The sequence below is a fragment of the Haematospirillum sp. 15-248 genome, from assembly GCF_012102665.1.
Taxonomy (GTDB): domain Bacteria; phylum Pseudomonadota; class Alphaproteobacteria; order Rhodospirillales; family Rhodospirillaceae; genus Haematospirillum.
This window is the reverse complement of record NZ_JAAVTF010000005.1, coordinates 1-57,671: the sequence shown is the minus strand read 5'-3', so window position 1 is coordinate 57,671 and position 57,671 is coordinate 1. Positions and strand designations below refer to the sequence as shown.

Annotated in this window: 52 protein-coding genes (1 of these 52 running past the window's edge); 24 read left to right on the top strand and 28 right to left on the bottom strand. The window is 55.8% G+C overall.

The genetic code is table 11. From position 1 onward, the window contains the following. The 10 genes from pta to HEQ72_RS06210 all read right to left on the bottom strand — a co-directional run. Window positions 1-1,233, bottom strand: partial view of a phosphate acetyltransferase gene (gene pta, locus HEQ72_RS06255; protein ID WP_168019852.1) — the 5' portion only. It extends 873 nt beyond the left edge of the window; 1,233 of the gene's 2,106 nt are visible here — the first part of the coding sequence; the start codon lies at window positions 1,231-1,233; the stop codon falls past the left edge of the window. A 12-nt stretch (window positions 1,234-1,245) separates the two neighbouring features. Further along, window positions 1,246-2,460, bottom strand: coding sequence for an acetate/propionate family kinase (locus tag HEQ72_RS06250; protein WP_168019854.1), 1,215 nt, complete (start codon window positions 2,458-2,460; stop codon window positions 1,246-1,248). Window positions 2,461-2,523: 63 nt separating this feature from the next. Next, window positions 2,524-3,306 carry a pyruvate formate-lyase-activating protein gene (gene pflA / locus HEQ72_RS06245; protein ID WP_066131936.1) on the bottom strand — a complete coding sequence of 261 codons (783 nt, stop codon included), beginning with the start codon at window positions 3,304-3,306 and terminating at the stop codon, window positions 2,524-2,526. 25 nt (window positions 3,307-3,331) lie between these two features. Continuing rightward, a complete protein-coding gene (gene pflB, locus HEQ72_RS06240; protein ID WP_168022886.1) occupies window positions 3,332-5,590 on the bottom strand; it encodes a formate C-acetyltransferase in 2,259 nt (752 codons plus the stop codon). 57 nt (window positions 5,591-5,647) lie between these two features. Further along, the gene (locus HEQ72_RS06235) at window positions 5,648-7,450 is read right to left on the bottom strand and encodes a carbon starvation protein A (RefSeq protein WP_168022885.1); all 1,803 of its coding nucleotides are present in this window, start codon (window positions 7,448-7,450) and stop codon (window positions 5,648-5,650) included. A 182-nt stretch (window positions 7,451-7,632) separates the two neighbouring features. After that, window positions 7,633-8,340, bottom strand: coding sequence for a two-component system response regulator BtsR (gene btsR / locus HEQ72_RS06230; RefSeq protein WP_168022884.1), 708 nt, complete (start codon window positions 8,338-8,340; stop codon window positions 7,633-7,635). Next, window positions 8,337-9,875 (bottom strand): sensor histidine kinase, encoded by a 1,539-nt coding sequence (locus HEQ72_RS06225; protein WP_168022883.1) that lies wholly within the window; start codon window positions 9,873-9,875, stop codon window positions 8,337-8,339. Before HEQ72_RS06225 ends, btsR begins: the two co-directional genes overlap by 4 nt. 407 nt (window positions 9,876-10,282) lie before the next feature. Further along, window positions 10,283-11,251, bottom strand: coding sequence for an ABC transporter substrate-binding protein (locus HEQ72_RS06220; RefSeq protein WP_168022882.1), 969 nt, complete (start codon window positions 11,249-11,251; stop codon window positions 10,283-10,285). Then, window positions 11,248-12,228, bottom strand: coding sequence for an ABC transporter substrate-binding protein (locus HEQ72_RS06215; RefSeq protein ID WP_168019869.1), 981 nt, complete (start codon window positions 12,226-12,228; stop codon window positions 11,248-11,250). The genes HEQ72_RS06220 and HEQ72_RS06215 overlap by 4 nt, the downstream gene beginning before the upstream one ends. A 162-nt stretch (window positions 12,229-12,390) precedes the next feature. Further along, on the bottom strand, window positions 12,391-13,815 hold the full coding sequence (locus HEQ72_RS06210) for an FAD-binding oxidoreductase (protein ID WP_168022881.1): 1,425 nt from the start codon (window positions 13,813-13,815) through the stop codon (window positions 12,391-12,393). A 194-nt stretch (window positions 13,816-14,009) separates the two neighbouring features. On the opposite strand from HEQ72_RS06210, the gene HEQ72_RS06205 reads away from it, so the two are divergent. Continuing rightward, window positions 14,010-14,255 (top strand): DUF2061 domain-containing protein, encoded by a 246-nt coding sequence (locus HEQ72_RS06205; protein WP_066131963.1) that lies wholly within the window; start codon window positions 14,010-14,012, stop codon window positions 14,253-14,255. A 46-nt stretch (window positions 14,256-14,301) separates the two neighbouring features. On the opposite strand, the gene HEQ72_RS06200 is transcribed toward HEQ72_RS06205, so the two are convergent. The 4 genes from HEQ72_RS06200 to HEQ72_RS06185 all read right to left on the bottom strand — a co-directional run bounded on the left by HEQ72_RS06200 (window position 14,302) and on the right by HEQ72_RS06185 (window position 17,520). Continuing rightward, window positions 14,302-15,276: an L-threonylcarbamoyladenylate synthase gene (locus tag HEQ72_RS06200; protein ID WP_168022880.1), complete on the bottom strand. Its 975-nt coding sequence runs from the start codon at window positions 15,274-15,276 to the stop codon at window positions 14,302-14,304. Window positions 15,277-15,292: 16 nt separating this feature from the next. Further along, window positions 15,293-16,060 (bottom strand): 3'(2'),5'-bisphosphate nucleotidase CysQ, encoded by a 768-nt coding sequence (cysQ, locus tag HEQ72_RS06195; RefSeq protein ID WP_168022919.1) that lies wholly within the window; start codon window positions 16,058-16,060, stop codon window positions 15,293-15,295. 75 nt (window positions 16,061-16,135) lie between these two features. Next, window positions 16,136-17,068, bottom strand: coding sequence for an AEC family transporter (locus HEQ72_RS06190; RefSeq protein ID WP_168022879.1), 933 nt, complete (start codon window positions 17,066-17,068; stop codon window positions 16,136-16,138). 56 nt (window positions 17,069-17,124) lie between these two features. Next, a complete protein-coding gene (locus HEQ72_RS06185) occupies window positions 17,125-17,520 on the bottom strand; it encodes a hypothetical protein (RefSeq protein ID WP_168022878.1) in 396 nt (131 codons plus the stop codon). A gap of 241 nt (window positions 17,521-17,761) precedes the next feature. Here HEQ72_RS06185 and HEQ72_RS06180 point away from each other — a divergent pair, with 241 nt between their 5' ends. Then, window positions 17,762-19,270 (top strand): leucyl aminopeptidase, encoded by a 1,509-nt coding sequence (locus tag HEQ72_RS06180; RefSeq protein WP_168022877.1) that lies wholly within the window; start codon window positions 17,762-17,764, stop codon window positions 19,268-19,270. A 147-nt stretch (window positions 19,271-19,417) separates the two neighbouring features. Next, window positions 19,418-21,163, top strand: coding sequence for an acyl-CoA dehydrogenase (locus tag HEQ72_RS06175; RefSeq protein WP_168022876.1), 1,746 nt, complete (start codon window positions 19,418-19,420; stop codon window positions 21,161-21,163). 26 nt (window positions 21,164-21,189) lie between these two features. Here HEQ72_RS06175 and HEQ72_RS06170 read toward each other — a convergent pair whose 3' ends face one another. Then, the gene (locus HEQ72_RS06170; RefSeq protein WP_168019883.1) at window positions 21,190-21,840 is read right to left on the bottom strand and encodes a hypothetical protein; all 651 of its coding nucleotides are present in this window, start codon (window positions 21,838-21,840) and stop codon (window positions 21,190-21,192) included. Between HEQ72_RS06170 and HEQ72_RS06165 the strand changes: the two genes are divergently transcribed. Genes HEQ72_RS06165 through rsmA form a run of 5 tightly spaced genes read left to right on the top strand, consistent with a single transcriptional unit; the run spans window position 21,745 to window position 28,618 of the window. Then, a complete protein-coding gene (locus HEQ72_RS06165) occupies window positions 21,745-23,094 on the top strand; it encodes an LptF/LptG family permease (protein ID WP_322099486.1) in 1,350 nt (449 codons plus the stop codon). The two genes, HEQ72_RS06170 and HEQ72_RS06165, sit on opposite strands and share 96 nt — an antisense overlap. Further along, on the top strand, window positions 23,091-25,304 hold the full coding sequence (locus tag HEQ72_RS06160) for an LPS-assembly protein LptD (protein ID WP_168022875.1): 2,214 nt from the start codon (window positions 23,091-23,093) through the stop codon (window positions 25,302-25,304). Before HEQ72_RS06165 ends, HEQ72_RS06160 begins: the two co-directional genes overlap by 4 nt. 35 nt (window positions 25,305-25,339) lie before the next feature. Next, window positions 25,340-26,650: a peptidylprolyl isomerase gene (locus HEQ72_RS06155; protein ID WP_168022874.1), complete on the top strand. Its 1,311-nt coding sequence runs from the start codon at window positions 25,340-25,342 to the stop codon at window positions 26,648-26,650. Between the two features lie 42 nt (window positions 26,651-26,692). Continuing rightward, entirely contained in the window at window positions 26,693-27,715 is a 1,023-nt protein-coding gene (gene pdxA, locus HEQ72_RS06150) for a 4-hydroxythreonine-4-phosphate dehydrogenase PdxA (RefSeq protein ID WP_168022873.1), read from the top strand. Between the two features lie 15 nt (window positions 27,716-27,730). Next, complete coding sequence (gene rsmA / locus HEQ72_RS06145; protein WP_168019890.1) at window positions 27,731-28,618, top strand: 16S rRNA (adenine(1518)-N(6)/adenine(1519)-N(6))-dimethyltransferase RsmA; 888 nt, start codon at window positions 27,731-27,733, stop codon at window positions 28,616-28,618. A gap of 10 nt (window positions 28,619-28,628) precedes the next feature. Here rsmA and gmk read toward each other — a convergent pair whose 3' ends face one another. Together gmk and HEQ72_RS06135 are read right to left on the bottom strand one after the other, a co-directional pair. Further along, window positions 28,629-29,276 carry a guanylate kinase gene (gmk, locus tag HEQ72_RS06140; protein WP_168019891.1) on the bottom strand — a complete coding sequence of 216 codons (648 nt, stop codon included), beginning with the start codon at window positions 29,274-29,276 and terminating at the stop codon, window positions 28,629-28,631. Window positions 29,277-29,318: 42 nt separating this feature from the next. Then, window positions 29,319-30,218, bottom strand: a complete 900-nt coding sequence (locus HEQ72_RS06135; RefSeq protein WP_168019892.1) for a YicC/YloC family endoribonuclease — start codon at window positions 30,216-30,218, stop codon at window positions 29,319-29,321. A gap of 154 nt (window positions 30,219-30,372) precedes the next feature. Here HEQ72_RS06135 and HEQ72_RS06130 point away from each other — a divergent pair, with 154 nt between their 5' ends. Further along, window positions 30,373-31,155 carry a 4'-phosphopantetheinyl transferase family protein gene (locus HEQ72_RS06130; protein WP_168019894.1) on the top strand — a complete coding sequence of 261 codons (783 nt, stop codon included), beginning with the start codon at window positions 30,373-30,375 and terminating at the stop codon, window positions 31,153-31,155. Beyond that, complete coding sequence (locus HEQ72_RS06125) at window positions 31,148-31,903, top strand: SDR family NAD(P)-dependent oxidoreductase (protein WP_168019895.1); 756 nt, start codon at window positions 31,148-31,150, stop codon at window positions 31,901-31,903. Before HEQ72_RS06130 ends, HEQ72_RS06125 begins: the two co-directional genes overlap by 8 nt. A 19-nt stretch (window positions 31,904-31,922) precedes the next feature. Here the strand turns inward: HEQ72_RS06125 and HEQ72_RS06120 are convergent, their stop codons facing one another. The 4 genes from HEQ72_RS06120 to HEQ72_RS06105 form a co-directional block, all read right to left on the bottom strand. Then, window positions 31,923-34,367: a bifunctional diguanylate cyclase/phosphodiesterase gene (locus tag HEQ72_RS06120; RefSeq protein WP_168022872.1), complete on the bottom strand. Its 2,445-nt coding sequence runs from the start codon at window positions 34,365-34,367 to the stop codon at window positions 31,923-31,925. A 140-nt stretch (window positions 34,368-34,507) separates the two neighbouring features. After that, a complete protein-coding gene (locus HEQ72_RS06115; protein ID WP_168019897.1) occupies window positions 34,508-34,708 on the bottom strand; it encodes a hypothetical protein in 201 nt (66 codons plus the stop codon). 122 nt (window positions 34,709-34,830) lie between these two features. Next, window positions 34,831-35,163 carry a DUF2794 domain-containing protein gene (locus tag HEQ72_RS06110; protein ID WP_168022871.1) on the bottom strand — a complete coding sequence of 111 codons (333 nt, stop codon included), beginning with the start codon at window positions 35,161-35,163 and terminating at the stop codon, window positions 34,831-34,833. 104 nt (window positions 35,164-35,267) lie between these two features. Then, on the bottom strand, window positions 35,268-35,609 hold the full coding sequence (locus tag HEQ72_RS06105; RefSeq protein WP_168019899.1) for a hypothetical protein: 342 nt from the start codon (window positions 35,607-35,609) through the stop codon (window positions 35,268-35,270). Between the two features lie 221 nt (window positions 35,610-35,830). Between HEQ72_RS06105 and HEQ72_RS06100 the strand changes: the two genes are divergently transcribed. The 4 genes from HEQ72_RS06100 (at window position 35,831) to pgtP (ending at window position 41,162) form a co-directional block, all read left to right on the top strand. Beyond that, entirely contained in the window at window positions 35,831-36,526 is a 696-nt protein-coding gene (locus HEQ72_RS06100; RefSeq protein WP_168022870.1) for a tetratricopeptide repeat protein, read from the top strand. Between the two features lie 57 nt (window positions 36,527-36,583). Further along, window positions 36,584-37,933 carry a PQQ-binding-like beta-propeller repeat protein gene (locus HEQ72_RS06095; protein ID WP_245184207.1) on the top strand — a complete coding sequence of 450 codons (1,350 nt, stop codon included), beginning with the start codon at window positions 36,584-36,586 and terminating at the stop codon, window positions 37,931-37,933. A 26-nt stretch (window positions 37,934-37,959) separates the two neighbouring features. Further along, complete coding sequence (der, locus tag HEQ72_RS06090; protein ID WP_168022918.1) at window positions 37,960-39,459, top strand: ribosome biogenesis GTPase Der; 1,500 nt, start codon at window positions 37,960-37,962, stop codon at window positions 39,457-39,459. A gap of 260 nt (window positions 39,460-39,719) precedes the next feature. Then, window positions 39,720-41,162, top strand: a complete 1,443-nt coding sequence (gene pgtP / locus HEQ72_RS06085) for a phosphoglycerate transporter protein PgtP (protein ID WP_168022868.1) — start codon at window positions 39,720-39,722, stop codon at window positions 41,160-41,162. Here pgtP and corA read toward each other — a convergent pair. Further along, on the bottom strand, window positions 41,097-42,080 hold the full coding sequence (corA, locus tag HEQ72_RS06080; RefSeq protein WP_168019903.1) for a magnesium/cobalt transporter CorA: 984 nt from the start codon (window positions 42,078-42,080) through the stop codon (window positions 41,097-41,099). The genes pgtP and corA overlap by 66 nt on opposite strands. 75 nt (window positions 42,081-42,155) lie before the next feature. Next, window positions 42,156-42,923 (bottom strand): NAD kinase, encoded by a 768-nt coding sequence (locus HEQ72_RS06075; RefSeq protein WP_066132036.1) that lies wholly within the window; start codon window positions 42,921-42,923, stop codon window positions 42,156-42,158. Window positions 42,924-43,112: 189 nt separating this feature from the next. Here HEQ72_RS06075 and HEQ72_RS06070 point away from each other — a divergent pair, with 189 nt between their 5' ends. The 5 genes from HEQ72_RS06070 (at window position 43,113) to HEQ72_RS06050 (ending at window position 47,655) form a co-directional block, all read left to right on the top strand. Further along, the gene (locus HEQ72_RS06070) at window positions 43,113-43,514 is read left to right on the top strand and encodes a DUF952 domain-containing protein (protein WP_168019904.1); all 402 of its coding nucleotides are present in this window, start codon (window positions 43,113-43,115) and stop codon (window positions 43,512-43,514) included. Window positions 43,515-43,523: 9 nt separating this feature from the next. Next, the gene (locus tag HEQ72_RS06065) at window positions 43,524-44,600 is read left to right on the top strand and encodes a quinone-dependent dihydroorotate dehydrogenase (RefSeq protein WP_168019905.1); all 1,077 of its coding nucleotides are present in this window, start codon (window positions 43,524-43,526) and stop codon (window positions 44,598-44,600) included. Beyond that, a complete protein-coding gene (locus tag HEQ72_RS06060) occupies window positions 44,581-45,492 on the top strand; it encodes a TIGR01459 family HAD-type hydrolase (RefSeq protein WP_322099193.1) in 912 nt (303 codons plus the stop codon). Before HEQ72_RS06065 ends, HEQ72_RS06060 begins: the two co-directional genes overlap by 20 nt. Before the next feature lie 26 nt (window positions 45,493-45,518). Next, window positions 45,519-46,568 carry an MBL fold metallo-hydrolase gene (locus HEQ72_RS06055; protein ID WP_168022867.1) on the top strand — a complete coding sequence of 350 codons (1,050 nt, stop codon included), beginning with the start codon at window positions 45,519-45,521 and terminating at the stop codon, window positions 46,566-46,568. Between the two features lie 157 nt (window positions 46,569-46,725). Continuing rightward, on the top strand, window positions 46,726-47,655 hold the full coding sequence (locus tag HEQ72_RS06050; RefSeq protein WP_168022866.1) for a histone deacetylase family protein: 930 nt from the start codon (window positions 46,726-46,728) through the stop codon (window positions 47,653-47,655). 32 nt (window positions 47,656-47,687) lie between these two features. On the opposite strand, the gene grxC is transcribed toward HEQ72_RS06050, so the two are convergent. Both grxC and HEQ72_RS06040 read right to left on the bottom strand, forming a co-directional pair. Beyond that, on the bottom strand, window positions 47,688-47,951 hold the full coding sequence (gene grxC / locus HEQ72_RS06045; RefSeq protein WP_168019909.1) for a glutaredoxin 3: 264 nt from the start codon (window positions 47,949-47,951) through the stop codon (window positions 47,688-47,690). Window positions 47,952-48,057: 106 nt separating this feature from the next. Next, window positions 48,058-48,810: a ComF family protein gene (locus HEQ72_RS06040; RefSeq protein ID WP_168019910.1), complete on the bottom strand. Its 753-nt coding sequence runs from the start codon at window positions 48,808-48,810 to the stop codon at window positions 48,058-48,060. A gap of 166 nt (window positions 48,811-48,976) precedes the next feature. Here HEQ72_RS06040 and HEQ72_RS06035 point away from each other — a divergent pair, with 166 nt between their 5' ends. The 5 genes from HEQ72_RS06035 to HEQ72_RS06015 all read left to right on the top strand — a co-directional run bounded on the left by HEQ72_RS06035 (window position 48,977) and on the right by HEQ72_RS06015 (window position 53,572). Then, window positions 48,977-49,897 (top strand): methyltransferase domain-containing protein, encoded by a 921-nt coding sequence (locus HEQ72_RS06035; RefSeq protein ID WP_168019911.1) that lies wholly within the window; start codon window positions 48,977-48,979, stop codon window positions 49,895-49,897. Window positions 49,898-49,906: 9 nt separating this feature from the next. Continuing rightward, complete coding sequence (sfsA, locus tag HEQ72_RS06030; RefSeq protein ID WP_168022865.1) at window positions 49,907-50,626, top strand: DNA/RNA nuclease SfsA; 720 nt, start codon at window positions 49,907-49,909, stop codon at window positions 50,624-50,626. Window positions 50,627-50,650: 24 nt separating this feature from the next. Further along, complete coding sequence (gene map, locus HEQ72_RS06025) at window positions 50,651-51,457, top strand: type I methionyl aminopeptidase (protein ID WP_168019913.1); 807 nt, start codon at window positions 50,651-50,653, stop codon at window positions 51,455-51,457. A 4-nt stretch (window positions 51,458-51,461) separates the two neighbouring features. Continuing rightward, window positions 51,462-52,163: a RadC family protein gene (gene radC, locus HEQ72_RS06020; protein WP_168019914.1), complete on the top strand. Its 702-nt coding sequence runs from the start codon at window positions 51,462-51,464 to the stop codon at window positions 52,161-52,163. A 257-nt stretch (window positions 52,164-52,420) separates the two neighbouring features. Next, window positions 52,421-53,572 carry a porin gene (locus tag HEQ72_RS06015; protein ID WP_168022864.1) on the top strand — a complete coding sequence of 384 codons (1,152 nt, stop codon included), beginning with the start codon at window positions 52,421-52,423 and terminating at the stop codon, window positions 53,570-53,572. Window positions 53,573-53,646: 74 nt separating this feature from the next. Here HEQ72_RS06015 and clpA read toward each other — a convergent pair whose 3' ends face one another. From clpA to HEQ72_RS11600, 3 genes are all read right to left on the bottom strand, one after another. Further along, entirely contained in the window at window positions 53,647-55,953 is a 2,307-nt protein-coding gene (clpA, locus tag HEQ72_RS06010; RefSeq protein ID WP_168019915.1) for an ATP-dependent Clp protease ATP-binding subunit ClpA, read from the bottom strand. 79 nt (window positions 55,954-56,032) lie between these two features. Further along, a complete protein-coding gene (gene clpS / locus HEQ72_RS06005; RefSeq protein ID WP_168019916.1) occupies window positions 56,033-56,359 on the bottom strand; it encodes an ATP-dependent Clp protease adapter ClpS in 327 nt (108 codons plus the stop codon). 444 nt (window positions 56,360-56,803) lie between these two features. Then, window positions 56,804-57,671 (bottom strand): phasin family protein (locus HEQ72_RS11600; protein ID WP_168022863.1); only part of this gene is annotated, 868 nt, incomplete at its 5' end.

The following is a 57,671-nucleotide window of genomic DNA, read 5'->3' as shown; positions in this document are numbered from 1 at the left end:
AATTCCCTTGCGATGGCAGATCACCGCGGCCTCCAGGGTCCGGGGTTCATCACCCTCGGGCAGAACAATCCGCTTGTCGGCCTTCCGGGCTTCCCGGATCAGACGGTAACGGAAGGCGGGAGGCGACAACCGAAGCTCGGAAGGCTCACCGATGATACGCCGCAAAGGCCCCGTATCCAGACGGCTTGCCACGAAATCAATCACCTGCTCCATCTGCTCGAAGTCATCGGCAGCAACCCCGCTGGCCAGACGGGACAGGGCAGAAGCTACAGCAAAGGTATCTTCCTTCGCCATAACAACCGGCAGGGTACCGGAGCTGGGGGGCATCACCAGATCAGCAACCCGTGGCGACAACGTCCCGCCACCGGTCAACAGAAGTCCGGACAAGGGCACGCCCCTCTGGTTGGCAAGAGCTGTAGCCAAGGCAATATCGCCACGGTCACAGTGGCTGACGACCAGAGCACCAGGCCCAAGGCGGGAAATACAGGTCTCGGATTCACCGGCGGCCACAACGATATTGCGGACCCGTGATGTTTCCAGAGACCCATGATGCAGCACCTTCAGATCCAGGGCACGCACCACATCAGACAAACGGGGAGCCAGTAACCGTGGCTCCCAAGGGACAATACCGATCAGCGGGATTGAAACATCGGCCTTCTCCATGGCAACCCGCAAGGCCGAAGCATCAACATCTGCCGCATGCTTGTTGACCAGAACCCCGACCGGAGAACGGTCTGCAGCGGGAAGGCGAACAGCCTTGGCCACAGAAGCAGCCAAGGCATCCAGACCTTGGTTCTGTCCGGGGACAACAACAATCCGACCGGCATCCAGGCTGCGACACATGGCCGCGTTGAGAGCCGTTGCCATACCGCTGCCATTCAGGGGCAGCAGCCCTTCCAGGACAACAACGTCAACACCGGCAGCCACCGCCTCAACAATAGAAACCACATCTTCCATCAGACCGTCGATGTCGCCGGCCGTAAAGCGGGTTTCCGCAACATCGAAAGGTATAGAAGACGCCACTTCGGCAAGACAAAGCTGACGGGCAAACTGGGCAGATGGATCAGCCAGGTCCCCCTCGGAAACAGGTCCAGAAGAGTCCGGCTGAGCCACCGGCTTGGCGAAGGCAACCTTCAGACCACTGCGCTGAAACGCGCGGGCCAGCCCCAAAGCAGCAGAGGTCAGCCCTGCATCGCGGGTTGTTGCCGAAAGAAAGAACGTTTTGGAGGACATCGGTACTCCCCCTTATGCCAAGCCGGAAGAAGACGAAACCAGCGCCAAGGCATCGCTGGCGATCATCCATTCCTCGTTGGTTGCCACAACAGCCGCCACCGGCTTGCTACCGGCAGAAATCACACCGGCCTTGCCCCGTACCGCGGCCTCATTTGCTGCGGTATCCAGTGTCAGGCCGAAAACCCCCAAGCGGGCGATGGTATCACGGCGGATCAGCGACGAATTCTCACCGATCCCACCCGTAAAGACCAAAGCATCCAGCCGCGGCAAGGATGTTGCCAAAGCTCCGACCGTGCGTGCCAGACGATGCACAAAAACAGCCAATGCCAACCTGGCTCCTTCATGACCTTCGGCTACCGCCTGCTCTAGGGTCCGGCAGTCATTCGACAGGCCCGACAACCCCAGCAACCCACTTTCACGGTTCAGGACACGATCGATCCCGTCCAGATCCAAGCCCTCACAACGGGCCATATGCAGAACCGCACCAACATCGATATCACCGCAGCGGGTTCCCATCACCAACCCCTCCAGGGGTGTCATCCCCATGGAAGTGTCGACGCTCTGCCCATTCAGGACAGCCGCTGCCGATGCCCCGTTACCAAGGTGCGCAATCACAATGCCGTGATCATCGGGATCCAACCCCAGCATGGCAACTGTCTGTGCAGCCACAAACCGGTGGCTGGTTCCGTGGAAACCGTACCGCCGTACACCATGCTGGCTATAGAATCGCTGCGGCACAGCATAGGCAAAGGCTGTTTCCGGCATGGTCTGATGGAAAGCCGTATCAAAAACAGCAACATGTGCAACACCCGGCAAGGCTGCCATCGCCGTGCGAACACCCAGAAGATTGGCTGGATTATGCAGGGGGGCCAGCGGGGTACAGGCCTCGATATCGGCCAGAACTTCGGGCGTAATCACAACCGAAGTACAGAACCGTTCACCCCCATGCACAATACGATGCCCAACCGCTGTGACACGCCCCAGAAGCCCCTGCTCTCCCAAAACCCCCAAAATAAACGCCAGCGCCGCATCATGACCCGGCCCGGACAAGGCTACCGTCTGGCTTTCTCCATCGTGGATCCGGTATTTCAGACGGGCCTCCGGGCTTCCCAAGCACTCTGCAAGACCTGACAGCTCAGACTCCTGGCTGCTTCCGGCAAAAACCGCGAACTTCAGCGATGAACTACCGCAGTTGATGACCAGAACCAGATTTTGGGTATCGCTCATAACAAAAACTCGCCTCGTCGCAGGGCCGGCGCAGAATGATGATCCGGCCGGAACAGAAAAAAATCAGTAAACGGTCAAACCATACGCCGCAAAACGCTTGCGTGCAGCATCAGTTTGCTCCGCTGTCGGAACCGGAGTATCAGCCAGGGGATAGTCCATATCAAGCGACTCCCATTTGGAAGCACCCAGCTGATGAAACGGAAGAACTTCAACGCGTTCAACCGCTGAACCAAGTGAGACCAGAAACTCTCCCAGACGGTCGATATCCGCGGCCCCGTCGGTCACGCCGGGAACCAGCACATACCGAATCCACATCGACTTGCCAAGTCGAACCAGGCGACGGGCAAAATCAAGGGTCGGTTGCAATGGCTGTCCGACAAGACGTTGGTAGGCATCCGGATCACTGTGTTTGATGTCCAACAGGACAAGATCGACCGGATCAAACCAGTCATCATCCACATCAGCATGCAGGAACCCCTGCGTATCCAAGGCACAGTGCAGGCCAAATTCGTCCTTCAGGCGCCGCAGCAGGGCACCGGCAAAAGCAGCCTGCATCAGCGGCTCTCCGCCAGACAAGGTCACCCCGCCGCTGCGCTTGAGAAAACGGGCATAGGGGCTGACCTCGGCAACCGCCTCATCCAGTGTGACAAGGCGGCCGTTATGCAGTTTCCAGGTATCCGGATTGTGGCAATACGAACACCGGAACAAACATCCTGACAAAAACAGAACGACGCGCATCCCCGGTCCGTCAACCGCCGCCCCGGTTTCCACCGAATGCAGATAGCCACAGGGATGATCCCCACCGGGAGCAACCGGAACATGGGGGCGGGTCAGGGACATAGGCATACGCGTCATTCTCCGGGTAACAAGTTTACATGGCGCCGTGGAAAGTGCGGTTGATCACATCAAGCTGCTGTTCACGGGTCAGCTTGACGAAGTTCACCGCATAGCCCGACACACGAACGGTCAGCTGTGGGTACAGCTCGGGATGTTCCATGGCCTCGATCAGCGTATCGCGATTGAAGACGTTGACGTTGACATGGAAACCACCTGCTTCCGCAAAACCATCCAAGCAGCCGGCCAGGTTGGCGGCCCGCTCGTCCGGAGTACGACCAAGGGCATCAGGCGTTGCCGAAGCCGTCCAGCTGATGCCGTCCAGAGCAGCGTCATATGGCAGCTTGGCAACCGAAGCGCCCGCAGCCACAAAGCCCTTGGTATCGCGCCCGTTCATCGGGTTGGCACCCGGGGCAAACGGCTCGCCGGAACGACGCCCGCACGGGGTATTCCCGGTTTTCTTGCCGTATACCACGTTGGACGTGATGGTCAGCACAGACTGTGTTGGCATGGCATTTCGGTAGAAGACTGGCTGGGCTGCCACCTTCTTCATGAAGGTTTCCGTCAGCCAGATCGCAATGCTGTCAACCCGGTCGTCGTTGTTGCCATACGCCGGGTAGTCACCCTCGATCTGATAATCAACGGCCAAGCCGCGCTCATCACGAACAACATGAACCTTGGCATGACGAATGGCAGACAGGGAGTCCGCCGCAACAGACAGGCCGGCAATACCGCAGGCCATGGTCCGCAGGATATCACGGTCATGCAGGGCCATTTCGATCCGCTCGTAGGAATAGCGGTCGTGCATGTAGTGAATGCAGTTCAGAGCCTTGACATACGTCACAGCCAGCCAGTCCATGGTCTTGTCGAAACGTTCCATGACTTCGTCATAGTCAAGGACATCGGCCGTGATCGGCTCCATGCCCGGGGCTACAGTCTGGCCGGTCTTTTCGTCAACACCACCGTTGATCGCGTACAGCAGGGCCTTGGCAAGGTTGGCGCGCGCACCAAAGAACTGCATCTGCTTTCCAATGCGCATGGCAGAGACACAGCAGGCAATGCCATAGTCATCGCCCCACTTCGGACGCATCAGGTCATCGTTCTCGTACTGGATGGCGCTGGTATCTGCTGAAACCTTGGCGCAGAACAACTTGAACCCTTCGGGCAGGCTGGTGGACCACAGGACCGTCAGGTTAGGCTCCGGAGCCGGACCCAGATTGTACAGGGTATTCAGGAAACGGAAGCTGTTACGGGTAACCAAGGGACGCCCGTCTTCAGCCATGCCACCAACGCATTCTGTCACCCATGTCGGGTCACCTGAGAACAGCTGGTCGTATTCGGGTGTACGCAGGAAGCGGACAATACGCAGCTTGATCACCAGATCGTCGATCATCTCCTGGGCCTGCTCTTCGGTCAGGACACCGGCTTCGATATCGCGCTGAATGAAAATATCGAGGAACGAGGACACACGGCCGAAGGACATGGCCGCACCGTTCTGTTCCTTCACAGCCGCCAGATAGGCCATGTAGGTCCACTGGATGGCTTCACGGGCATTGGCTGCCGGACGGCTGACATCAAAGCCATAGCGGGCTGCCATCTCCTGGAGCTCGCCAAGGGCACGCCACTGTTCGCTCAACTCTTCGCGCAGGCGCAGCACGTCCTCGGTAAAGCTGTGGTTATCCAGCTCATGGAACTCACGCTGCTTGTCCTGGCGCAGGAAATCGACGCCGTAAAGGGCAACACGACGATAGTCACCGATAATGCGGCCACGACCATAGGCATCGGGAAGGCCGGTGATCACACCGCTCTTGCGGGCAGCCAGAATATCGGGGGTGTAGGTATCGAACACGCCCTGGTTATGGGACTTGCGGTACTTGGTCCAGACGTCCTGGACAGCCGGATCAATTTTGAAACCATAAGCCTCAAGACCGCTCTCGACCATACGCAGACCCCCATTGGGCATGATAGCCCGCTTCAGGGGGGCATCGGTCTGCAACCCGACAATGATCTCATTGTCCTTGTCGATGTAGCCAGGGTCATGGGCCAGGATGGAAGACGGACGATCCGCAGAAACATCCAGCACACCCTTTTCGCGCTCAAGCTTCAGCAGTTCGCCAAGCTTGTCCCACAATGCCTTGGTCCGTTCTGTCGCACCGGCCAGAAAGCTGTCATCGCCTTCATAAGGGGTGACGTTACGCAGGATAAAGTCGCGCACATCGACCTTTTTTTGCCACTCACCATCCCGGAAACCGGACCAGCACAGGGCAAAGGCATCGTTTTTGGATTGAACACTCATTACTATCTCCTTTGGAGCAGCCCGGGCAGCCAACACAAGACTGCCCGGGTAACCGGTCTATTCGGCCGCAGCGGGTCCGAATGCCGGGGCTTTTGCAGCCCGCAGCATTTCGGCCCACTTGCCAATGGCCGAAATCAGGATCACGACCCCAAGTCCCATCATGATAAGCGAGAGACCTGCATTAAACGGGCTGTAACCCCTTGCCATTTCATTCAGATAAACGTTCTCTATCATCCAGAAAGCAGCATAGTTGACGGTGACAAACAGGTACGCCAAGGGCACCAGGCAGGTCAGCACATAGATGCGCTTCTGCGAGAGCCTCAGGATAATAGTTGCACCGATAATCAGACCCACGGTGGCCATCAGCTGGTTGGACACCCCGAACAGGGCCCAAACCGAGTTGATATCACCGGAGTTAAGAAGGTATCCCCAGGCCAGGCAGGCCAACGCACTGGCACCAATGGCGCCCGGAGCCCAGTCAATCCGCTTCAGGGGTGCCCACAAGCTGCCGCCGAAATCCTGGATCAGGTAACGGGCAACACGGGTCCCGGAATCAACCGCCGTAAGGATAAAGACGGCCTCAAACATGATCACGAACTGGAAGAAATACGACGACAGGGTCGAGAACCAGGGGATTTTCGTGAAGATGTACGTCATGCCAACGGCCAAGGTCACCGCACCGCCGGTACGCCCGGCCAAGTCAATGCCAACAGCCTCGGACAAGCGCGGCAGTTCGACCACATCCATGCCCAGCGCCGCGAACACTTCCGGCTTTGCATTAATGGCGAAATAATCCGCCACAGGCAGGGAAGTTGCAGCAACCAGAGCCATAACCGCGACCAGGCACTCTACCAACATGGCACCAAAAGCAACCGGACGAATATCAGACCACTTGTCCACCAGCTTCGGCGTTGTTCCTGAGCCAATGAAGGCATGGAAACCAGAGATCGCACCACAGGCAATAGTAATCGAAATAAAGGGCCATACCGGACCGGACAGAACCGGACCGCCACCATGAATAAACTGGGTAAAGGCAGGGAATTGAATCGTCGGGTTGATGAACACAACACCAACAACCAAGGCACCAAACACCCCGATTTTCATGAAACTGGACAAATAACCACGTGGGGTCAGCAGCAGCCAGACAGGCAGTGCACTGGCAAAGAATGCATAGATCGGCAGCGACAGGGCGACCGTGTCAACATGCAGGCTGAGCCATTCACCAACCAGCGTGCCCTGAATATAAGGACCAGCCACCACAGAGGCCAAGATTCCGATCAACCCTGCCCATGTCGCTGCACGGGCATGTCCCGTAATCCGCTCGAACAGGCCAACAAAGATGGCAATCGGTACCGTCATGGCCACGGCAAACGTCCCCCAAGGGTTCCGTTCCAAGGCATGAACCACGACCATCGACAAACCGGACATGGTAATGGTGATAATAAACAGCATGGCCAGACCGGTACACACACCGGCAACGGGACCAAGCTCGGCCTTGGCAATTTCAGACAGGGAAGTTCCGTTATGCTTCATCGAAGCAAAAAGAACGACCGTGTCATGTACAGCGCCACCAACGACAACGCCGACCAGCAGCCATACAAAACCAGGGAAATAACCAAACTGGGCCGCCAGAACCGGACCAACCAGGGGACCAGCAGCGGCAATGGCAGCAAAGTGCTGCCCGGCATTCACCCATTTACGAGTCGGCACATAGTTCCTGCCATCGGCAAGCTTGTGAGCCGGCGTGATCTGCGAATCATCTGCGCCCAGAACGTTCTTGACGATAAAAACACCGTAAAAACGATAACATATGGCAAGAACACAGATGGCCACGATCACGAAGGTCAGGGCATTTTCCATAGACTTTCTCCGTGACTATGGTTGTTGATGAAACCTTATCTTTTTTATGGCTTTTTGGGGGCACACAAACAGCAAGCGGCTTGATAAAACTGCCAGCGGCAGAAAAACAGCTGCGAGCGGTTCTGAAAAAAGCCCCCGCCCCCGACGGAACACACACAGGCCCACGCCAGGAAAAGACCGGGTCATGCTATACCAAGATGCTCTTTGAGCAACCCAAGGAAACGCCTGCTAACCGGCACCGTGTGATTACTGCATGTTTCAATCAGGGCACCCCCTCCGTCGCACAGCGCAATATCGCGAATATGGTCGGGATTGATCATATACTGACGATGGCAACGAATAAGTGGTGTACGGTCTTCCATGGTCCGAAGGGTCAGCTCGGTAAAATGCTCCACGCCGTCTGTGGTCATCACATAAATCCCACCGGGCCTGGAGACAGCGGCCTCAATCTCCTCAACCTTGAACAAACTGATCCGATGCAACCCGGAGCAGGGAATCCGCAGCAACGGACGCGTAACAGAAGGTATGGAGCGGTTCTTGTCACGCAAGGCATCCAGGGTTTTTTGCAACCGTAATTTCTCAATCGGCTTGAGAACATAATCAAAGGCCCGCCCTTCAAAGGCCTGCAGGGCATAATCCTCATGGGCTGTCAGGAAGATGATCCGGGGCATACGTTGTGGATCAAGCATGGACAAAAGCTCGATACCACTGATCCGGGGCATCAAAATATCCAGGAAAACGGCATCCGGCGAGGTCCGGTTGATCGCAGCCAAGGCATCCACTGCATTGCCACACTCACCGACAACCTCAACATCACATTCATCCAGAAGGAGATCCTTCAACGCATCGCGGGCCAAAGGTTCATCATCAACAACCAGAACACGGATCATGCGGCAACACTCCGCTTGCACCCCAAGTCCTGCATACTGGACATAGATACCGGAATAGAGAGGGTAGCTCGGGTTAATGTTCCCGGCAGGCATGTCATATCAAGCGTACCGCCGCTCCTACAAATTTTCTGCCGTATAAGGCCAAGGCCCATACCCTTCACCACAGCAGAGCCGTCCTCACTGTAAAGCCCGGCGCTGTCTTCCACCGCTATAACCAGGCGGTCTTCTTCACGGTGTGCCCGAATACGGACAGTACAAGAACCCAGACTCTGGGAAACACCATGCTTGATGGCATTCTCCACCAGCGGCTGCAGCACAAAGGAAGGTACACTTTCCTGGTACAGGTCATCCGGGATGTGTATCTCCAGATTCAGACGATCTCCAAAACGTGCCTGCCCGATAGACAGATAGCTGGTCACGTGCTCCAGTTCATCTTCCAAAGATGCCTCTCGCCACGGATGCTCCAGATTACGGCGCAACCATGCCGCAAATTTCTGGATCAAAAGGCGCGCATGATCAGGGTCATGACGAACAGCGGCAGCCATTGTATTCAGTGCATTAAACAGAAAATGAGGGTTAAGCCGGGCCCGTACCAACTCTTCCCTGGCTTCCTCAAGCATACGAACCTGCTGTACACCACGCTCCGCAGCCCATGCCGACAAGAGCAATGCCCCAACCATTTCCGTCAAGGCCACGACGCATGAAGAAAGCGGATGATAATCAAAAACAAAGAACACCAGATGCCCACTATATTCTCCTTCCCCATTGCCAAAAGGTATGACCAAAACTGAATCAGATCCCGGACAACGGGTAGGAAAAACCGTCTGAGAGAGCTGCGCTGGATTCTTGCAGGACGCTATGTCATCAGGACGAAATGCATCGGGCACGTCACCCACACGGGCCAAGATCTGCAAGCCATCTGTTACGCAAACACCATTGACACCAAGGCCGTGCCATAGAAGCTCTGCAACAGAAGCTGCTCGCTCGGGATCCAGGATCGGAAACAACCCTTGAAGCTTGCCTGCAAGATCCTGCGCCTTGTTCCACGCGGCAGTCATATCAAAACGGGTAGCACGTATACACACTTTAAAGACAGACACAAAGCCTGCACTAGAAACAGCCTGTACCAGAAGGGTAAATGCAGCGGCAAACAGTAAAGACGATTGATCAGGCCCGATCAGATCTGTTCCCAAGAGGATGACCATATAATGCAGGGACACAGACAGCAGCGTCGCCAGAGGAATAACGAACAGATTGGGCAAAAGGGGAAAAGAAGCTCGATAACGTATGCACAGGTGACACACCACCCCAACCAGAAGTACACATGCCACCATTGAAAATGCGGTAATGGTATCATAAAGCCCCAGACCATAAAGGCAGAGGGAACTGGTAACCGCTACGGCCCCCGCCACAACAAGACCTTGCAGGAGACAGGCTATCACCACACCGGCTATGGGGAAAACAACCCAGTGGGGGCCAAAACAAGCTGCGTCAAGCCACCCGCACAAAACAGACAAGAGCACAGCCCCAATCATAAGCACGGCCTTGTGTGACCATGACGGGTATGACGTACAGACTGAAGATAAAAGAAATGTGGTCCCCAAAACCCAAGCCAACAAGACGTAACCCGAGACCTGTTCCACAAACAAGACAACTAAAGAAGAAAAATCGGGGAGCACAGGTGCGCCTCCATAACTTACGCCAAGACCACAAGCCCCAGTATCCCTGCACCCCTAGGCCTGCGCATCCTGCCCCAATACCCACAAAATAAAACAGGACTTATTTGCAGGACTGCCATCTCGATATAAGATAGCAGTTCTTATATCGTCATAATTTCAATATTTTAGCTTAAAAAGCGGGATAAGATGCGCCACAAGAAAAATATTCAGGATTGATTTATTGCGTCAGATAAAAATAATAAAGGTAGAGATAAGACTAACTGTCAGGGCAAAACAACAGCTCCATCAGGAATCGTGGCCTTGTGCAGATCCGCTGCTGCTTTTGAAACAATCAGATGGGGCTTGGGCAGAACAATAGGTAGCATGGATGCATCCTGTCCTTTGAAAACAGCCAACGCCATTTCAGCGGCAGCACGCCCAATATCCTCAGCCAACGGAGCCCAGGTTGCCAGCCACCCCTTCCGTACAGGATCCTCGCCAGAAGCAAAAAGCGGTATACGGGAACCAATAGCCTGATGAATATCAGCAGCCTGTGAAATCAGGTAGCTGTCGGTTCCGATAAACAGGGCATCTGCACTCAATTCACCGGACGAGATACTGACCAAGGCACGTTCAAGCGCATCCGTCCCCGGGGCAACCCGGCGTTCCAACACCTCTACCCCGGCTGGTCCTGCCCAACCGCGAACTTGATCAGCAAACAAGTTCGCATTGCTTTCCCGCGCATTGTACAGGAGAGACAGACGCTTGATAGGTACCAGACGCGACAAGGCATCAAGCTGCGCGTTAACAGGGACCCCAATTGTAACGCCCGTTACATTGCCACCAGGAATTTTCATGGAGTGGACAAGGCCGGCACCGACAGGATCAAAGACATTGACGAAAAGAACCGGCACAGCACCACGAACAACCTGCACTGTCATCTGACACGCTGTTGTCCCGAAGCAATAGACAATATCAAACTTTTTGCCCGCAATATCTTCCTGCAAGGCCCGTATCTTCTCGCCAAGAACGGCCCGGTCCTGCTTGGACAAAATCTCGGTATACGTTACCGAGTACCCATTCTCTTCGATCTTGGAGCGGAATGACTGTTCAACCGCCGTAACACCACGCCACAGAACCATCAGAACGGTCCTCTGCTCTGCAGCTGCAGCCGAAAAAGACAAGACCGCACTGGCCAGCCCAAAACAAACAGCAGCCGAGAACCGTAACAGGGTTGAACGGAGAATTATCATGGAACAGCCTTTTCTGTCACGCCCCCCGGACCAGGAACACCGACGGGAAACACAATATTATGCCGCTTGGCAGCCGCTGCATCAAAAAACAACTGCGGCTTGGGCATCCGAACCTCCTCAAGCCCCGGGTCTGTGCCCTTACCCAACACATCCAAAGTCAGATCTGCGGCCATACGGCCGATTTCAGCTTCGTCCGGAGCCCAGGCAGCAACCCAGCCAGCCCGCACCAACTCATGACGACCTGCCAAAAGGATAATACGTTCCCCCACGGTTTCCGCAATTTCTTGTCCGCGTGACGTCACATAACTGTCATCAGAGACAAACAGTACATCGGCAGCAAGTTTCCCGACGAAGAGGTCAGAAATGACTTCATCAAGGCTTATACTGCCGGGAACAACACGCCTTTCCTCGACACGAATCCCCTCTTTCTCGGCCCAGTCCATTACAGCATTGCGGGAGAGGATGGAGTTGTATTCACGTGGATTATAGAGGAACAAAAGGCTGTTGAAACGAACAAGGCCACGCAGAACAGAAAGCTGTTCCCCAACAGCCACTCCTCCTTTCACGCCACCCGTTCCAAGCCCCGGAACGACCAAGGAATTGGCAACGCCAGTCCCTACCGGGTCCAGAACATTGGCAAACACAATGGGAACATCGCCACGCACGACCTGCTTCGCCACCATACAAGCCATCGACTCTGAACAATAAATCAAGCTAATCTGCCCGCCATCAAATTGGCTGCGCAGTTTACGCAAACCATCAACCAAACGCCCCCGGTCTTGCTCTGCAGACAGAACTGTAACCTGATGCGGTACTCCGGAATGGTTCATACGGTCTCGCCATGCGCTCTCGACAGCGGTTTCACCACGCCACAACAGCATCAGAATATGGTGTTCAGACGCAAAAGCTCCCCCGAATGCCGGGGCCAGAAGCCAAGCCGACAGAGCCGCCGCAAGTGTCCTGTGCCACCTGGCCATTACGTCCCGACCGACCCTTTCTCACGGATTCCCACCACTCTCCAACAATAACTGCCATAGGACAAACCGCCCCGAACTTTTGAGACGGCCTGTCTGAATGGTGACAGCAAGATACAGAGCCAAGGATAGATCAGCTGAGAGGGACTTGTTTACTGGAAGGCACTATCCCCGATCGCTGCAAAGGATAACGCCGGGATTAAGAATATATTGGGGATCAAGGGCCTTTTTGACCCTACGCATCATATCAATCTCTTCATCTGCCTTATAACGAAGCATCTCATCAACCTTGAGACGCCCGATACCGTGCTCGGCGGAAAAAGACCCGCCCATGTCAGCAACAATGTCATGGACAATCCGGTTCAAATCTTCCCACTTGGCAAGAAAATCAGCTGAAGACATTGCCTCGGGCTGGGTCAGGTTAAAGTGGATATTACCATCTCCGACATGCCCGAATGGACACGGCCTGATCCCAGGAACGGCCTGAGATACAGCCTGCATAGCCCGCTCCAGAAACTCCGGCACACTGGCAATGGGAACGGATATGTCGTGCTTGACCGAAGCGCCCTCGTGCTTCTGGGCCTCGGGCAGCCCTTCGCGCATTCTCCAGAATGCAGCGTCCTGCCGCCCGCTCTCGGCAATAACCGCATCGCCGATCAATGCCTGCTCAAACGCTTCTTCCAGAAAGCGTTCAAACACCGTGCGCAAATCTGTTCCGGCCCGGGTGGTTGAAAACTCAACCAGGACATACCATGGCCAAGGAGACTCAAAAGGATCTGTAACACCATCAAGATGACGACATGCCAGCTCAAGAGAGAAACGGGCCATAAGCTCAAAAGCACTGACCTGGTCACCCGAGAGGAAGCGTGCCAAAGCCAGAAGATGAGGAACAGAGCGGACATCGGAAACAGCACACAGTGCTGTCTGCTTTTCCAGCGGGCGGGGGAAAAGCTTCAGAACAGCAGCGGTGATAATGCCGAGCGTCCCCTCCCCCCCGATAAACAAGTGTTTCAGCGCATAACCCGTATTATCCTTGCCAAGGTGCTTCAGGCCGTTCCATATCCGACCGTCTGCCAGCACAACTTCCAGCCCCAGGCACAGATCGCGGGCATTACCATAGCGCAAGACATTCAAACCTCCCGCATTGGTTGCCAGATTACCACCAATCTGGCATGAGCCCTGCGCACCAAGCGACAAAGGGAAAAAGCGATTTGCGTCCAATGCGGCCTTCTGGATCGTTTCCAGAACCACACCGGCTTCCACAGTCATGGTAAAATTGACGGGGTCTATGGAGCGAATCCGGTTCATGCGCCCCAATGACAGAATAACCTGACCGGCATCGGAAACGGCGCCGGCACATAGCCCTGTATTACCGCCCTGGGGGACAAGGCTTAATGCGTGGCGGGCACACAGCCGTACAACAGCGGAGACCTGATCAACCGAAGATGGTCGCACAACAAGCGATGATGCGCCACGATACCGCCCACGTTCCTCACGCAGAAACGGATCAAGGGCCTCAGGATCAACAAGAACACCCTCTGCTCCGATGACAGAATACAGTTCGGACAAGATATGATCAGCTATAGACACAGAAGGTACCCCGAAACCTGTTTTATAAAATCAGGGATTATATGTTGGTTCTCATATACCGCAATCCCCACAACAGAAAGAATGGTATATCTTGGCATGTCTCAATCATACAAAGAGAAAATGCTCTCTGGAATCATACAAAGAAATGCGGCATGCTAATGGAAATACTGTTCTTGTGAGTGGAGCACCGCAGCATGCGTGATATCCTGAAGACGGGTAGTTTTGCGGTCCTGCATTTCTGTGTTGGCTTTGCCATCACCTATCTTCTGACCGGTTCCATCGCCATCGCGACGGGGGTTGCCCTACTGGAACCAACCGCAAACACCATCGTATTCTACTTCCATGAGAAGGTGTGGAACAAGTTCTCACCACAATCCAAGGTTATTGGCGCGTGCGGTGGGCACAAGCGACTGGCCGAAGAACCATTCGGAACACGCTGACCGGAACCTGCACCAGCCAAAACCAAGACTCGTGCAGGCCCCCATATCAGACAAAGAAACCCTGACGGGGATCACGCGGGGCAGCTGCACGTCGCAAACGATCGTTGATTGCCAATCCCAAACCATGATCGGGAATAGGCATCACGGCAATGCCAGCCCAACCGGCAGCATCCAGCTCGAACAACATGGCAAAAAGATTGGCAGCAGCTTCAACCAAATCCCCGGAAGGAGACAGGTTAAGCGTGGCTCCCGCTGTCATACCGGCAGCACCGAAACCGAGCAATGCCTCCCCTGGCCCTGCCGACACAGCATCAAGGCGAACGGGACAAGAAGGAGCATAATGCGACAAAAGCTGACCGGGGCTATGCGGTGCCACATCATTGGCGACATCCCACAACAGCGGCCCAAGAACAGATTCCAGACGTTCCCGCGAAATCCCCCCGGGACGCAGCAAGGCAGCCTGACGCCCCGTCAAATCCACAACCGTACTTTCTACCCCGACACCACACGCCCCCCCATCCAGAACCATATCAACACGGTCACCCAAGCTGGCAACAACATGAGCAGCAAGCGTCGGGCTGATAGATCCTGACCGGTTGGCCGAAGGCGCGGCAACCGGGCGCCCGCATTCGCGCAGAAGGGCAAGAGCCAAGGGGTGATCCGGTACACGAACGGCAACACTGGGCAGACCCGCTGAAACCAGGGAAGAAAGAGAGCACCCCTCACGCCGTGGCAAAACAAGGGTTAGTGGCCCGGGCCAGAAGGCAGCCATAGCCAGTCGGGCCCGTTCATCACAGTGAACCAAGGGCACCAAGGATTCCGGATCCGGTACATGACAGATCAAGGGGTTGAACGATGGCCGTCCCTTAGCCTCGTAAATGCGGGCAACGGCACGATCTTGGGTTGCGTCAGCACCAAGACCATAGACTGTCTCAGTCGGAAACGCGACCAAGCTACCTGAACGAAGGAGACCTGCTGCAGCCGTCAGCGCTGTCGGATCAGAAAATGGGATAACAGGCATCAGGACAGAACCCGCATCACAAGCCGGAGGCGATAAAGCCCGGATTGCCAAAACCCGGCTTGCCATAGACAAAAGGTGCACCGTCAAGACAAGTCATGCGCCCGCCGGCAGCCAAAAGAACAGCATGGCCCGCACAGGTATCCCACTCACTGGTAGGACCAAAGCGGGGATAGACATCAGCCGTCCCTTCTGCCAAACGACAAAACTTCAGCGAACTTCCGGCGTGCACGATACCGGCAACAACCTTGTCGGCAAGCCAAGCCGAAAGAGCGTCTCCCTTGGCATGAGAACGACTGGAAAGCACAGTCAATCCTTCAGCTCCGGGGGCACGGCACTGCAAACGTTCCGGCAGGCCATCACCCGTATACCGAAATGCACCACCGGAACCATAGCCAAGATACAGCACATTCGAGACCGGAAGATACACAATCCCGAAGACGGGGCGTTGCTCTGAAACCAACCCGACATTGACAGTGAACTCGCCGTTCCTTCGCACAAACTCCTTTGTGCCATCCAAAGGATCAACCAGCCAGAACGGCCCACTCCCCACAGAAGGGCAATCCCCCGCAGCCACAGCTTCTTCGGCCACAACGGGAAAATCCGGCGTCAAATCACGCAGAGCTGGAACCAGAATGTCCTCGGCAACACGATCCGCTGCCGTCACAGGTGAATCGTCGTCCTTTTGCAGGACAGCAAAATCACTTTCGTAAATCCCCATGATCGCAGATCCAGCCTTGCAAACAACCGGTATCAAACTGTCAGCAAGAAAGCGAAAATCGGGCATATCAGTCACAGAAGTCTTCCATTATCTGGTGTTCACAAGCCCCTTCCTCACTGCATGGCACTGAAAAGAGGGATTCTATAACATATCGGCCACAAGAACCGTGGCCGGCAGGGTAAAAAAGGCTAGGATCATTTGTAAAGATATTATGCGGGCCATAAGCGGGGCATCCCCTCCCATCTGCCGGGCCAGCACATAGGCTGAAGGCGGGGCTGGCAACGCGAGCATGAGAATGACCACCGCACGCACCATACCTTCCAGCCCCAACAGGTGCGCCGCCAACACCCCACCGGCGGGCATAATCAAGAGCTTGAGCAGAGAAGATAGCGCCTCCATCAACCAACTTGCACCCAGTGGACCAAACCGCAGCCCGGAGCCAGCCACCAACAAAGCCATGGGCACAGCAGCTGCTCCGGCAAGCCCCAGACCATCCATAAGGCCGGTAGTAACAGAAATAACCCCTGTTCCAACAGCCCAGCCAATAACACAGGCCCAGATCAGTGGGTTACGTGCCAAGGCCAAGGTTATCTTGAGGACAAGATGCCACGTTCCCTGCGCCTGCACCAAAGAAACCGATAAAGTACCAACGCACAGCACATTGAATAAAATAACTGTTACGCCAGCCGCCGCTGCAACCAAAGCCAGACCGGGCGGCCCCCACAAACCCTCGGCAACACCCAGAGCAATAAAGGTATTTCCACGAATAACCCCTTGGAAAACAGATGTAAAAGCCGCACGATCACAGGCTGGGAACAGGACAGGAACAACCCACAAGGCCAGCGTCATACATAATGACACCCCAAGAATACCACTTGCCATCCCCCCAATTACAGCAGGCTCAGGCGGGCGGTGACCCAAGGCATGGATCAGGAAGGAAGGGATAAGAATATAGTAGGTCAGCCACTCTAGGACAGACCAGATCCTCGGGGAAACAAAGCCTGCCGCACGTGCGCCGTATCCAAGCCCCAGAAGCATCACCACAGGCAACAGCGCACCAAACACAACAAGCACTGCACGTTCCTTACCTTATTAGCCAATAAACAAATCTATACACGCTCAATCAAGGCTTACCGGCACTTGGAAAAACGTGTCAACTGGCCGGAAGCATACGTGTATTTACGCATCTCTGCCCCCACGACTGTAAACAGGAAATCAGGACTGTCGCTAGGCTCAAACCGCTGCAGTTTGAAGGAAACACTGCCACTTCCCGGCTGCCAGGAATACTTGCCACGGGCATAGCCCCATTCGGTGGCGGCCTTGCGCCAGCGATAGCCACCGGAGGAAAAGATCATCAGCAGGCTGCCACTGTCCTCACACCTTTGCCCGGCCTTTACCCAAGACCCCTCAAGATCAGGCGAGACGTCATTACGCCAGCTGTAAGACTGCGCAAATACGTCATCTGCAGACATGATGACAGTCCAGAATGCAACCAAGAACAGCAACACAGCATATCGGATGCGCATATCAAGAACCTCCCCCAAAAGCCGGGCAAAAGCTTAGGGCACATGGCTGCAAAATTCCACCATCCGTCGTGCCTTTATTTTCACGCAACATTCAAGAATTTCGCGCCCATACCGGCAGTTATACCTTTTCAGGAATCCGGAAAGGGGTAAATATCCACAAGAACTTCGATTTGCACGGCCATCATCGCTTCTGGTTTCACAGGCCCCCTTATGGCCGCGGACAAGCACAGAGAGACAGACAATGAAAATAAGCTTCGCCAAACCTGCCCTACCTGCCTCGGGTACAATTGTTGTCGGCATTCTTGCCGGGCGCAAATTAACCGCAACGGCCCGTTCCCTGGACAAATCTGGCGGAGGACACCTGAGCCGGGCCATGGAAGCTGCTGCCTTTGAAGGACGGGCCGAGCAGACACTGACCATTCTCGCACCAGCTGGCAGCGGCTTGTCCCGTCTTGTTCTTCTGGGCATGGGTGAAGCCGCGAAGCTGGATACGACCGCGTTCGAACGGCTTGGCGGAGCCACATGGTCAGCCATAGCCAACGCAAAGGACAAAGACGTCACACTTGTTGTCGATGCTCTCCCCGGATGCAATGTCCCTATCGCACAGGCAGCAGCGCACATGGCCATAGGGGCTCTCCTGCGCTCTTACCGCTTTGATCGCTACCGGACCGAAGCGACAGAAAAGAAAGATGACAAGTCACAGGTTGGAAAGTTGATTGTTTCAACCGCAGACCATGATCTGGCCAAAAAAGCCTTTGCCCCGATGGAAGCCGTGGCCGAGGGCGTGTTCCTGACCCGGGACCTGCAAAGTGAACCAGCCAATATCCTAGGTCCGGTTGAGTTCAGCGAAGAATGCCAGAAGCTGGAGAAGCTTGGCATCAAGGTCAGTGTCCTGACTGAAAAAGAGATGAAGAAACTGGGCATGAATGCCTTGCTGGGCGTCGGGCAAGGCTCTGTCCGCGGCAGCAGGACCGTGATACTGGAATGGAACGGCAGCAAGGCCAAAACGCCACCTCTGGCCGTTATTGGCAAGGGTGTCTGCTTTGACAGCGGCGGAATCTCCATCAAGCCAGCCGGTGGCATGGAAGACATGAAGTGGGATATGGGCGGAGCCGGCGTGGTGACCGGGCTGATGGCAGCCCTGGCCCGGCGCAAGGCCAGGGCCAATGTGGTTGGCTTCCTCGGCTTGGTCGAGAATATGCCATCCGGCACAGCCCAGCGCCCGGGGGATGTTGTCCGGTCCATGAGTGGCCAGACCATCGAAGTCATCAACACCGACGCGGAAGGGCGGCTGGTGCTGGCCGATGTTCTGACCTACGCCCAGCGCAAGTACAAACCGGCCACTATTATTGATCTTGCGACCCTGACAGGGGCCATCGTCATTGCCTTGGGGATGGAGCACGCCGGACTGTTTTCCAACGACGACACACTGGCCGGACAGCTGACCAAGGCCGGGCAGGAAACGGGGGAAAAATTGTGGCGCCTGCCGATGGGAGACAGCTACGACAAGCTGATAAAATCAGACATAGCCGACATGAAAAACGTCGGCGACGGTCGTGGTGCCGGCTCCATTACAGCAGCCCAATTCCTGGCCCGTTTTATAGAAAACGGAACACCATGGGCACATCTGGACATTGCCGGAACAACCTGGACCAACAAGGATCTGCCCCTGGTATCCAAGGGCGCCACAGCCTTCGGTGTGCGCCTGCTGGACCGCTACATCACTGAACACATTGAAAGCAAGCGCTGACAGCATGAAGCACCCCTGCACATCGTGTGTCGGGGGTGCTCATCATGTGGGAGAGCAGGAAAAATATACCCTTTTACTTGCATGGATTAACCTGATCCTGCACCCTTCCCGGGAAGACCTGATGACAGGGATGTGCCAGGAGGAAACATGGCTGACTATACTGCCCCTCTGAAAGAGATCATGCATTCCATGAAAGTGGTCGGGCTGTCGGATATCACGGCACTGCCTGCCTACAGCGACGCAACGGATGATCTGGTACAGGCCGTGCTGGAAGAAGCAGGGCGGCTGGGCAGTCAGGAACTGGCACCACTGAACAGCATTGGTGACCGCATGGGGTGCCGTCTTGAGAATGGCACGGTTCGTACCTTCCCGGAACTACAGTCCTTTTATGCCCGCTACCGTGACGGGGGCTGGAATGCCATTCCTTTTGATCCCGAATACGGGGGACAAGGTCTTCCTTGGCTGGTTGCAGCTGGCGTACAGGAAATCTGGCAATCTGCAAACATGGCTTTTGGCCTGTGCCCCATGTTGAACCAGGGCGCCGTGGATCTGCTGGACGCCCACGGATCCGAAGAACAAAAGGCCCTGTATCTGCCGAAAATGATCTCGGGCGAATGGACCGGCACCATGAACCTGACGGAATCACAGGCCGGGTCCGATCTATCACAGATCAAGGCACGGGCCGTTCGGGAGGGGAACGCATACCGGATTACAGGCACCAAGATTTTCATCACATATGGCGACCATGACCTGTCGGACAATGTCATTCATATGGTTCTGGCCCGCCTGAATGATGCACCGGAAGGCGTCAAGGGAATCTCCCTGTTCCTGGTTCCGAAATATCTGGTCAATCCCGACGGCAGCCTTGGTGACCGCAATGACGTTATCTGCACGGGGCTGGAACACAAGCTGGGGATTCATGCCAGCCCGACAGCCGTCATGTCATTTGGGGAGCGCGAGGGAGCTGTTGGCTGGCTTGTCGGTGAAGAAAATAAGGGGCTGGCCTGCATGTTCACCATGATGAACAATGCACGCCTGAATGTCGGGCTACAGGGCTATGCCATTGCTGAACGGGCCTATCAGCATGCCGCTTGGTATGCGCGGGAACGTGTCCAATCAAAACCCGTGGTGGGGGAGCACAAGGGGCCAGCCACCATTATCCATCACCCTGATGTCCGGCGTATGTTAATGAACATGAAAGCCCGCACACAGGCCGGACGCCTGCTGACATTTTCGGCCATCGCTGCCAATGACAGGGCCATCAAGACAGCAGATACCCGAAAAGCAGCTGCATGGGCGGCCCGGGTCGCGCTACTGACCCCGCTGGTCAAGCTGTGGGGCACAGAGATCGGCGTGGATGTTGCCAACGAAGCTATTCAGGTCTTTGGCGGCATGGGCTTTGTAGAGGAAACAGGCGCGGCGCAGTTCTACCGTGATGCACGGATTGCCCCCATTTACGAGGGAACAAACGGCATTCAGGCCGCCGATTTCGTCGGCCGCAAGATCCAGAAAGACCAAGGGCATGAAATGCTTGCACTGATTGACGAGCTGCGTACAGCCCTTCCACGCCATGATACCAGCCTGACACCACCTCTCGAGGAAGCCTTGAAGGGACTTGAACGAACAACACGCTGGGCCTGCACCGCCTCAACCGCAGACGCCTATGCGGCGGCCCTCCCCTTTACCCGGCAGGCTGCCCTGACACTTGGTGGATGCTGGCTTGCCTTGTCAGCGACGCAGGCTCAAAACAGCGAAGATCAAGCTTTTGCGCAGGAGAAGACAACAACAGCCCTGTACTTCATCCGCCATATTCTTCCGCAGGTAGCAGCTTTGGAGGCCGATGCGACAGCAGGCGCCAACGCCCTGATGGCGATACCGGAAGAAGCCTTCTAGCCTGAAGGATCGGGGGACCTCCCCTCTCAGAGGAGGGTGCAGTAGTAGAGTGCCTTGCCAAGAGCACTGGCACCATCGTTGCCGGCCACCTGCTCCAGTCGAGCCCGTGTGATCTGCCCGGTCCACTGGTGCCGCTGGGACAGGATTTCCAGAATTGACACACTGTTGGACGGCGTAAAAGCAACACCCGCCTGTTTCCAGAGACACCGGCAATCCAGCTTAGGCACAAGCTGTTCGCACTGTGCTACAACCTTCCCTGCCATATCATCCGTATATTCATTGGACGGCCTGGAGTTATAGGCTTTCAGCCACAATCCACCTCCAACCCCAAGTGTCAGGGCAATGCCCAAAGCAACAATGCGGATAAAGAAACCAAACTGCGAGGGACGACGGAGAGGCCGACCATGATGGTCGTGGTGACCAGGGTGATGGTCCGCCGTATGATGATGGTCAGCAGCGGAAGGCCCATGGCTGTGATGACCATGGGCATGGTGCGGCTGTGGATGTGTAGCACTGCCATGAGACCCCGGGCCATGAGGGCCGGAAGTCGGGTGACCGTGGTGCCTGAGGCCACGATTGCCATGCTTGTCCGGTTTATGATGGTCCGGACCATGCTCCCCTGCGCTATGGCCGGGGTGATGAGCCCCACCGGAAGAATGGCTGTGATCCTTGGCCATACGCGCCCCCCTTGTATCATAAACCCTCCAAGTACAGCGTATTGTAGCACATCCTGTCCGAAACATGGAAATCGTGCTGGTTTCTGGATACAAAGCCGCTCTATACTCCGCCCCACGATGCGTACCATAACGTCCTATGTCCTGTTTCAGCTTGCTACCGGAACCATCTTGGTCACTGCCGGTCTGCTTTCTGTTGCCTGGCTCACACAGTCGCTGCGTTACATTGAACTGATTGTTACGCAGGGTGTGTCTGTCCACTCTTTCCTGACCTTGACCGGATTGCTGCTTCCAGGCTTCCTGTCCCTGATCATGCCCGTCGCCTTGTTTATGGTTGTTTTGTTTACATACAACCGCCTGAATACAGACCGGGAGCTTGTTGTTATACGTGCGGCCGGGGTGGGCCCATTCGGCTTGGCGTGTCCAGCCCTGATCCTGGCTTTTGTCATGATGGCAGCTGGCTACAGCCTGACGCTCTGGCTGGGGCCGGAAAGTGCACGTTCCTTCAAGGAACTGCAATGGAACCTACGCAATGATGCATCAAAGTTGATGATCCAGGACGGCACCTTCAACGATGTTGCTACCGGCCTTACGGTCTATACCCGCACCAGAACCAGCAATGGAGAGCTTCTTGACGTCATGATCCATGACACCAGGACACCGGGCAAGACAAACACGATTATAGCAGAGCGGGGAGCTGTTGCTTCGTCGCCGGCAGGCCCCGTTCTGATTCTGGGCAAGGCGAGCAGCCATCAGGTCACTCTTGGGACTGGAACCATGGCACTGCTGGATTTCGAACGCCTGTCCGTCAACCTGTGGGATCAGCCCGGGAAAGAACACGGGCAGCGCTATCGTGAAGCACAGGAGCGACCAACGCACGAGTTGCTGACAGTCACAGAGAAAACAGATCTGACCATCCGCCCGGCTGATGTACCCCGTTTCCGGGCAGAGGCCATACAACGACTGTTCAATCCCATATCCTATGTCTGCTTCGTCCTGATTGCCCTTGCTGGTCTTTTATCAGGTTCCTTCAGCCGACGTGGCCATACGCAGCGTATTGTTCTGACAGCCGCAACCATGGTCTTGGTACAGTCCGGGATCATAGGTGCCGGTAATCTGGCATCACACGCTACAGATCTTTTACCCCTAATTCCTGCAGCTGTTCTTTTGCCAACAGCGGTAGCCTTGTTTATCCTTGCTCGCTCAACCCGATCTATCACCGTGTCCCCTTTCCCCAACCGGACCAGAATGTCATGACAAGACGTGGCATGTTACCACCGCTTTCTCCGCTGACGCGCCCGATACCATTTCTCCTGTCAGGCATGATGGTGTGTGCCACGGCAATTGCGCTATGTATCCCGCAACAGGCGTGGAGTCAGATGCAGCCCCCCCCGCCAACAGAAAACCGTGCGGAGGAACAGAAACCGCGTGCGCATGTAACTGCCGATGAATTGATCCACGACAAGAACCTGGATACGGTTACAGCGCGTGGAAATGTAGAGTTCCAGTACGGTGCGGTCATTCTGATCGCTGATACCATCAGCTATCAGCCCGGAAAAGATTTGGCTACGGCCAGCGGAAACGTGGTGCTGACAGACGAGGATGGTACCACCACATTCACGGACTATGCAGAGTTAACCGGAGACCTGAAAAACGGCTTTACTCACGCCATCAAGGTTGTACTTGCGGATGGATCACGCAGCCATGCTGAACAGGCGGTACGCCGTGAAGGAACCTCGACAACCCTTGAAAATGCAGCCTACACACCGTGCGATGACTGCGGCGATGATCCTGTCATATGGCAGATCAAGGCCGTACGGGTTGTGCACGACCAAAATGCCCGGGAAGTTCGGTATAACCACGCATGGCTTGAACTGTTTGATGTGCCCGTGCTGTATACCCCGTATCTGTCTCACCCGGACCCCTCTGTCAAACGCAAAAGTGGCTTTCTGGTCCCATCGTGGAAGAACAACAAAGATCTTGGTTCTGCCTTTAGCATACCATGGTTCCAGGTCATCAATGATCAGCAAGATATAACCCTGACGCCCACGATAACATCAAAGGAAGGGATTGTTCTTGGCAGTCAATATCGTATTGTCGGACACAAAGTGGCCCTTTCTGCCACAGGGTCCATAACCCGGGACAATCGAGAGCGTGTCCGCAATCACGTGTCTGCAAAAGGACTATACGCCATAAACGATACGTGGCGCGCCGGTGCCGATATTGATCTGGCATCTGATCCAACCTACCTGCGGCGTTATGGCTTCGGAGCACCGGCTTTCCTGGAAAATCGGGGCTATGTCGAAGGGTTCAGCCGTCGCAGCTATGCCGCACTGGAAAGCTTCTATTTCCAGAACACAGGCGCCCCGCTGAGAAAGGGCTATGAGATCCCGTTTGTTACTCCGCTGGGCAGCATCAATTACAGTACAGAACCCGATAACAGGGGAGCATGGACAACGCTGGACATATCCACTGCCAGCATAAACCGAACATCAGGGCCAAAAAGCCAACGGGCAACAACAACACTGGGATGGCATTTACCCTATGTCGGATCTGCTGGAGACGTATGGAGACTGGATACAAGTCTGCGTGGAGATGTGTGGCATGTTGCTGATGTACCAATCAAGGACAGCACCGATCATCGCTATACAGGGACCATAGGGCGAGCCGTGCCTGAGGCCGCACTGACGTGGAGTCTCCCGCTTGAGCGTACGCATAAAGACTGGAGCGAGGTGCTGGAACCAACGATACAGGGTATTATAAGCCCGCGTGGGGGCAATAACCGTAAAGTCCCCAACGAGGACAGCCTCGATTTCGAGCTTGACGATGTCAACCTGTTCTCGACCAACCGCTTCACGGGCTATGACCGCATTGAAGGCGGAACACGGGTGAACTATGGGATACGCTATACGGCATACGGCACAAGGGTGGGGACCATAGACACCTTGGCAGGGCAGACGTGGCGGCAGCATCCTGATGGATTGTTCCAGAAAACATCCGGGCTTCATGACACTTTCTCCGACTACGTCGGCAGACTGTCTGTTTACCCGAACAGCAATTTCTCGACATCCTGGCGTGTACGGCTGGATCGCGACAATGGTGAAATACGCCGCAATGACTTCAGCACAACAATCGGACCGGATGTCATGCGTACAACGGTTGGATATGTAAGCACGCAGCGTCCCGCGATTGAGGACAATACCACCGGCGAACGCAAGGAGCTCTACAGTGGCGTATCGTCACGTATCTCGCGGTACTGGAGCAGCGGTGTATCCGGACGTTGGGATGTCGCCCGTAACGGGGGGCCAATCGCAACCCAAGGACAGCTTGTTTATGAGGACGAATGTATTGGTGTTACCTTACAGGCTGGCCGTAAATATACGTATGACAGGGATTATAATGGTGGAACATTTATCGGCTTGGTCCTGTCACTAAAGACACTGGGCGACTATAACACACAGCTCTGAGACAATCGGGAATGGCAAGAGTAGCAAGGCATCCTATGATACACACCACACAGACAACCAATGTCGCATTACGATCCAGGCTTCCGGTGTCAGCCATTGCCTTCTGCGTCGGACTTTTATCGGTATGCGGATCCTTGCCTGCTTTTGCTGTACAAAGTGGCCAAACACAGCGCATCGCAGCCGTTGTGAACGATGAAGCGATAACATGGAAGGATGTTGACGAGCGGACATCTCTTCTTCTGCTGACCTCACGCCTTCCGGACAATCACGAAACCCGGCAGAGAATTGTCCCACGCGTTATTCAGGTTCTGGTCAACGAGCGCCTGAAAGTGCAGCAAATCAAGAAGGCAGGAATAGACGTAGAGCCAGCTGACATTGCAAATGCAAAACGTCAGATCGAACGAAATAACGGATTCCCGACCGGCGCACTGGATGATTTGCTAAAGCATCAGGGTCTTGCTCCTCATATCCTGGAAACACAGCTCCGCGCTGATATAGGCTGGGTACGCTACGCACAGAGTACACTGCGGCGTCAGGTTTCTGTTGAGCCTGCCGAGGTTGATGCTGTCATCAGTACCATGAAGGATAACATCGGGCGCCCACAGCGGCTACTGGCTGAAATTGTCCTGCCTGTAACTGATCCGGCTGAAGAGCGGCAAATGCGCGCCTTGGCTGATCGCTTGGTAGACCAGATCAGGCAAGGCGCTCCCTTTGCTTCGCTGGCGCGCCAGTTCTCGGCTTCAGTAACAGCTGCTGTAGGCGGTGATCTCGGCTGGATCACTACCGGAGCCTTGGAGCCCGAGATTGAGCGGGTTCTGGACACCATGTCGCCGGGCATGCTGTCACAGCCTGTCCGTACGACAGGAGGCTATGCCATCATGCTGCTGCGTGACGCCAGGGAACCCAGAAAGCAGAATCCGGATGATATCCGGGTCCAATTGAGCCAGATTTTCATGCCGTTATCCGGCCCGGCAGCCCTATCCGAAGCCAAGAGAGCAGAGATTGCACGCTCTGTCCGCGACACTGCCAAGTCATGCGCCGATATTGATGCAACGGCAGGTCAACTGAACCTGCCGGGATCCGGTGCCATCGGGAACATGCGACTTGCCGACCTGCCCCCGCCGGTACGGGCTGTGGTCAGGGATTTACCACTGAACACCCTCGGCGGCCCGGTTGAGGTTGCTGGCGGGGAGGCTATCGTTATGGTCTGCGATCGTCAGGACACAGCCGGCCTCCCACCACGGGAAGAGATCGAACAACGCCTGACGCTGGAGAAGCTGGAGCGGGTCTCCAACCGTGCACTCCGTGATCTGCGTCGATCCGCACTAATTGATATCAGACGCTGAGATCAATCGTACCAATCACGACAGAACGACACACTTTCTGCCATGCACACAACACGCCCCCTCGCCCTGACAATGGGAGACCCTGCAGGAATCGGGGGGGATATTACCTTGAAAGCGTGGCTTGGGCGGAAACAGAATCCGGTACCTGCCTTTGTAGCCCTTGATGATCCCGGGCGCCTGCAAGAACTAGCCTACAGGCTGGGACTGCATGTACCACTCGTAACGGTCAGCACAGCGCAAGAGGCACAAGCCGTATTTGACCAGGCCCTCCCCGTGATCCCTGTGCCCCTTGCCAAAAAAGCGGTTCCGGGATACCCGGATCCAGACCATGCCGGTGCGGTACTGGACTCCATACGTATAGCCGTTCAGATGACCATGGCTGGTAAAACCTGTGCCATGGTTACAAACCCCATCAGCAAGAAAGTGTTACGTGAACAGGGGTTTGGCTTCCCCGGTCATACCGAGTACCTGGCCAGCCTGGCTGGTCCTGATACACAGGCCGTGATGATGCTGGCCAACGAGAGCCTGCGGGTTACTCCAGTTACCATTCATATTCCCCTGCGGGATGTTGCAAGCACCTTGACCACAGAACACATTGTCACATGTGGACATACCGCCGCACAGTCCCTGCGACAGTACTTTGCCATCCCTTCACCCCGGCTTGCCATTGCGGGGTTGAACCCTCATGCCGGAGAGGGCGGAATTATGGGAACCGAAGAGCAGGATATTATCGAGCCTGCTGTTCAGCTCCTGCGCCAAGACGGCATTGAAGCATCTGGCCCCCTGCCAGCTGACACCCTGTTTCACGCTGAAGCTAGGCAGCACTATGACGTTGTGCTGTGTATGTACCATGACCAAGCCCTGATCCCACTCAAGGCCCTGGATTTTCATGGCGGGGTCAACGTGACCCTTGGCCTTCCCTTCATTCGTACATCACCAGATCACGGAACAGCATTTGCGCTGGCCGGGACCGGGAAGGCGCGCGAAACCAGCTTGGTTGCAGCCCTACGCATGGCCTCCGCCATGGCCGGGCGTTCTCCTGCCTCAGCTGCATATTTATCCTGAAAGTAACCTTGTGCCATGACGCCGTCGCATCCAGATTTCCCGGAACATCCCCTGTTCCCGCTTCTACCTCTACGCGAAACAATTGCCGCACACGGCTTGATGGCACGCAAGAGCTTGGGGCAGAACTTTCTCTTTGATCTCAATCTGACAGGACGCATCGCCCGTAGTGGCGGTACCTTGGCCGCAGGTACGACCATAGAAATTGGTCCCGGCCCCGGGGGGTTGACCCGCGCCCTGCTGGATAACGGCGCCCGCCACGTCATTGCCATAGAACGTGACCCACGCATGCTGCCGATCCAGCAAGAGATTGCATCCGCCTACCCGGAACGTCTTGAGGTCATGCAGGCTGATGCCCTTGCCATCCCCGTGCATACCCTTGGCACATCACCGCGGCGCATTGTGGCCAACCTTCCCTATAACGTTGCAACGCCGCTGATTCTTGAATGGCTGAAGCATATTCAGGCCTTTGAATGTCTGGTGGTCATGCTTCAGAAAGAGGTTGTCAACCGCCTGGCGGCACGCCCCCGTACATCAGATTACGGACGCCTGACAATTATCACCCAGTGGCTGTGCACCGTTGAACCCTTGTTTGACGTCAATCCCCGGGCTTTTATTCCCCCACCCAAGGTCACGTCCACGGTTGTGCGCCTGGTTCCGCGTCCGGCCCCCCTCGCCCCTTGCCGTTTTGACATGTTGGAGGCAGTCACCGCTGCTGCCTTCAATCAAAGACGGAAAATGCTGCGGTCCAGCCTAAAAGGCCTGGCAGCATACATGCCAAGCGGCATGACACCAGAAGACCTGTGCGCCGCCGCCAACATTGTACCTACAGCACGCGCCGAGGAGCTGGACATTCCCCAATTTTGCGCCTTGGCGAACAGCTTGGACCCCAGCCATACGCTATAAACGCCACAGGTTATAAACCGCGCAGAGCAGCCACAAAGGCTTCCATGCCTTTCTGACGAGACCGTTTCAGGCGCTCGGCCTCAAGGATGGAATGCACAGCGCGGATGCTTGCATCAAGATCGGTGTTGACCAGAACATAGTCATATTCTGCCCAGTGCTCCATCTCGCTGCTGGCTTTGGCCATTCTTTTGCGAACCACCTCGTCGGGATCCTGCCCTCGACCACGCAGGCGGCGCTCCAGCTCGGACAGGGATGGCGGCAGAATGAAGATACGCACAACATCATCGGCTGCTTTTTCCGTCAGTTGGCGCGCACCCTGCCAATCAATATCAAACAGCACATCCTTCCCGGCAGCCAACGCTTTCTCGACAGGCTCCCGCGGTGTCCCATAGTGATTGTCAAAGACCTGCGCATGCTCCAGGAAACCACCGGCAGCAACCATGGCCTCAACATCGGCATGCGTCCGGAAGTGATAGTGCACTCCGTCAATCTCACCCGGGCGCGGAGAACGGGTTGTCACGGACACAGAAAGCTCAAGGCAGTTGTCCTGCCTCAGAATCGCCTGCGCAATTGTGGATTTCCCTGCACCAGAGGGGGACGACAGGATCAACATCAAACCACGCCGGGACACGTGGGGCATATCAGGGGCAAACGTCATGAGAGTTCCGCTGTATTGAAGAAAGGACACACTATGCAAAGCTTATTCAATATTCTGGACCTGCTCGCGCAGCTGGTCGATCACTGTTTTGAGATCAAGGCCCAGCCGGGTCAGGTCCGCATCCTGGGATTTTGAGCATAGCGTGTTGGCTTCGCGATTGAATTCCTGACATAGAAAATCCAGACGGCGCCCACAAACACCCCCTGTCTCCAGAAGTTTCCGGGCCTGGGCAACATGGGCCGACAGACGATCCAACTCCTCACGAATATCCAGACGCGTTGCAATCAAGGCCAGTTCTTGGGCCAATCGTTCTTCAGGAACAGGAACCTTGCTGTCAAGCAACACAGCAAGCTGTTGTTCCAGACGACGACGGACAGACCCGGGACGGGCAGAAGCTGTCTCCCCGGCCTGCTGGATCAAGGACTCCAGACTGGCAAGATGCCCCTGGAGAACGGCATGCAGACGCCCACCCTCCTCGCAGCGCACAGCGACCAAGCCCTCAAGCGCCTTGGACAGGGTCTCAAGGACCACTGCAACAAGGTCAGAAGCCAATGGATACGCCTCTGCTTCAGAAGATGCGGCACTCTCTTCGATAACACCACGAACCCGCAGCAGGCCATCAAGGCGCGGTTGCCCCACAGACGGCGGCAGATCTTCAGCCAAGGCGATCAATGTTGCAAGCCACTCACGATTGATGGTCAGTCCTGAAGCAGAACGGGAGCTGTCATTCAACGACAATGACAAGGCAATGCTTCCACGCGACAGGCATTTCTGGGCCAGATCACGGGCTGGTGCTTCTATACTGTCCCAACCTTGTGGCCACCGTATCCGGATATCCAGCCCCTTTCCATTTACACTGCGTGCTTCCCAGACCCAGGACAAGGCACAACCATGATCCTGCCCCTGTGCGCTGGAAAATCCGGTCATACTGGCGATACCCACTAATGTTTCCTCTTCCGGGCTATAGAATGAAACGGGTTATTCCACGACACAGCTTCATACACAACGGTTGACAATACTTTCACCGCTTTCACTGCTGAATAAAACAAGGCATGCTTCGCAGCATATACTGGACACGCTTCCCCAAGATGGTTCCATGCCCCACAATAATACCCTGACCGATATACCGATACCAACACTGTCACCTGCCATACCGGGTCTCGCCTGCTTTGCCTCTGTTTCATCAGTACAGGCATACTGTTTCCGTGGCCATGAAGGGCTGTCTACGACAGAACATGAATGTATCAGCCGTATGATCCGAGCAGAGGACAGGGCGCAACGCACCGCTGCCCATGTCCTAAAACGCAGAGTACTGGGGAACATCCTTGGCGTATCCCCCGAACGTCTTGAGTTTCATCAAGACAGGAACGGCAGGCCTTTCCTGCGTCACCCTGAAAGCACACTGGATTTCAACATCAGCCACGCCGGAAACTGGGTTGCCTTGTCCGTTGTTTCCTGCCACGACCAAGCATGCCGCACAGGCGTGGATGTAGAGGCCCAGCGGCCTCAGCTGGACTGGGCGTCATTATCGGAGAATTTCTTGTCCCCTGCAGAAATCCGGATCATGGACGCACTTGATCATGATCAGAGCCGCCTTTTTGCCCTGTCCCGCTGGAGCATGAAAGAAGCCATTGTAAAAGCAACCGGTGAAGGGCTTGGGGCCACCCTGAGTACGATAACGCCAACCGTCCATGCTGACGGCACATTCCACTGCAGAAACCTGAATGGATATACCATTGCCTGCGATGGTCATCATGTTATGGGAGCTGCTGTATTTCCAGACACAGTGACAGCACAGATCATAAAGCTGGACAGCACGGGATGGGTACAGGCAACTCCCGTGACCCAACCGCGCAATAGCTTTATAAACCATGACTAAGATAGCAAACAACCAGCATACGCTGATTACAGGAGCCTCTTCCGGTATCGGCAAAGCCTTGGCCCTGGCCTATGCCAAGCAGGGACATGACCTGACCCTAACCGGTCGCAATCCGGAGCGCCTAGAAGAAACGGCTATAATCTGCCGGTCCACGGGTGTATCCGTACATACCAGTCTGACGGATGTAACAGATTGCGACGGCATGAAAGCGCTGATACAGGAGGCCGATGGCAAAGTTCCCTTGCGTCTTGTCATTGCCAATGCCGGCATTGGGGAAACATCATCACCACAAGCCGTGTTTGCCACCAACATCACCGGGGTTATGAACACGATCATACCTGCCCTAGATGTGATGAAACCACGCAGGAACGGACAAATCGCGCTTATGGCCTCTGCAGCGGGTTTCCGTGGCCTGCCGTCCGCACCGGCCTATTGCGCCAGCAAGGCCTGTATAAAAGTTTGGGGCGAAGGCCTGCGCGGGGCACTGGCAACAGACAATATAAGGGTTTCCGTTGTCCTGCCCGGATTTGTCGAAAGCCGTATCACCGCGGTTAATCCGTTTCCCATGCCCTTCCTGATGCCTGCCGAGAAGGCAGCCCACCATATTGTGCGCGGGCTGGCCAAAAACAAGGGGCGGATCAGCTTCCCCTGGCCTGTCATCCTGACCTCATGGCTTCTGGCAACCCTTCCCGATCCGTGGGCGGACCAACTCACCCGCCGCTTTCCACAGAAACCGCGCATGGATTGAAAGAGAGAAAGCAGCCTTCTCAAGCGGGCCAGGACATCACCCCATCCGGTACCAGACCGGCCTTGCGGGCGGCAACAAAATCAGCAAAATCCCTTGGCGGAAGGGGGCGGGCAATCCAGTACCCCTGGAAAGCATCACAGCCCATTTCACGCAGAAGGTCGACGTGCTTCATATGCTCCACACCTTCGGCAACAACACCAAAACCAAGGTTGCGGGCCAAGGTAATAATGGTGGTGACAATGGCGGCATCACGCCCACTGCCGGACAAGTCACGAACAAATGTCTGGTCAATCTTGAGGGTATCAATCGGGAAAGTCTTCAACCAGGTCAGCGATGAATAACCCGTCCCGAAATCATCCATCGACAAGGTCACACCAAGATCCTTCAACTCCCGCAGAATGGTGACAGCACGGGATACATCCCCTGTCATGACGCTCTCGGTAATTTCCAGGTCAAGGCGTACCGGATCAAGCCCGGTTTCATCCAGAATCTGGCGTACACTGGCAACAAACCCCGGATCCTGAAACTGACGCAGGGATACGTTGACCGAGACACTGGGTACACCAATATCGCTGCGAAGCCAGTTGACCAACTGCACACAAGCACGGCGCAAAACCCAGCGCCCAATCGGCACGATCAAACCAGTTTCTTCAGCAATGGGCACAAACTCTGCCGGGCTTACCATACCATAAACCGGATGATGCCAACGGATCAGGGCTTCGGCACCCCTGATCTTCAAGGTAACAGCATCCACCTTGGGCTGGTAATACAACTCCAGCTCACCACGCACAGAGGCCAGCCTGAGGTCATTCTCAAGGCCAGGATGGACGCCTGCAGCCGCAGACATGGATGAGTCATAGACCGTATAGCGGCGCACAGCGTGCTTCTTTGAAACCTGCATCGCAACATCTGTGTTACGCAGGACATCGCCTGCTGTCAGGCCATCATCAGGAAAAAGAGCAATCCCTATCGATAATTGGCAGAACTGCTCTGTCCCGGCTAACGAAAAAGGTTCCTGCAAAGCATGCAGAATGCGTTCAGCCATCGCAACACCAGCTTGGACCGTTTCAACCTCGGGCATCAGAACCAGAAATTCGTCACCACCCAGACGCCCGACACTATCTTCTGATCCAACACACTGGTTCAGGCGGCGGGACAAAAGCCGCAGCAACTCATCGCCCGCCGTGTGGCCCCATGCATCGTTGATGGCTTTGAAACGATCAAGGTCAACCAGAAGGACGCAGCCCCGCTTGCCCTCCCTGCATGCTGTCTCCAAGGCAGATTCAAGGCGTTCCATCAAAAGACGCCGGTTGGGCAGGCCAGTCAGCAGATCATAGTTAGCATGAAAACGAACCCAAGCCTCATCATTCTTCCGCGCCGTTACATCTGAAAGACGCACAACAAAGTGGGTAGTCTGCCCATGATCATCATGAACAGCCGAGACAACAGCCTCTGCAGGAAAGGGGTCATCATCGCTGTCGCGGATAAACAATTCACCCGCCCAGTGACCGGAAACACGAACCGTTTCAAGGATGCGATCCAGATAATCAGGATCGTGCAGCCCCTCGGCGAGCAAACGCAGGGGCTTTGTTTCCGCCACATCCCCGGAAAGCCCGGTCATGCATACAAAAGCCGGGTTGGCAGCATGCAGGCCCCCGCTCTCATCAAGCAGCACGATGCCTTCACGCGTGCTTTCAAAAACGCGGACCAAAAGGCGCAAACGTTCGTCTGCTTCCTTACAGGCTGTGATATCACGGACTATCGCCTCGTAAAACAATGGCTCCCCACGATCATCAACCACGCAACTGATCTCCTGCGACACCCAAAGGATTACATGATCCGGGCGTGATACCATCATCTCAAAATCGCGGACATAACCCCGCTCTTGCGCCAAGGCAAATAACTCTATACCGCACGCGGGATCAACATAGGAAGGAAATGCACCAACAGGTAACGACACGGCCAGATCACCACAGTCAGGATGTCCCAGAAGCGCAGCAAGATCCGGACTGACATAAATACAGCGCCCATCGGGTGTAAGGCGATACACGCACCGCGTCGCAGCTCCTGCCCCGGAACAGTGAGCAAAAGGAAAGAATGCGTTTGAGCAAACAAGGCAATCATGTAACGGCCTGACTCGCCACACATCTGCAGAAACACCTTCACCCAAGTCAGGCGCATTACGGATAAGAGAAACCTTTACCTCGGTATGACGTCCATTCTTCGCGGGCAGAACAACATGGAATCCGGCCTTGTCTCCACGCTCCTTTTCCCTGTCGGACAGCTGGATCAGCGAAGACCATGCCTGACCGCACAAGGCGCGCGCAGACAGACCGGACAGAGCCTCCATCGTCGCATTGACCCGCACAACAAGGCCGTTTCGGACAACGACCAAGGCATCTGGAAAAGACAGTACGAAAGAGTCCGGAAGAACGGATTGCGACAACAGAATGCAGGCAGTCAAGCAAGACCCCCCCTGACTGAACGCTTGCATGTGGTCGGTTTATCTGGCGACAAGGTAAATACGCAACAAAAAAGGGGGAAACAGGGGAGAACAATGCCGTACATCAAGCCCCGCACAGAACAAAAGGGGCCCGGGCCGGATCAGTCTCCCTGCCCAACTGCCAACAGAACCGTCCCAATCATCAGAAGAGCGGCAAGACCAAGGCCAATATGCTGGGCCACACGCGATACATCCTGAAAACCCACAGCGGAGACAGCCAGAACACCAATAAAGGCAAGAAGGCCAACCAAGCCCACCAAGACCACGCCAAGCGTTTTCCCGGCAACAGAACCTTGGGTCATAACACTCTCCCTTACATCCATGACATCGTCAGGATAATACACCCTTGATTTTATCAAAAAACAGAAAAGACAAGAGGATATGGAAAAATTAGCCCCGCAGAAGCATGCAATCCCGGCACCGGTTACACAGCAGCCGAAATGCGCCTGAAGCATCCAAGGATTTCCGAAAGATTGCGACTCTGCCGAACACGCCGGCTTTCGTCAAAAAGTGTATAAACAACATGGCCAGACACGGCGCGCTTTGTCAGCACACAAGCAGGGCGTTCACCAGCATAACGGCACACGGCAAACCAAGCCTGCCTACCATCACTCCCGATGGCATAATCACGCCAGCCTCCCCGTGAAACACTATCTGCATAAACCCCAAGAAGGGCGCTCATCTCATCCCGGCTGAAGAACACAGCCACACCATGGCGGCAGGCGCGATAACCGGCCAAGGGAACGACTTGGTTCATAGCGCCTCCTGTACAGGCAGACACCGCGCGCCGCCCCGAGCAGGGCTGCAACCGATCGGTCTATTGTCAGGAATCCAGTCCACCGGGTCAACTCTACACAGGAACTACCATGTTCTCTGCAAACCACCGGGAACATTTCCAACCAGATGGTCATGAGGGTTGGGACTCTGTGTATGGTAACAATCCACCGCACCAATAGAGCGATAGCAATACAAATCCGGAGTCTCCGGCCTGTTCTCATAGACAGGCTGGCACCAGTGCCCCCCACGCGCTGCACGGGCCGAGGAACAATCCTGACCGGATACCCAACCGCTGAGGCGATCCAAAGGGGTACGATCTGTCCCGATGTACCCGAGTCCCACATAGCCGGGCTTCGGCAAAACCTCACATCCCGAGGACATGAGGACAGCCATAACAGCCAGACAGCGTGGAATCAGGGCATTCATCCAGGCTACACCTTCCCAAGAGGCCAATTCCGGGACACCAGGAACTCGTTAAAGCAGGCACCATCACGGATTGTCACTACGTGTCCCATGGTCAGGTCACGGTGGTTAAAAAACGCTGAAAAACGCATGAAATGTGCCGAAAGAGGCGATCCGCTCGTTGCTTACAGAGCCACCTCGCACTATGTTCGGGGCTCCAAGGTTTCTTGCAAGGACTGATATCCGTGGCTGATACACCACTTGACCCACAACAGGCCGCCCTGTTCCGCGAGGTGGATGACGACCTTCGTCACGAGCAACTGAACCGACTGTGGAAGGCCTATGGCCCCACGGTTGTTGCCGCAGCTGTGGCACTGGTGCTTGCTGTTGCCGGCTGGCAGGGATGGATGGCTTGGCAGGCGTCTTCTCGTGTAAAGGAAGCAACAGCGTTTGAAGCTGCCCTGTCACGGGGCGCTGATACAAATCATGAAGCAACGGCACAGGCGTTGAAGGATTTTGCTTCCGGCGCATCAAGGGGAAATCGTGATCTTGCGGTCATGAAAGCCGCCGCTCTGCTCGCGCAGGCAGGCAAAGTAACCGAGGCCACAGCCCTGTGGAAGCAATTGCGCGACACAGGCAATGCCGACCCGATCTTCCGTGATCTTGCCCGCCTTCTTGTTGTACAGCACGGGCTGGATCAGCCCGGGGCCGACCTGTCTGCCCTGGACGCAGAGCTTGCACCACTTCTTGGTCCGTCAACCCGCTTTCGTTACCTGGCCGGCGAGCTGCGCGGACTGATTGCCTTGCAGCAAAACCGCCGCGATGATGCGGTCACACTCTTTACAGATCTGGCTGCTGATCGCAGTACCCCTTATGGGATTCGGGCCCGCCTGCGCGAGGTTCTGATGTCTTTGGGGGCCACCGTCCCTGACGCCCCCTGATACATGCATCCCCTTTGCTGTCCTGAGCTATTGAGCCCCCCGGGAGACCTTATCTTCATGGCCCGAAACCGCAACGCCTGTACCGTTCTTGTTCGTACACTCTTCATCATGACCCTCTCTGCCGGCTTGTCTGCCTGCTCGGGTGACAGTTGGTTCGGGGATGATGTGAAACCACCTGTGCCCGGAACCCGCATTTCTGTCCTGGAGCACGAGCGTTCCCTGAAACATGACCCGGACCTGGCTGCATCCATTCGCCTGCCCGCCCCGGAAGACAATGCACAATGGCCACAGCAGGGCGGGTACAGCCACCATGCCATGCAGCACATGAAAGTGTCGGCATCGCCAAAAGTTGCCTGGATTCGCTCCATAGGCAGTGGCTCAGGCCGACGGGACCGCCTGATGGGGGAACCCGTCGTTGCGAACGGTACTGTTTATACCATTGATACCTCGGGTGTAGTGACAGCGCTCAACGCCCAAAGCGGTGCAACCTTGTGGCACAAGGCGTTGGCCCCTGATCACGAGGATGACGGTTACCTGATGGGTGGCGGCGTCGCCTTCAACAATGGACGGCTGTTTGTCACAACCGGATTTGCCGACGTTATTGCATTGAAGGCAGACAAGGGTGAGGAAATCTGGCGGCGGTCCGTCCCGGCCCCGATGCGGGCCGGTCCAACGGTCAGCGACGGTCGTGTCTTTGTGACAACGCTGGACAACAAGGCCCTCGCCCTTTCTGAAGAGAACGGATCAATCGTATGGACATACTCGGGGGTTGAGGAGAATACATCGGTTCTGGGAGCTGCTGCTCCCGCCGTCATGGGTGGCGTCGGGATTTTCCCCTTCACCAGCGGCGAGGTTGTGGCCTTGCGTACGGATACAGGGGCAGCCCTGTGGGCAGACAGCGTGGTGGCAACACGACGCACCGATGCAACCGGCACGCTGGCGGCCATTGCTGCCCGTCCGGTGATTGATAGGACCCGCATTTTTGTTCTGGGGCATTCCGGGCTTCTGACCGGAATAGACATGCGCACAGGGGAACGGGCATGGGAACTGTCGATGGCTGGCCTGCATCAGCCCTGGATTGCAGGGGACTGGCTGTTTGCCGTCACCCTGGATGCTGAAGTGGTCGCCATTGATGCAAGAAACGGGAAGATCGCCTGGATCACCTCCCTTGACCTGTGGGAAGACCCTGAAGACAGAAAGGGACGGATCACATGGGCTGGTCCCGTGCTGGCCTCTGACCGTCTTGTCCTTGCAGGATCACATGGCAAGGCGGTCAGCATAAACCCCTATGACGGGGCCGTCATCGGCCACCTGGATATGCCTGCCGGTATATCCCTGTCTCCTGCTGTCGCACATGAAGCCCTGTACTTCCTGACCGACGCCGGGGATGTTGTTTGCGTTCGCTGAATTTTCTGGAAAGTACGAATTTTATCATGACTTTTACGGTTGCCATTGTTGGCCGCCCCAATGTCGGCAAGTCTACGCTGTTCAACCGTCTGGTCGGCAGACGGTTGGCTATTGTTCATGACATGCCGGGCGTAACCCGTGACCGTAAGGTCCATAAAGCCAGCCTTGCTGGTATGGACTTTATGGTTATCGATACAGCAGGCTTGGAAGACAGTACGGACGAGAGCCTGGAAGGGCGGATGCGGGCGCAAACAGAGGCCGCTCTTGATGAGGCTGATGTCGCGCTGTTCCTGATTGACAGCCGGGCTGGGGTAACCCCCCTGGATGCTCACTTTGCTGCCCTTTTACGCAAACATCCCACCCCTGTGATCCTGTGCGCCAACAAATGCGAGGGCAAGGCCGGTGTACCGGGGCTTTACGAGTCCTGGAGTCTGGGCCTTGGCGAACCTGTTGCTGTTTCGGCTGAACATGGCGAAGGTATGCTGGAGCTGTTCCAGGCTCTTCTACCGTTTGCTCGTGAAGCCGGAGCAGAACCACTCGAGGATGGCGAAGGCCCGTTGGCATCCATCGTCAGGGAAACCGATGACACGACAGACGGTGACAACACAGGTGACGAGGCCAGCAATGACGACTCACTCACTCCTGCCGCTTCGGATGCTGACACCGACGAAGAAGAAGAGCTGGAACCCTATGAGGAACCTGGCCGACCGGATCGCCCCCTGCAAATGGCCATTGTCGGGCGCCCGAATGCCGGCAAGTCAACCTTGATCAACCAACTGCTGGGGCAGGAACGTATGCTGACTGGTCCCGAGGCTGGCATCACACGTGATTCGGTCGAGATAGACTGGGAATGGCAAGGACGGCGCATCCGCCTTGTCGATACAGCAGGTATACGCCGGCGCGCCCGCATCGATGACAGCTTGGAAAAGTTGTCTGTTGCCGAAACTCTCAACGCCATTCGCATGGCGGAGGTTGTGGTGTTGATGCTCGATGCCAACGCCATATTGGAAAAACAGGATCTGACGATTGCCAGGATGGTAATTGATGAGGGGCGAGCTCTTGTTATCGCAGTCAACAAATGGGATGCCGTAGACAACCGCCAAGAAGCCCTGCAACAGCTTGATGATCGCCTGCAAAAGTCATTGCCGCAGGTTCGGGGTATACCGACCCTGACAATTTCCGCCTTAAGGGGTCGCGGAATGGATCAGCTGATGAAAACAGCCTTTGCTGTTCATCGGGTCTGGAACACACGTGTCACCACATCAAAGCTGAATCGCTGGCTGGCAGAGATGACCGAACGCCACCCGACCCCCCTGTCCAAACAGGGGCGACGGATTCGCCTGCGCTTTATGAGCCAAGCCAAAACACGCCCCCCAACCTACGCCATTTTTGCATCCAAGCCTGATGAACTGCCGGATAGCTATATGCGCTATCTGGTTAACGGTCTGCGGGACACATTCGGGATAGAGGGTGTGCCGATCAGAATTTTTCTGCGCAAACGGGATAACCCGTTTGACAAGAAGTAAGGCGTGAACAGTGCCGGGAACCAGAACGGTCGGGTCATTCAATTGATCTGGCCGTTTTTTTGTGTCCCCATAGCACCCTAATTCAGATGCCTACATATACAATCATAAATTTTAATCACGAATCATAGTCTATTTACCGGATCATTGTTCCGTGCAATAAAGATGCATTTGCAGGCATAAAACTACAAAAAATTGTGTATTTTTCTGCAATTTCATCGCCTTAAACAAGGCAGATAACCACGGAATGAGGATTGGCACCCATGTCGCTGAATGCGCTGGCCCCGGCACCGCACGCCGCCCCCTTACCTGACCGTGACGTTGCTTCCCTCTACACGCGGCTGCGATGGCAGATTTTCTCTGGCATCTTCATCGGCTACGCCGGGTATTATCTGGTACGCAAGAACTTCTGCCTGGCCATGCCGTATCTGATAGAAGAAGGCTATTCCCACGGTGAATTGGGAATAGCTGCTTCAGGCCTATCTGTTGCCTATGGACTATCCAAATTCTTGATGGGTGCTGTTTCCGACCACTCCAATCCCCGGCTCTTCATGCCGCTCGGGCTTTTTCTTTCCGCCACCATCGTCTTCATACTGGGATATGCGTCTTGGGCAACGTCAAGCATTGCCATGATGGGTATTCTTTTGTTTGCAAATGGCTGGGCGCAAGGCATGGGATGGGCACCGTGTGGTCGCACCATTGTACACTGGTGGCCACAGTCAGAGCGCGGGCTGATCGTTTCTGTCTGGAATGCAGCACACAATATCGGCGGTGGTCTTCTGGGGCTTCTGTTCCTGACCGGTATGGGCTGGTTTAACGACTGGCATGCCGGTTTCTATGTACCGGCAAGGTTTGCTTTCGTTATTGCTGTCTTCACAGCCCTGACTCTGCGCGATACACCACAGTCCTGTGGATTGCCATCTGTAGAAGATTACAGCTCTGGTCGTCAAACGCCTCACCGACCAGAACAGAAAATGCCTTTTCGTATGGTTATTGGACAGCATGTCATCCCCAATACCATGCTGTGGTGGCTTGCAGGCGCAAGCGTTTTTGTACACCTGATCCGGTTCGGGGTTCTGGATTGGGCACCGACATATCTGAAAGAAACAAGAGACTTTGATGTTGGAGTCTCTTCATGGGTTTACTTCCTGTACGAATGGGCTGGTATTCCGGGCACTCTGCTCTGTGGCTGGCTATCAGATCGGCTGTTTTCGGCGCGACGGGCACCCGCTGGCATCCTGTTCATGGCTCTGATTCTCTGCGCCCTTCTTGTGCAGTGGCTCGGGACAGCCCAGAATCCCTACATTGAAATGACAGCATTTCTGGCTATCGGCTTCCTTATTTACGGCCCTGTCATGTTGATAGGATTGCACGCTATGGAACTGGTACCCAAGAATGCTGTCGGAGCGGCAGCAGGATTTACCGGCCTATTTGGCTATTTGTGCGGATCCGTCGCAGCCAATGCCATGATGGGGTACACGATCGACCTATTCGGCTGGAACGGAGGCTTCGCACTTTTGACCGGGGCCTGCGTCATGGCAACAATCTGCTTGCTCAGAACACAGATGTCTCACCGATCTTACGCCAGTCCCCCGACTTCACATCAGGACGCGCCGGGCAACACCTATGTCTGCCCACTACTACAACCAGCCTTTGCGCTTGAAGTACAGGAAGGGTACAACCGCCGACATGAGCATCAGGAATAGCGCCCATGGGTACCCCAGTGCCCACTTCAGCTCGGGCATCAGCTCGAAATTCATGCCATAGATACTGGCAATCATGGTCGGAGGCAGGAAAACAACGGAAACAACCGAGAAGATTTTGATAATCGAGTTCTGCTCGATATTGACCATGCCAAGGGTTGCATCCAGCAGGAAGCTGATCTTGCCAGCCAGAAAGGTGGCATGATCCAGAAGGCTTTGCACATCGCGCCACATAATCTTGACCTGAGCCCTGGCTTCCTGACCCTGACTGGGTAACCCCTGGTCTAGGAATGCCAGAAGCCGCCCAATCGACATCAAGCTTTCGCGCGCACGGGATGCAACGTCGCCAGTTTGGCCGATATCGCGTAAAATCTCCTGAAAGTCACGACTTTCAGCTTGGTTCACTCGCCTCTGACCGGTTGGTGTGTGATTGAAAACTTCGGAGGATATGGTATCGACGCGAGCCATCTCACGTTCCAGAATATCGGCAGCACGCTCGATAACTGTTTCCAACAAGTTTACCAATATTACATCGCCGGTCTTCAATCCCTGCTGCCGGCTGGCACGTGTAGCAAAGGCCCGAAACGGCTTGGGTTCAGCGTGGCGCACTGTCACCAGTCGCTCGCCGGACAGAATAAAGGTCACAGCTGTTGTTTCCGGATGCTCCGTATCGGACTGAGCCAGCACGACGGCTGTCATGAAAACAGCGCCATCTTCCTGATACAACCGGCTTGAAGCCTCAATCTCCTGCATTTCCTCCCGGGTTGGCAGGGCAATATCAAGAGCCTGCTCGACTCGATGAACCTCGGCCGTTACCGGTTGGTACAGATCAATCCACACCACTTCCGGCGGAACCGGAAGCCCCGGAGCCGGAGGAAAGGAATACAGACCGGCCGGTCCTGGCACATAGACGGTCAGCATGGCAACTCCCTGTCAGCGATCCCTCTCTATACGCCGCCCCGCCCCCCGGGGGAACCATCTATATGCACGGTGATATCACCCAGTGAACTGTTCGGACAAAATTCTTTCCTCAAGGTTATGCTCGGGATCGAACAGAACAGGTAACACGATCGAGCGATCCTCGCGCACGGAGACCCGTATGACATCACGCACTTCGGTATAATCGGCCACAGCCGAGACCGGGCGCTTTTCGCCCTCTATAATGTCAAAATCAAGGGATACCTGATGAGAAAGAACAGCACCACGCCAGCGCCGGGGACGAAATGCCGAAATCGGTGTCAAAGCCATGACGTTTGATCCCATGGGAAGAATGGGACCATGTGCAGAGAGATTATAGGCAGTTGAACCTGCCGATGTGCACACAAGCGCCCCGTCACAGATCAATTCCGGCAAACGGACCTTTCCGTCTACGCTGATACGGATCTTGGCTGCCTGACGCGTCTGACGCAGCATTGAAACTTCGTTGATTGCAAGGGCATGCAGGGTATCCCCTTGGCTGGTCAGCGCCGTCATCGCCAAAGGGAACAGCTGAACGCAGGTCGCCTTTGCCAGGCGCTCCTCCAGCCCATGCTCGGCATACGCATTCAACAGAAAGCCGACCGTTCCCCGGTTCATGCCATAGATCGGTTTTTTCAATGCCATATGGCGGTGCATGGTTTCCAGCATGAAACCATCCCCCCCCAAGGCCACAATAACATCAGCCCGATCCGCAGGAACCTGACCATAGCGCTGACAAAGGCGCTCCAGTGCTTCTTCGGCAGCAGAGGTAGCAGCAGCGGTGAAGCAGATCGAACCAAACGCCATAAAGCCTCGCTGATGGCAACAAACAACACAGGGGAACACGGGAATGTCAGTATAATCGAGCCGCATTCCCTTGCCTACCCGCCGCCCGCTCTCCATCACAAGCGTAATATCCTGTCTACCTGCTACCCTACAGGACAGGACTAAAAGTTTCTTTCGATATCCGGGGCTCTTGAGGTACAGTTCTCGATCATGAGCTATACACATATCCGGCGTGATCTGCGCCCTGAACACGACACACGATCCCCGCAACGGCTGTATCGTCTTATTTTGCCCGAACAGTGGCGCCAGGCCGTCCGCGAAGGCTTTTTCGAAGGGTCTCCCACCGACCGGGCCGACGGGTTTATCCATCTGTCAACCGCAGCTCAGGTTATGGGAACGGTGGAACGCTGGTTCTCTGAAACACCTGAACTGATGCTGCTGCGCCTTGACCGCGACCGCTTGGCCGGGGCTGTGCGTATGGAGGGACCTGAACTCTACCCACACCTCTACGGTCTTCTTCCGATCGAGGCGGTGCAGGAAACATGGGATCTTCCATTGAACGAAAACCTGCGCTTTATATTCCCGACCGAAATTATCTTGGCCTCATCCTGATTTGCATTGATGCCGCTTGATCTCTACCGCCGTGTTGCAGCGCCACTTCTGGGACGAATGGACCCGGAGCAGGCGCATCGCGTGGCGATACTGGCTGCACAGTCGCTCCTATTCCCGCTCTTCACACCTCCGCCTCAACCAGAATTGGCTATTTCTCTTTGGAACCGGACTTTTCCCAATCCGGTTGGTCTGGCCGCAGGATTCGATAAAAACGGTAAAGTCGCTGATGCCATGCTGCGCATGGGATTTGGTTTTGTAGAGATTGGTGGCGTTACACCCCGCCCGCAGGATGGCAACCCAAAACCACGCCTGTTCAGGCTCCCGGAAGATGGGGCCATCATCAACCGGATGGGGTTCAACAATGATGGCATGCACGTTGTCAGCCAAAGGTTGGCACGCTTGCGCAACAGCAAGCGAACACTTCATGGATTGATCGGTGTCAACCTGGGCAAGAACAAGGACACGATCGATCCGGCTGACGATTACGTGAAAGGCGCCACAACCTTTGCCGGTTTGGCGGACTTCCTGGTTATCAATGTATCAAGCCCGAATACACCGGGATTGCGGGCACTGCAGGAACGCAAGCATCTGGAGCACATTGTCAGCAGCGTGCGACGCACCTTGGAGCAGGATACGAACTCGACCCCGTTGCTGCTCAAGATTGCTCCTGACCTTGGAGAGCAAGATGAAGTGGAGCTTGCAGCCTTGGCCTGCGACAGTGGTATTGATGGACTGGTTGTCGCCAACACTACGCTGGCACGTCCGGATACGCTGATGGGACAGGCCCGTCATGAAGCGGGTGGGTTGTCCGGTCGCCCTCTCCGCACGGCATCAACAGCCTTGCTGCGACGCATGTACCACCTGACCAAGGGAAGCATTCCCCTGATAGGGGTTGGCGGCATTGGCAGTGGCGCTGATGCCTGGGAAAAAATAAAGGCCGGGGCTTCCCTCATACAACTGTACACCGCCTTGGTCTACCAAGGGCCATCCCTGGTTCAGCAGATCAGGGATGATCTTGTTCTTCTGGCAAAGCGCGAAGGTTTCCATTCTGTTGCGGAGGCTATTGGTGCCGACCACAATTCCTGACACACCTGAACCATCATCCGGTCTGTATATTCCCTTGCAACTTCCCGGCCTGCGCGCCGCCGCCGGGCTGTGGAACGTGTTTATTCTGGATCTGTGGGGCGTGATTCACGACGGTGTCGCGGCGTATCCCCATTCAGCCGAGACCTTGCGTCAACTGCGGGCCACGGGGGCACGTGTGATGTTGCTGTCCAATGCACCACGACGTGCCTCTGCCCTGATAACGCAGATGGAGACCATGGGAATCCCCCGTGATCTGTATGACGGTATCCTGTCATCAGGGGATGCTGTGCATCATGCTCTTCTGACCCGCAAGGACCCCGCTTTTGCCGCACTGGGAAATACATGCTTTCATCTGGGGCCAGAACGGGATCTGACAATTTATGAAGAGACCGGCGTTGTACTGACAGACCTGGATCACGCCACATTCATCATGAATACTGGTCCGGTCAGCTTGGACGACAGTGCCGATGACTACCGGACCATGCTGGCCAAAGGCGTGCAAGCCGGACTGCCGATGGTATGCGCCAACCCGGACAGGATTGTCATCCGACAGGGAAAGACCATCGTGTGTGCGGGTGCCTTGGCGGATATCTATCTGGAATACGGGGGGACGGTTATCTGGAGAGGAAAGCCTGATCCTGCGGTATATCGGTTGTGTCTGGAGAAAATGGGGTTTCCCTCAACCGGCGTCTGCACAATCGGAGATTCCCTTGAAACAGACATGGCTGGTGCGGCGGCGGCGGGTATCGACGGGCTATGGGTAACGGGTGGCATTCATGCTGATGAAGTCGGCGGTGCCTACGGGAAGCCTGCCGATCCCCTGCGCATGGCACGCCTTGCCGCCCGCCATGGCGTTCGTCCAGCAGCTGCCTTGGCTGGTTTTATCTGGTAGCCACAGGCAAAAAGGGACAATTTGTCATGCATGCGTTATCCCCTCTGGAGTATCCTTGGGCAGAGCCACCAGCGCCGTCAAACGTACAAAAAGTAGGAGATGGTCTGCTCTGGGTCCGGATGCCCCTGCCCTTCGCCCTTGATCACATCAACCTGTGGATACTGGAAGATCTGGATGCAGGCCTGACCATCGTGGACACGGGCCTTGCTACAGACGAAACCCAAGCCATCTGGGACGAACTGCTGAACGGACCTCTGGCAGGTAAAGCCATACGGCAACTGCTGTGTACACATTTCCATCCCGACCATATGGGATTGGCCGGCTGGCTGTGCCAACGCTTCAATGCTCCTCTGACAACAACACTGTCCGAATGGGCAATGGGGGTTATCTTGTCCTGTGACAGGTCTGAGGCTTTTTCAGAGAACCAAGCCGATTTTTATTACCGGGCAGGATTGAACCCGGAAAAAATTCACCGTGTCGAAAAACGGGGTAATACCCTCTCCCGGCGGGTTTCACCTGTTCCCAAATGCTTTAACCGCATCAGGCATGGCGACACGATCATGATCGGATCGTACGCGTGGGATGTTATCATCGGACAGGGTCATTCTCCGGAGATGGCCTGCCTTTACTGCCCAACACAAAATATCCTGATTGCCGGAGACCAGGTCTTACCCCGCATCAGTCCAAATATCAGTGTCTGGCCCAATGAACCAGACGCCAATCCCTTGGCTTTATATCGGCATAGCTTGGAAACCCTGAAGGATCTGGTTCCGGACACAGCCTTGGTTCTTCCCAGCCATGGACTCCCGTTCCGTGGTCTGCATCGAAGAATCGACGCCATTCTGCAACACCACAAAGACCGTCTTAAAGACTGCCTTTCTGCCTGTCAGGACACACCACGCAGTGCCGCGGATCTTCTTAACGTTCTCTTCCGGCATCCCTTGGATGAACACGGCTTGCTCTTTGCTGTGGGAGAGGCCATTGCCCACATTCACCTCCTGGAACAAGAGAACGCCCTGGAGCGAATACACGGGGCGGACCACATTGATCGCTTCATGGTGCGTCGCACAAAATGATAGCCGAATCCAGCACTGCATTCGATAACCCGACACTGGTACAAAATCGGCATGGCAGGCTTCGCATCGCTCTCTTATACTGATAACAAGAAGCATAGCCTGCGATAGATAATCCGGTGGCTTGCTTGTCAAAACCTGCTACAGGATGGAGTGGTTGATGCCAACCCTCTTGGTATCGCATCATGATTGTCTCGAGCACGAAACCGGCGGTTACCACCCCGAAAATCCTGATCGCTTGCGCACTGTTCTCCAGATCCTCGAAAGTGAGGATTTTTTTATGCTGCACCGCGAAGAGGCCCCGCGCGCTACCTTGGAGCAGTTAACCCGCGTACACCCCCAGTCTTATATCGACGACATTATGAGCCATATCCCCAAGCAGGGATATTATGCCATCGACAGCGATACACCGCTGTCACCGAAAAGTGGTGAAGCTGCACTGCGTGCTGCAGGGGGCGTCTGTGCAGCCGTTGATGCCGTAGTTGCACGGCAGGCCCGCAATGCTTTTGTTGCCGTCCGTCCGCCCGGCCACCACGCAACTCGCACCCAGCCCATGGGATTTTGCATTTTCAACAATGTCGCCGTCGGGGCCATGCAAGCACGGAGCATACACGGCCTTGGAAGAGTGGCTGTCATCGACTGGGATGTTCATCACGGGAATGGAACCCAAGACATTTTCTGGAATGATCCTGATGCGTTTTATGCATCCACACACCAGTTTCCCCTGTATCCCGGCACCGGAAGCGCAGAAGAAACAGGGGCGCACAACAATATCGTCAACTGTCCTCTGCCGTCTGGATCAGACGGAACCGTGTTTATGGAAGCACTGGATAACCGCATCATACCAGCCCTGAAAAACTTCAGACCGCATATCCTGTTCATTTCGGCAGGGTTTGATGCACACGGACGCGACCCGCTGGCCAATATGAAGCTGACCGTCAAGGACTATGCCGAAGCAACCCGCAAACTGATGGGTGTTGCAGACAGCCTGTGCGGCGGACGCATCGTTTCTGTTCTGGAGGGAGGGTACGACCTGATCGCAACGGCCTCGTCAGCAGCAGCACATATCAGGGTCCTGATGGAAAACTAGGGCGGTCGTCCCGGCTATACCGCCCCACACATCTAGCTGGCTTGGGCCAGCATCGGGTCAAGACCACCTTTTTCATCTAAAGCATGCAGGTCATCACACCCACCGACGTGCGTACCACCAATAAAAATTTGTGGAACGGTACGACGCCCCGAGCGCTGCTCCATCTCTGTGCGCTTGGCCGTGTTGTCCAGAACGTCAATCTCGGTATAGGCAACACCCTTCGCATCGAGAAGAGCCTTTGCCCTGTGACAATAGGGGCAGTGGGGCCACGTATAGATCTCGATATGCACGCTCATGAGCCGAAACTCCGCCTGAAACACCACCGGACACACACGCAGCCGGCTCTCTGATAGCAGTATGCATTCAAGCGGCCCGGCACGCAACAGCGCTCGCACTGCAACATTATAATCCCGGGCCCATAGCCCGGGCCAGAACAACGGCATCAACCTGACCAGCCCCGGCATCCCGCAAGGCACAGGCACAGGCACGCAATGTCGCACCCGTTGTCATGACATCATCGACCAGCAAAACCCTGCGGCCAGCAAGCCCAGCCCTATACTGCAAAGCAACATGAAACGCCCCTGCAACGTTGTCATGGCGCTGAATACGATCAAAATGCCCCTGCGTCTGCGTTGCCCGCACACGCTGCAACGAAACCGGACAATAGAGGGCACGAGTTTGAAAAGAGACAAGGGCATGGGCCAGAAGAGCCGACTGATTATACCGCCGCCAAAGAAGGCGCCAGCGATGTAATGGCACCGGCATGACCACATCAGCTTCATGCAGCATATCAGCAGATACACGTGCCAGCCACGCCGCCAATCCACGTGCCATATCCGTGCGGTCAGCATGCTTGAAAGCCAGAATCAAGGAGCGGGTTCCATCATCATAAAGTGTTGCTGCCCGCACCCTGTCCAGAATACGGTCATGGTCTGGTTCACAGGCATGCTCCCCACCTTGTCCGGGACTTTCGAGAGGCATGGCGCAGCGCGAACACTGGGTTGCAGCCTCAAGGAAACGGATTGTTCCGAAACAGGAGGCACACACTCCATGAGCCGTGCCTGTCACGACACCACAGCGCAAACAGCGTGGAGGAAGGACTGTATCCAAGGCAAGGCGCACAGGATAAAAAAAACGATCGATCTTTATGGCCATTCTTCACAGAAACATAATCAATCCAAGGTGGACTATACGATCGTGCGATACGGTCCCTGTAGCACTTTTTCAGGTCACCCCGTTGACGGGAAAAAACAGGACCATTATCCCCGCTCGCAGAAAGAACCGTTACTCTCGTTCCGACACAAGGAAAGGTCTTGCCGGTATGCATACCTCCACCCCTGTCATTTTTGACCGGCAAGCCCTGCGCCAGCACCAAAATCGGGCAGCACGTTCCCTGAATGATTTTTCCTTCCTCTTCGAAGAGGTCGGGAACCGGCTGATCGAACGGCTGGATGACGTTAATCGCTCCTTCCCGACCGTCGTTGATCTGGGAAGCCATGGCGGCATGTTGTCACAACCATTGTCCCGGCGTGCAGGAACACAGCAGGTCTTCTCGACAGATGCAGCCAAAGGCATGCTGGAACGGGGACGCCATCAACAAGCCCATATTCTGGGATGCGACGAGGAAGCCCTGCCCTTTGCCGACAGCAGCCTGGACCTGGTCGTGTCATCCTTGTCCCTGCACTGGGTCAATGACCTGCCCGGTACCCTGGTTCAGATACGCCGGGCCCTGAAGCCCGACGGACTGTTTCTGGCGGCCCTGTTCGGGGGGCATACCTTGCATGAGCTACGTCAATGCCTTCTGGAAGCCGAGAGCGAGGTGGAAGGCGGTGCCTCCCCACGCATCTCCCCGTTTGTGGATATCCGCGACATGGGCATGCTGATGCAACGTGCCGGCTTTGCCCTGCCCGTGATTGACTGCGACACAATCCCGGTTACGTATGATTCAGCGCTGAAGTTGATGAAAGACCTGCAGGGTATGGGAGAAAGCAACATCCTGACCGAACGCCGCCAAACCTTCTCCCGCCGGGAAACCTTGCTGCGTGCGGCGGAACGGTATGAAAGAATGTTTGCAAACGATACCGGGCGCCTGACCGCAACATTCCAGATTGTCTGGGTTTCCGGATGGGCACCGGCTGCCACCCAGCCCAAGGCGCTGCGCCCCGGCACAGCAACTCACAGCCTGGCCGAAGCCTTGGGGGCCACCGTCTGCGGACTCGACGACACCACGGGGAAAGGATAGTGTGCGCCGATGCATTTTGGACACACTCTCATTCGCGGCACATTGATCAAGCGTTACAAGCGGTTCATGGCCGATATCACACTGGCAGATGGCTCTGTTGTCACGGCGCATACAGCCAATTCAGGATCCATGTCAGGATGCTGCACCCCGGGGTCTGAGGTATGGCTGTCCCCTGCCGACAATCCGGCACGCAAGCTCAAATACACATGGGAAATGATCCGGGTGGATGGCTCCCTGGTCGGTGTCAACACCAGTCATCCCAACGCCTTGGCCGCAGAAGCCATACAGGCCGGACAGATCCCTCAGCTGGCCGGGTACGAAACCCTGCGCCGCGAAGTAAAGTACGGGCGCAGCAGCCGTATTGATATTTTGCTTGAAAGTACGGCCAAGCCACCATGCTACGTTGAAGTCAAGAACGTCACCCTGTTCCGCGACACAGGGACAGGCGGGAAAACAGCCCTGTTCCCCGATGCCGTCACGGCACGCGGGGCCAAGCATCTGGATGAACTGAGCGCGATGGTCGCGGCCGGAAATCGTGCGGTTATGTTCTATGTGGTACAAAGGGAACACGATGGCCTGGTCCGCTTTTCCATTGCCGATGACATCGACCCGCACTACGCTGCCGCCCTGCAACAGGCCACGGCAGCCGGCGTTGAGGTCTTGTGCCACACCTGCACCATGACGCCGTCGGCCATCCATCTGGCGACCCCCTTGCCCGTTGCGCTGTAACCTATCACTGCCAGGAACACCTGCATGTCACCGTCCCGCCGCTCTGAAAACACCGTTATCCTGCATGATGCCAATGGCTTTGCCGCCATGCGCAAGGCCGGCCAAACAGCGGCCGCTCTTCTGGATTACCTGACCCCCTTCATACAGCCCGGCATTTCAACAGCTGACATTGATGACCTGGTGGTTGCCTGGACACAGGAACGGGGACTGAAAAACGGGCCTTTTGGATACCGGGGATTTCCACGCTCGGTCTGCACATCGGTCAATCATGTTGTCTGCCACGGTATCCCGGACGAAAAGAAGAAACTGGCCAACGGCGACATCATCAATATTGATGTCACGCCGATTGTGGACGGCTGGTACGGTGACAGCAGCCGCATGTATTACGTGGGCAAACCATCGGTCAAAGCAAGGAAACTGGTCGAGACGACCTATGAATGCCTGATGCGTGGCATCGATGTTGTCCGTCCCGGTGCCACACTGGGTGATATCGGGCACGCAATTGAAACATGGGCGCACGAGAATGGATTCTCGGTCGTCACCGATTTCTGTGGGCACGGTGTCGGCACACAGTTCCACACAGCCCCCAGCGTGTTGCATTACGGCCAACCCGGAACCGGTATGGTGCTGGAAGCCGGCATGATCTTCACCATAGAACCCATGATCAACGCGGGCAAAGCCCCAACCAAAGTCTTGCCCGACGGATGGACGGCGGTAACCCGGGATCGTTCGCTGTCCGCGCAGTTTGAGCACACCATCGGCATTACGGTCGATGGTTGCGAAATTTTCACCGTGTCCCCACAGGGATGGCATTGTCCGCCCTATTCCTGAGATCATGTCCGACACACTCCCTCCCCTGACCAACGAGTACAGTGGCCACCGGCAGCGGCTGAAAGAACGCTTTCTGGCCAGCGCACGTGCTGAAAGCCCGGACTCATTAAAGGACTACGAGTATCTGGAACTGCTTCTGTTTCTGGGAATTCCGCGCCGGGATGTCAAACCTCTGGCCAAGGGGCTTCTGGCGCGCTTTGGCAGTGTTGGCGGCGTTCTGTCCGCAGAGCCGGACCAACTGGTTGCCTTGGTCGGTGAGTCCGGTGCAGTGGCCTTGAAAACAGCAGCAGCAGCAGCAACCTGGATGCTGAGAGAAGAAGTTCTCGACAAGCCGGTTCTGGCATCATGGGACCGTGTACTGGACTATTGCCACGCGACCATGGCCCATCGTGAAACGGAGTGCTTCCGCGTTTTGTTCCTGGACCGCAAGAATCGCCTGATCGTGGAAGAGGTCATGCAAAAGGGAACCATTGACCATACCCCCGTTTATCCAAGAGAGGTCATACGCCGCGCCTTGGAACTGGGCGCCAGCGCCTTGATCATGGTGCACAACCACCCCAGCGGTGATCCCCAGCCATCAAAGGCTGATATCGACATCACCCGCCAAATCAGGGACGCTGCACGTCCACTGGGTGTTATTCTACACGATCACGTCATCATCGCCCGAACCGGATACAGCTCTTTTAAATCCGACGGTCTTATTTAAATCTACACTGCGTGGAAATAGCATCGAGATATTGATGTTTCCCGTTTAAGGCTAACAACGTCGTGTCTTTTTTATCACATGCATGCATAAAAAAGACACATTGCCCTTGATTTGCCTTTTGGGCTGCGTATCAGCAGTTGACCTTCTAGATCCTCATATTCCTTAATATTGTCGCGTTGCATGCTCGCAAAGAAACAGGGCATCCGCAACAAAGCAGGTTTGAGTCACACTTTTGCAAATAGGGACATCAGAAGAGCATGAAAAAGCTCCTTATCGGAACCAGCGCCCTTGTTGCCGCCATGACCTTGACTGGCGCTGCATCAGCTGCTGAACCCCTGAAGCTGTCTGTCGGCGGTTTCGGGTCTGTTTTTGCCGGGTACGCATCCCAGCAAAGTGAATACAAAAAGGCCCTGCGTGATGCCGGAAAAGGCGGGGAAGTATCTGCGGTTGACGTCAAGGGCGACAACGAACTCCACTTCAAGGCTGCAACCACACTGGATAATGGCCTGACTGTATCGGTGAAGTACGAGCTGGAAGCCAGTGGTACCGATGAAGGCCAGAAGTCGGTTGACAACTACAGCATCTCGCTCGGCGGTTCGTTCGGTACCGTTGTAGCTGGAACCGGCGACTTGGCCTTGGCCATGATTGCCAATCGTTCTCCGCACATGGGAGGCCGCCTGTTTGGTGCAGGCTTGGCCGATGGTGACTTGGCTACCGGCGTATGGGTTCTGAAGCCCGAATCCGTAAGCGGGGGCAAGGCTACCCTTGTCAACAGCCATAGCGACAACGAATCTATCAGCTACGTCTCTCCCTCTGTTGTCGGCTTTACATTCGGTGCATCATACGTTCCGGATGGAACAGAAAAGGATGCCGCAGGGAAGAAGCTGAAGCACAACCCGACCCAGCCGAACGGCACCAACACCATGGAAATGTATGGCGCCGGCATTGGGTATGAAGACAACTTCGGCGGGCTTGATGTAAAAGCTGATATTGGCTGGGCTACCGCTGATAACGATGCCGTTGACAGCCATAACGAATACCAGGCCGGTCTGCAGATGTCATATTCCGGCGTTATCGTCGGTGGTGGATACCGTCTGATTGAAGGCAAAAAAGCCGACAAGACAAAAGACAACGTGCACGCAACATCCTGGGAAGCCGGCGTTGGCTATAACAACGGCCCGTACGGCGTCGCTGTTGCATATGCCGATACACGGAACGATAGCGGTGAGGGTTCCAATGATGTCAGCAACACACGCACTGTTCAACTGACCTCGGAATACAAGATGGGCCCGGGCGTGATGCTGGTTGGCGGTGTCGGCCACGTCAAGTTTGAGAAAAAAGGCTCTACCGCCGCGATCGACAAGAACAGCGGCTGGGTCGCCGCAACCGGGCTCTCCCTGGCGTTCTGATCGGGCGTTTTACGTTTGGAACGGAAAGGGCGGCCTATGCCGCCCTTTTCTTGATCTATAGGAAATAAGTATTATCAGGCCAAGGCAGGTTCCCGCGTTGTATCCGAAGCCGGGCCCCCCTTGCGCGTAGACGAAGAGATATCGAAGGCCGGTATATCGTCACGTATGCTAACAACCACTGACCCACCATGGGCGAGACGACCAAACAGAAGCTCTTCGGCAAGAGGACGCTTGATGAATTCCTGGATCACCCGCCCCAGTGGACGTGCACCCATCCGGCGGTCATAACCTCGGCTGGCCAACCACTGCCTAGCTTCTGTGGTCAACTCAATCGTCACATCACGCTCGCCAAGCTGACTTTCCAGTTCCATGACAAACTTGTCGACCACTTTTTCCACTACCTCCATCGGCAGGGAACCAAACGAGATGGTTGCGTCCAGACGATTGCGGAACTCGGGCGTAAACAGACGCTCAATCGCTTCCTTGTCATCCCCTTCCCGACTGTCGCGCATAAAACCAATGGCGTTCTTTGCCAAGTCTTGGGCCCCGGCGTTGGTTGTCATGATCAGGATCACATTACGGAAATCCACTGTCTTCCCGTTATGATCTGTCAACTTTCCATGGTCCATAACCTGTAAAAGAATGTTGAACAGGTCCGGATGCGCTTTTTCAATTTCATCAAGCAGCAGTACACAGTGCGGATGCTGGTCGACACCATCCGTCAGCAGGCCACCCTGGTCAAAACCAACATACCCCGGAGGTGCACCGATAAGGCGGGACACAGAGTGACGCTCCATGTACTCCGACATATCGAACCGTAAAAGCTCGATCCCCAGAGAGCGGGACAGCTGCTTGGCAACCTCTGTTTTACCAACACCCGTTGGTCCGGCAAAAAGGTAGTTCCCAATCGGCTTTTCCGCATCGCGCAGGCCAGCCCGCGCCAGCTTGATGGCACTGGACAGGGCCTCGATGGCATTATCCTGACCAAACACCATGGTCTTCAGGTCACGTTCCAGATTGCGCAAGGCCTCACGGTCATCGGTGGAAACCGACTTGGGTGGGATCCGGGCAATCTTGGCGACAATCTCTTCGACATCACGCAGGGTCACGGTCTTGCGCCGCCGGCTTTCCGGAAGCAGCATCCGGGCCGCCCCAACCTCGTCGATCACATCGATGGCCTTGTCGGGCAACTTGCGATCACCGATAAACTTGGACGACAGCTCAACCGCCGCCCGAATGGCCTCGGCCGTATAGCGCACATTGTGATGCTTTTCGTAATACGGCTTCAAACCATGCAAAATCTTGATGGCATCTTCGACACTGGGCTCTGCCACATCGATCTTCTGGAACCGGCGCACCAAGGCACGGTCTTTCTCAAAGTGGCTGCGAAATTCCTTGTAGGTGGTCGACCCAATACAACGGATCGCGCCGGAGGCCAAAGCCGGCTTGAGCAGGTTGGAAGCATCCAGAGACCCGCCCGAAGTTGCGCCCGCCCCAATCACGGTATGGATCTCGTCAATAAACAAAACCGCATCCGGAAGGCTTTCCAGTTCCTTCATGACCTGCTTCAAGCGTTCCTCAAAGTCACCCCGGTAACGGGTTCCAGCCAGCAGCGCCCCCATGTCCAGGGCAAATATCACAGAAGGACGCAAAACTTCAGGCACATCACCGGTCACGATCCGCCGGGCCAACCCTTCGGCAATGGCGGTTTTCCCGACACCGGGATCCCCGACGTACAGGGGGTTGTTCTTGGAGCGTCGGCACAGGACCTGTATGGTTCTTTCCACTTCGGCCTCACGACCGATCAGGGGATCGATTTTCCCCTCTGCAGCACGACGGTTGAGATTGACGCAGTATGCCTCGAGCGCTTCGTGACCCTTTTTCACCACGTCCTCCTCGGCCGCACTGTCGTCGGCGCCATGCACGGTACGGGTTTCAGACAGACCGGGCTGTTTGGCTATGCCATGCGAAATGTAATTCACAGCATCAAGCCGGGTCATATCATGCTGCCTGAGGAAATAGACCGCATGACTCTCCCGCTCGGAGAAAAGGGCCACCAGAATGTTGGCCCCTGTTACTTCCTCGCGACCGGATGACTGAACGTGGATGGCGGCGCGCTGCACAACGCGCTGGAACCCTGTGGTCGGTGTTGGCTCGCCGGGATGGGAGGCGACAAGCCCGCCCAGTTCCCCGTCGACAAAGGCACGCACATCACCGGCCAGGCGATCCAGATCCACGCCACAGGCCCGCATAACGGCCATGGCATCGGTATCTTCGCACAGAGCCAGCAGCAGGTGCTCCAGCGTGACATACTCGTGGTGGCGCTCACCTGCGAAAGCAAGTGCCTTGTGAAGAGTCTTCTCAAGATTGCGGGACAGCATCGACCGTACCCCTTATCCTGTATGCCACACGCCCGGACAGCACATCTGTCTGGATAGGAAGAAAAAGACCCCGGACCACTCAGTCTTTCTCCAGAGTGCACTGCAACGGGTGCTGGTGCTGCCTGGCAAGATCCATGACCAAGGCAACCTTGGTCTCGGCAATCTCGTGGGTATACACGCCACAAACCCCTACACCCCGGTGATGCACACTCAACATGATCTCTGTCGCCTCATCCCGGCCCTTGTTGAAGAACCGTTCCAGAACGTGAATGACAAACTCCATCGGGGTATAGTCGTCATTCAGCATCAACACCCTGTACATCGGCGGCTTGCGAACCCGCGGCTTGACCTTGATAGCCAGCCCCGTGCCGCTGTCGCGATCTTCATCGTGACCATACTCACTCATGGCAGTCCCATTGACCTATTTCCGTTACGACCCTCAAAGCTCGTGCCACGATTCTAGGCCAGACGGCACCAATCGCAAACGCCCCGCGTACTGTGGACGCCTTTGACACCTCCACTATAGGCCCCTGGGCAAGCGTTGGGGAGGGGGAGGGCCATCAGCACCAGGAGGAAGCGAAACAGCGCGTATTCCTTGATCCTGGTCGCTTTTCCAACCGCTTTCATAGAGGGATACCCCATGTCACAACCCCGTGAGGATAAAACAACGATCCTGTTGATGGCAAACGAAATTGCTTGCAAATGACAAGGAGCCCCGGCGATTCCGCCGGGGCTCCCTGAAATGGAACGACACTACAGATACAACCACCATACAACCGGGAAATGGCAACCAGATCTTGTACCGATAGACCAAATCCCGCTTACAGGGAACCAAGATGCATCAGAAGAACTATGACCGCCCCGGAATGACCGCACGCCCCACCAGCGGACGCACAGCCTCTCCCAGAAGTTTCACAGACATACTGGACACCCGCCCCCCTTCAGACAAGGCATGATCAAGACCATGACGGAGCCAGCTGCTCTGGATTGTCATAGCCTCCTGAAGGCTTTTCGCACCAACCATGCGACGGGAGTGACTAAGGCCCCTTTCAAAGGATGTCCTGGTCGCTCCCAACACATTGTTGGTCATCTCGCGCCACCCACTCACCAAGGCTGTGCCAGCCTCAAGAACAGCATCCAGATGCCCTGCTCCATCCTTGGACAGTCCGGCAAGACGCTGCCGGACTCCCCCCCTGCCATCCTTGGTGGCGGCAGGGGAGAAAGAACGTAACAGGGCCGAGGACACCGCACGCAGCGGAGCCGATGCCGACTGAGCTGTCAGCCCCGGGAAGAAAGACGCTGCAAGTGCTCCGGACGCCCCCGGGCCTTTCGCAGACGCTTTCTTCCCGGACTTGGCTGAAGAGCCAGCCCGCTTGGCCGAGGTACGTCCCGAACGGGCAGCCCTCTTCGCCGGGGTTTTCGCCTTAGCGGCCATTGACGGACGCTTCTTGGCTGATGTCTTGCGCACCGAGCGAGCCGACAGCAGCGAACGCTTCGCCGTCGCCTTCTTCGCCGTCGCCTTCTTCGCCGTCGCCTTCTTCGCCGTCGCCTTCTTCGCCGTGGCCTTCTTGGCTACAGCCTTGCGGGCTGTCGTCGCCTTCTTCGCCGTGGCCTTCTTGGCTACAGCCTTGCGGGCTGTCGTCGCCTTCTTCGCCGTGGCCTTCTTGGCTACAGCCTTGCGGGCTGTCGTCGCCTTCTTCGCCGTGGCCTTCTTGGCT

Coding starts and splice junctions, on each gene's coding strand:
- HEQ72_RS06250 (WP_168019854.1), bottom strand. CDS start 2,460: ATGAGCGATACCCAAAATCTGGTTCTGGTCATCAACTGCGGTAGTTCA.
- pflA (WP_066131936.1), bottom strand. CDS start 3,306: ATGCCTATGTCCCTGACCCGCCCCCATGTTCCGGTTGCTCCCGGTGGG.
- pflB (WP_168022886.1), bottom strand. CDS start 5,590: ATGAGTGTTCAATCCAAAAACGATGCCTTTGCCCTGTGCTGGTCCGGT.
- HEQ72_RS06235 (WP_168022885.1), bottom strand. CDS start 7,450: ATGGAAAATGCCCTGACCTTCGTGATCGTGGCCATCTGTGTTCTTGCC.
- btsR (WP_168022884.1), bottom strand. CDS start 8,340: ATGATCCGTGTTCTGGTTGTTGATGATGAACCTTTGGCCCGCGATGCG.
- HEQ72_RS06225 (WP_168022883.1), bottom strand. CDS start 9,875: ATGATTGGGGCTGTGCTCTTGTCTGTTTTGTGCGGGTGGCTTGACGCA.
- HEQ72_RS06220 (WP_168022882.1), bottom strand. CDS start 11,251: ATGATAATTCTCCGTTCAACCCTGTTACGGTTCTCGGCTGCTGTTTGT.
- HEQ72_RS06215 (WP_168019869.1), bottom strand. CDS start 12,228: ATGGCCAGGTGGCACAGGACACTTGCGGCGGCTCTGTCGGCTTGGCTT.
- HEQ72_RS06205 (WP_066131963.1), top strand. CDS start 14,010: ATGCGTGATATCCTGAAGACGGGTAGTTTTGCGGTCCTGCATTTCTGT.
- HEQ72_RS06200 (WP_168022880.1), bottom strand. CDS start 15,276: ATGCCTGTTATCCCATTTTCTGATCCGACAGCGCTGACGGCTGCAGCA.
- cysQ (WP_168022919.1), bottom strand. CDS start 16,060: ATGCCCGATTTTCGCTTTCTTGCTGACAGTTTGATACCGGTTGTTTGC.
- HEQ72_RS06185 (WP_168022878.1), bottom strand. CDS start 17,520: ATGCGCATCCGATATGCTGTGTTGCTGTTCTTGGTTGCATTCTGGACT.
- HEQ72_RS06180 (WP_168022877.1), top strand. CDS start 17,762: ATGAAAATAAGCTTCGCCAAACCTGCCCTACCTGCCTCGGGTACAATT.
- HEQ72_RS06175 (WP_168022876.1), top strand. CDS start 19,418: ATGGCTGACTATACTGCCCCTCTGAAAGAGATCATGCATTCCATGAAA.
- HEQ72_RS06165 (WP_322099486.1), top strand. CDS start 21,745: ATGCTTGTCCGGTTTATGATGGTCCGGACCATGCTCCCCTGCGCTATG.
- HEQ72_RS06170 (WP_168019883.1), bottom strand. CDS start 21,840: ATGGCCAAGGATCACAGCCATTCTTCCGGTGGGGCTCATCACCCCGGC.
- HEQ72_RS06160 (WP_168022875.1), top strand. CDS start 23,091: ATGACAAGACGTGGCATGTTACCACCGCTTTCTCCGCTGACGCGCCCG.
- HEQ72_RS06155 (WP_168022874.1), top strand. CDS start 25,340: ATGATACACACCACACAGACAACCAATGTCGCATTACGATCCAGGCTT.
- pdxA (WP_168022873.1), top strand. CDS start 26,693: ATGCACACAACACGCCCCCTCGCCCTGACAATGGGAGACCCTGCAGGA.
- rsmA (WP_168019890.1), top strand. CDS start 27,731: ATGACGCCGTCGCATCCAGATTTCCCGGAACATCCCCTGTTCCCGCTT.
- gmk (WP_168019891.1), bottom strand. CDS start 29,276: ATGACGTTTGCCCCTGATATGCCCCACGTGTCCCGGCGTGGTTTGATG.
- HEQ72_RS06130 (WP_168019894.1), top strand. CDS start 30,373: ATGCCCCACAATAATACCCTGACCGATATACCGATACCAACACTGTCA.
- HEQ72_RS06125 (WP_168019895.1), top strand. CDS start 31,148: ATGACTAAGATAGCAAACAACCAGCATACGCTGATTACAGGAGCCTCT.
- HEQ72_RS06115 (WP_168019897.1), bottom strand. CDS start 34,708: ATGACCCAAGGTTCTGTTGCCGGGAAAACGCTTGGCGTGGTCTTGGTG.
- HEQ72_RS06110 (WP_168022871.1), bottom strand. CDS start 35,163: ATGAACCAAGTCGTTCCCTTGGCCGGTTATCGCGCCTGCCGCCATGGT.
- HEQ72_RS06105 (WP_168019899.1), bottom strand. CDS start 35,609: ATGAATGCCCTGATTCCACGCTGTCTGGCTGTTATGGCTGTCCTCATG.
- HEQ72_RS06095 (WP_245184207.1), top strand. CDS start 36,584: ATGGCCCGAAACCGCAACGCCTGTACCGTTCTTGTTCGTACACTCTTC.
- der (WP_168022918.1), top strand. CDS start 37,960: ATGACTTTTACGGTTGCCATTGTTGGCCGCCCCAATGTCGGCAAGTCT.
- pgtP (WP_168022868.1), top strand. CDS start 39,720: ATGTCGCTGAATGCGCTGGCCCCGGCACCGCACGCCGCCCCCTTACCT.
- corA (WP_168019903.1), bottom strand. CDS start 42,080: ATGCTGACCGTCTATGTGCCAGGACCGGCCGGTCTGTATTCCTTTCCT.
- HEQ72_RS06075 (WP_066132036.1), bottom strand. CDS start 42,923: ATGGCGTTTGGTTCGATCTGCTTCACCGCTGCTGCTACCTCTGCTGCC.
- HEQ72_RS06070 (WP_168019904.1), top strand. CDS start 43,113: ATGAGCTATACACATATCCGGCGTGATCTGCGCCCTGAACACGACACA.
- HEQ72_RS06065 (WP_168019905.1), top strand. CDS start 43,524: ATGCCGCTTGATCTCTACCGCCGTGTTGCAGCGCCACTTCTGGGACGA.
- HEQ72_RS06055 (WP_168022867.1), top strand. CDS start 45,519: ATGCATGCGTTATCCCCTCTGGAGTATCCTTGGGCAGAGCCACCAGCG.
- HEQ72_RS06050 (WP_168022866.1), top strand. CDS start 46,726: ATGCCAACCCTCTTGGTATCGCATCATGATTGTCTCGAGCACGAAACC.
- grxC (WP_168019909.1), bottom strand. CDS start 47,951: ATGAGCGTGCATATCGAGATCTATACGTGGCCCCACTGCCCCTATTGT.
- HEQ72_RS06040 (WP_168019910.1), bottom strand. CDS start 48,810: ATGGCCATAAAGATCGATCGTTTTTTTTATCCTGTGCGCCTTGCCTTG.
- HEQ72_RS06035 (WP_168019911.1), top strand. CDS start 48,977: ATGCATACCTCCACCCCTGTCATTTTTGACCGGCAAGCCCTGCGCCAG.
- sfsA (WP_168022865.1), top strand. CDS start 49,907: ATGCATTTTGGACACACTCTCATTCGCGGCACATTGATCAAGCGTTAC.
- map (WP_168019913.1), top strand. CDS start 50,651: ATGTCACCGTCCCGCCGCTCTGAAAACACCGTTATCCTGCATGATGCC.
- radC (WP_168019914.1), top strand. CDS start 51,462: ATGTCCGACACACTCCCTCCCCTGACCAACGAGTACAGTGGCCACCGG.
- HEQ72_RS06015 (WP_168022864.1), top strand. CDS start 52,421: ATGAAAAAGCTCCTTATCGGAACCAGCGCCCTTGTTGCCGCCATGACC.
- clpA (WP_168019915.1), bottom strand. CDS start 55,953: ATGCTGTCCCGCAATCTTGAGAAGACTCTTCACAAGGCACTTGCTTTC.
- clpS (WP_168019916.1), bottom strand. CDS start 56,359: ATGAGTGAGTATGGTCACGATGAAGATCGCGACAGCGGCACGGGGCTG.